Genomic DNA, 54767 nt, shown 5'->3' with positions numbered 1-54767 from the left:
ACGGACCGATGGACGCCGATGATCGTGACGGTGTTGGCCGACGGCCGACGCGCCCGGTTCACGGAGCTGCGGCGCACCATCCAGGGGGTCTCGCCCAAGGTGCTGACGGAGACGCTGCGCTCCATGGAGCGCGATGGGCTGGTGGCTCGCCAGGTCACGGCGAGCATTCCGCCGCGCGTGGACTACTGGCTCACCGAGCTGGGCGCCTCGACCGTGGCGCCGCTGGCCGAGCTGCGCCGCTGGGCGGAGGCGAACGTCGGTGTCATCGAGCAGAACCGACAGCGCTACGACGAGTCGCTCGACGGCGAGTGAAGCGCGGGTCTGCCTACGATCGGCCGGTTCGACGGGTTCTCGTAGCGCCCCTGGTCACGCCCCCGCAGGTCAGTACAGTGGGCGACGATCGGAGGGATGACATGCGCATCATCATCGGGGCGCCGGGCAACGGAGCGGCGCTGAAAGACGCGGTGAAGTCGCACCTGGAGGCTGATTCCCGGGTCAGCGAGGTCATCGACATCTCGACCCCGGAGGTCACCTACCCGCAGGTGTCGTTCGAGGCCGCCCAGACCATCGTCGAAGGCCGCGCGGACCGCGGAATCCTCATCTGCGGCACGGGGATCGGTACGGCCATCGCTGCGAGCAAGGTGCCCGGGGCACGCGCGGCGACGGCGCACGACCTGGTGACGGTGCGGGGCTCGGTGGAGAACTACGACGCCCAGCTCCTGTGCATGGGGCAGAACGTCATCGCACCCGCCGCGGCCAACGCCCTCGTCGACGTCTGGCTCGATCTTCGCCACGATCCGGCCAGCAGCTACGGTCCGAAGCTCGACGAGATCGCCGCGTACGAGGCGGGCTGACGGCCGGATCGGGCGGCTCGATCGGCGACCGATTGGATCGCCTCGCGACCGCCACCCCCGACTCCCGCGACCGCGTCGTCGACGTCGCCCGGGCGCTGTGCATCGTCGTCGTCGCCGTGTGGCACTGGGCTCTGTCGGTCACCTTCCGCACCGGTGACGGCGGCCTCGGCATGGCCAACCCGGTTCATGTCGTGCCGGCCGGATGGCTCCTGACCTGGGTGTTTCAGGTGATGCCCGCCTTTTTCCTCGCTGGCGGCTACGTCAACCTCGTCGGCTGGCAACGGCGCCGCACCGGCGGCGCCTGGCGGTTCGTGCGTCGGCGCTGGGGCCGGCTGCTGCGACCCACCCTCGTGTGGGCCCTCGTGTGGCTCGCCGCGGAGGCCGTCGCGTTCGCGCTGCCCGGGGAGCACCGCTGGATCTGGCAGTGGTTTCCCGGCTACCTGGCGCCGCTGTGGTTTCTCGCGGTGTACGCCGCGCTCATCGCGCTGGTGCCGCTGACCGCGCCCCTGCACGAGCGATGCGGAGCCAGCGCGCTCATCGCCCTCGCCGCGCTCATCGCAGCCGGCAGCGTCGCCGCGCGAACTGGCGGCTGGCCGGTCGCCACCTGGGTGACCGCGGCGCTCGTCTGGATCTTCGCCCACCAACTCGGATACGCCTGGCGCTCATGGCGCCTCGGCGACCGACCGGTCGTGCAGCGACTGGCCGTCGCCGTGGCGGGCCTGGGTGCCCTGACCGCGCTGACGACGCTCGGCGGATACTCTCGCGCGATGGTCTCCACCGTGGCGACGCCGGAGTCGAACATCTTCCCGACGAACGCGACGATCGCCGCCCTGGCCACCTTCCAGCTCGGGTTACTCGTCGTGGCGGCTCCCGCCCTGCAGCGCCTGCTGCGCCGCGGCTGGGCCTGGAAGCCCGTCGTGCTCGTCAACGCCTACGCGATGACGATCTTCGTGTGGCACATGACGGCGTTGCTCCTCGTGATCTGGGCCTACGAGGCACTCGGCGGCGTGTTACCCGATGCGCCGACGGCCGCCTGGTGGGCCCAGCGCCCGCTGTGGCTCCTCGCGCCCGCCGTGATTCTCGTTGGCCTCGTCGCGGTCTTCGGCCGGTTCGAGTCGCGGCCGCGCCGGTCGGGCTCCCCCTGAGGGCCAGCCGGCCGGCGCCCCCGGGTGCCCGGAGCCATGCTGACCGAGCCGCGACCGGGCGTGCCGAAGATAGTGGGAGATTCACCCGCGCAGACGCGGCAGATTTACCACGCCGTCTGGAGGTCGAGCCGGCGGCCACGCCTGACCAGCCCGGGGAGCGGCTCAGTCGCGCGCCGGCGTGCCACGATGCTGCGGTGATGCGCTGATGAGCCCCGAGTTTGTCTACCGGTCGCGCCCGGAGACACCGAACGACCGGCAACGCGTCCGCGAGGTGACGATCGCGGCATTCGGCCGCAGTGGCGAAGCCGACCTCGTCGACGCCCTGCGCCACGACCCGGCGTGGATCGACGGACTCTCGCTCGTCGCGACCACCGGCGACGACACGGTCGTGGCCCACGCGCTGCTCACCCGCTGCCACATCGATGCGGTCGAGGCGCTGTGCCTGGCCCCCTGCTCGGTGTTGCCCGACTATCAACGCACCGGAGCCGGCACGGCCGCCATCTCGGCCGCCTTGGCTGCCGCCGCCGACGCCGACGAGTCGTTCGTCGTCGTTCTCGGACACCCGCGCTACTACCCGCGGTTCGGCTTCCACCGCGCCGCCGACCACGGCATCCACCTCGGCATCGATGTGCCGCCCGAGGCGCTGATGGTGCGCAGCCTGCGCCCGGGGGCGCTGCCGCCGGCCGGGCTCGTGCGTTACGCGGCGCCCTTCGGTATCTAACGAGCCGGGGCCCGGCCCCCTCGACAGCCCGCCCCCCTCAGGAACCTCTCAGAAGACCGCCTGCCGGGCCGAAGTCATTGGCATTGCCTCGCCGGTTGAATTGAGGAACCCATGGGGACAGCGCCGCTCGCAGTCGTGCTCGCCGTGGTCGCGGGAGTCGGTGTCGCCCCGGCGACCGGACCGACTCCTTCGCCCGAGCCACCACCCGCGCCGCCGAACGTCGTCGAGACACCCCGCGACCTGGACGCGACCCCCGTCCCGCGCGACCGCCTCACGGCCTCCGCGGCGGCATGCGCAGGGCTGCCGGTCGTGCCGGTCCGCGACGGCAAGCCCGTGATCGTGCAGCTGAAACCGGCCAAGGCGTTCGACGTCGCGAAACTCAACGCCACGTCGTGGAGCCGGCCGCCGGTCTCCGACCCGACCTGGCAGTTGATGTACTACTCGCTGCGTTGGATGGGCCCCCTGGTGCGCTCCGCGGTGGCGAACAAGCAGCCCGCCACGCTGAACATGCTCATCACCCAGGTGGCCCGCTTCTACGCGCTCAACCCCGACCGCGGCCTCTCCCGGCTGGGCTGGGACGAGGGCTCGTCGCTGCGCCGCCTCGAGGCGCTGAACTGCCTGTACCGGATGACCAAGGACAAGCGGCTCATCCCCGGGATGACCACGGAGGTCAACCTGCAGTTCGGGCCGCGCTACTACGGGCCGCCCAAGTACATGGCGCACAACCACGGCCTCATGGCGAACGAGCGGATCATCGTCGCCGGTCAACTCCTGCGCAAGCCGGCCTGGATCGCCAAGGCCAGCGCCCGCATGCGTACCGAGTCCGCCATGGCCTTCACCCCGACCGGCACGAGCTATGAGCAGTCGGCGATGTACCACGACGTCGTGCTCCAGATGTGGTCGGCCGCGGCAGCCACCCTCGCCGGCATCAACCCGAAGGACCCGGCGGTGCCGCGCATCCGCGCCGTCCTGCGACGCGCGACCAACGTGAGCCGGTGGCTCACCGAGCCCGACGGCAGGTTCGTGCAGTACGGCGACACCAGCCTGGTGCGGGGCCGGCCCGCGCCCACCCGTGCGGGAGCCGGTGTGCTGCGCGACGACCGGGCCGGGATCCTCGTCGGCCGGTGGTCGTGGAAGGATCCGAAGACCACCTACTACTCCGTGCGGTACGGCCCCGCGCGGCTGGCCCACGGCCACCACGACAAGTCGGCGATCACGTGGACGACCGCAGGCTCGCGGGTGCTCGTCGGGTCGGGCTACTTCGGGTCCGACGGCGGGAGCCCGTACGTCGCCTATCACCGGCGGGCGGGAGCCGCCAACGTCGCGGTGCCCGTCGGAGCGACGGCAAGAGCCACCCCGGCCACGCTGACCCGCGCCATCGTTCGCGGTACCCGGCACCGCTGGTCGGTGGCCGACACCGTCTTCGGGCGCAACCACGGCCGCGCCATCGACGTCGACCACTCCTCGCGCACCCTGACCGTCTCCGACGCGTTCGCGGGCCGGGTCACCGCCGACCAGTTCTGGCACCTCGACCCCAGCTGGACGCTGATCTCCGCCCGGCCGACCGCGCGCTCGCGCACCCAGGTCATGCGGTTCCGCAACACTGTCACGGGGCGCACCCTGACCGTCCGCACGACCGGGGTCGTCGTGTCCGCTCTGCGCGGGTCGAACCGGCCGGTCGCCGGCTGGAACTTTCCGCACACCTACCAGAAGGTGGCCAACTGGGAGCTGCGCGTGCGCTGGACCGGGGGCACGGTGCGCACGACCTTCCGGGTCAGCTGAGGTCAGCTGAGGTCAGCTGAGGCCGGCCGAGTCCGTGGCGGCGGCGCCTGGGAGGATGGGCGCACCCCCGTTCCTCGCGAAAGGCGTCATGAGCCCGCTGACCCATCCCCGACGTCTCTACGGCACCCTGGCCACCGCCGAGATGGTGACGTGGACCCTCCTGCTGGCCGGCATGGCCGGAAAGTACCTGCTGCGGCTCGGGGGGCTCGGCGAACTCGGCGTGCGCGTGGGTGGCAGCGTGCACGGCTTCGTGTTCCTCGCGTATTGCCTGGTCACGGTGCTCGTCGCCGTCGACCAGCGCTGGCGCGCAGGGCATCTGCTCGTCGGGTTGGCCGCGGCGGTCGTACCGTACGCCACCGTGCCGTTCGAGCGCTGGGCCGACCGGCGCGGGCTGCTGGAGGAGAGTTGGCGGCTGCGACGCGAGCCGGCCGACGGGTTCGTTCAGAAGCTCGTGGCGGCGTCGCTGCGCCGGCCGTTGCCGGCGGCCGCGGCGGCACTCGTGCTCGTCGCTCTCGTCTTCGCGGGTCTGCTCGCCGCCGGACCGCCCACCCAGTGGTTCTCCTGAGCGGGCGGCCCCCGGCTCCGACGCTCAGCGCTGGACAGGGTCCGGCTCGCGGCCGGCGGTGAGGGCGAAGAAGGCTTCCATCGGCGGCGTCCAGTCGCGCTCGATGCGCGGCAGCGACGCGTGCACCTCGGCGGTGATGGCCGCGACCCGCTCGGCGTCGGCCACCGCCGCCGGCAGTGGGTGGTCGACCACCCACGTGTCGAACACGTCGGCCGTCACCTCGGGGTGACACTGCAGGCCCCAGGCTCGCGGGCCGAAGCGCACGAGCTGCGGATGCCCGGCGCTGTCCCGGCTCAGGGTGACCGCCCCGGCCGGCAGCTCGCTGACGATGTCGCGGTTCCACTCCACGCTGACGGCATCGGCGGGCAGGAGGGAGAACAGCGGGTCGTCCGCCAGCGCGGCGGTCGGGTTGACGGGGGCGACCCCGCTGCCGGGCCCCTGCGGCCGCAGCGAGACGGTGCCGCCGAGGGCGATCGCCGCGAGCTGGTGACCCAGGCAGAAGCCGAGAAACGGCACCTCCCGGACCACGGTCTCCGCGATGAGCCGGCGGGTGGCCGGCAGCCAGGGAAAGTGGGCGTCGTCGTAGGCGGCCATACCGCCTCCGAGCACGACGAGACCGGCGAAACCGGCGATCGAGTCGGGAAGTGGATCGCCCGCGTACGGGCGGCGGATATCGAGGTCGACGGCGTGCGCCTGGGCCCAGGTGGGGACACGGGCAGGCGGGCAGTCGTCCTCATGTTGAATGGTGAGGACCGGGAGGGACACGCGCCAGAAGTTAATGCACTCTCCGCACACCCACGCCCGGAAAATACCGTTATGTCCGAAGTGTGGCGCCGCCAGTCGTTAACTTGATTCGGACAGCACGTGAATGTACTGGTGCGCACCCCCGGGGTTCCCCGGGAATCCGCTGGTCAGGGCCGTCGTCTGCGGAGGGTTCGAGGGTCAGGCCCGGCGGCGTGACAAGAACCTCTCGATGCGCCCGATCGCGTCTTCGATGACCTCCACGTACGGCAGGGTGACGATCCGGAAGTGGTCGGTCGTTGGCCAGTTCAACCCGGTGCCCTGCACGACGAGCACCTTCTCCTCGCGCAGCAGGTCGAGGGCGAACTGCTCGTCGTCGTCGATCGGGTAGACCTTCGGGTCGATGCGCGGGAAGACGTAGAGCGCACCCTTGGGGGTGGTCGTCGAGACGCCGGGGATCTGGTTGAGCAACTCGACGGCCGCGTCACGCTGGGCCAGCAGTCGGCCTCCGGGCAGGATGAGTTCGCGGATCGACTGCCGGCCGCCGAGTGCGGTCGCGATGACGTGTTGTGCCGGATGGTTGGCACAAAGGCGCATGTTCGCCAGCATGGCGATCCCGTCGAGGTACGACCGGGCGTGCTCCTTCGGCCCGGAGACCACCAGCCACCCAGCCCGGAATCCCGCGATCCGATATGCCTTGGACAGCCCGTTGTACGTCAGGCACAGCAGGTCGGGCGCGACCGCGGCCAGATGCACGTGCACGGCGTCGTCATAGAGGATCTTGTCGTAGATCTCGTCGGCCAGCAGCAGCAGGTCGTGCTCGCGCGCGATCTGGGCGACGCCCTCGAGCACCTCCCGCGAGTAGACGGCGCCGGTCGGGTTGTTCGGGTTGATGACGACGATCGCGCGGGTCCGGTCGGTCACCTTGGCGCGGATGTCGTCCAGATCCGGCTCCCAGTCGGCCTGTTCGTCGCACATGTAGTGCACCGGCCGGCCGCCGGCCAGGGAGACGGAGGCGGTCCACAGCGGGTAGTCGGGCGCCGGGATGAGTACCTCGTCGCCGTTGTCGAGCAGCGCCTGCATGGAGATCGTGATGAGTTCACTCACGCCGTTGCCGAGCCAGATGTCCTCGACGTCCAGACCTTGCAGCCCCCGCTGCTCGTAGTGCTGCACGACCGCGCGTCGCGCCGAGGTGATGCCCTTGGAGTCGGAATAGCCCTGCGCCGAGGCCAGCTGCGCCTTGAAGTCGACGAGGATCTCGTCGGGCGCCTCGAACCCGAACGGGGCGGGGTTGCCGATGTTGAGCTTGAGGATCCGGTGGCCCTCGTCCTCCATCGTCTTGGCCTGCGCCGGTACCGGTCCGCGGATCGCATAGTGGACTTCGGCGAGCTTGTTGGACTGGGTGATCTGGCGCATGGAGACCATCGTCCCACCCCAATGCACACGATTTTTCGCGGCTCGCGTCCGCGTCCTGCACGCAGGCTGAGAAATCTTCTTGTGTTGTCCGGGCCAGCGTCGATAGGGAGACGCGGCGGGCGGCGGAGGAGGGGCCGCCGCCCGCCGCTTCCACCTGGGAGCCTCCCCGGAGCCTCCTGGAGGCCCCCGGTGCCCCGTGTGGCCCTCCTATGACCTGCCTCGTGACCTCCCCGAGGCGATGTGAGGATGTCACCCCGATCGGTGACGCCAGGCACGAATCGGAGCCCGTGACGCGGGCGATTCTGGATTCATGAGTCAATCCCTCGACACAACCGCGGCGCCATCACCTCGACCCGGTCGACGGCGCCCCATCGAACCCGACGGGTCCACGACGGCCGCCGAGGCCCTGGTGTCGTGCGACGGCCTGCGACGGCGTTACGGACGCGGCGCCCGCTCCTTCGAGGCCGTTCGCGGCGTCGATCTGCGCGCGGGCGAGGGTGAACTGTTCGCCCTTCTGGGGACCAACGGTGCCGGCAAGACCTCGACCCTGGAAGTGCTGGAGGGCCTCGCGCCGCCGTCGGCCGGGCGGGTGCGCGTGCTCGGGAAAGACCCGTTCGCGCAGCGCCGCCTGGTTCGGCCGTCGATCGGCATCATGCTGCAGGAGGCCGGCTTCGCCTCCGGCACGACCGTGCGCGACGCCGCTGCCCTGTGGGCCGGCACGATGGCCGCCCCGCGCCCGATCGGGGAGGCGTTGGCGCTCGTCGATCTCGGCCACCGCGAACGCGTCGAGGTTCAGAACCTCTCCGGCGGTGAGCGCCGCCGCCTCGACCTGGCGCTGGCCATCCTCGGCCGGCCCCGGGTGCTCTTCCTCGACGAACCGACCACCGGCCTCGACCCCGAAAGCCGGTCCGCGGCCTGGCGGCTGCTGCGCACCCTGCTCGACGACGGCACCTGCATCGTGCTGACCACCCACTACCTCGAGGAGGCGGAGCGGCTCGCCGACCGGTTGGCGATCATGCACGCCGGCCTCATCGCCCGCGCCGGCACGCTGCCCCAGATTGTCGCCGGTGAGCCCGCGACCATCGAGTTCGCGCTGCCGGCCGACAGCCCCGCCAACCGGCTCGGGCCGCTGCCGCCGCTCGGCACGGCCCACCTCGCGCGCGCCGGCGACAGCGTGCGCATCGAGACGCACACCCTGCAGGAGACCCTGGGTCGGGTGCTCGCCTGGGCCGGCGGTGTCGAACTGCCCCGGCTGCAGGCCCGGGCCGCCGGACTCGAGCAGGTCTTCCTGCGCATCGCCGGCGCCCCGGCTCACAACCCGACACCCGAACCGACCAGCGCGAAGGACCTGTCATGACCGCCTCCACCCCTGTCGAACCCCGCGGCGTGACCGCGACGAGCGAGCCGCCCGCAGCGACACGAGCGACACCAGAGACGCGACCCGCGCCGCGCCGACGGCAGGTGCTCGCGCTCGCGCGGGCCGAGTGGGCTCAGTTGCTGGCCAACAAGGTGGCGCTGCTGAACTGCTTCGCGCTGCCGCTGCTCATGGTGTTCTTCTTCGCCGGGATCGGCGACTCGATCGGCATGTCGTTCGGTGCCCTCGTGCCGATGCTCGTGCTCGGCACCGCGCTGCTCTTCGTCGTGTACTACACGCTTGTCACAAGTTTCGTCGCGCGACGCGAGTCGCTGCTGCTCAAGCGGCTGCGTTCGGGGCAGTGCGACGACTGGGTCATCGTCTCCGGCCTCGCGGGGCCGTTCGTCGTGGTGACGCTGGTGCAGGTCGCGCTGGCGGTGCTCGCGTCGGTCACCGTGCTCGACGTGCCGATCCGCGCGCACCTGCTCCTCGTCGTGCCCGCGGCGGTCCTGTCGGTGCTGGCCTGGGTGGCGCTGGCAGTGGCGAGCACGGGGCTGACCAAGAACGTGGAGCACGCGCAGATCACGACGATGCCGGCGATCCTCGTGCCGCTGCTGCTGTCGGGCCTGTCGATCCCGCTGGCGATCATGCCGGAGCCCCTGCAGGTCGTCGCTCACCTGGCCCCCATGACGCCGGGTGTGGAGCTGATGCACCTGGCGCTCACCGGTCAGACGATGCTTGGCGACACACCCAGCGGAGCCGGCCTGCTCACCGAGGTCGCGCGGTGCACCGCGGTGCTGCTCGCCTGGACGGGGCTGGGGTGGTGGCTCGCCCGCCGCACGCTGCGCTGGGAACCGCGTTCGTGAGCGACGATGGAACAGACCAGGCTCGAACCGATGGAGCAAGGCGATGACACAAGATCCGTGGCGCGTGCGCGAGAGCGGGAGGTGTCGGCGGTGACGGCGAACCCTGGGAGCGCGGACCCCGAGCAGCGCGAGGAGGCGGCGATCCGAGCGGGCGACCGGCAGCGGCGTCGATTCGAGAACTACACGATCGGCTCCCTGTACGTGTTCGTCGTGTTCTTCGCGCTCATGGCCGGCTTCACCGCGGCGGTCGGTGAACGCGGTGCGAACGGTGTCGTCGTCTTCGTCACGCTCGGCGCGCTCGCGCACGCCGGAGTCACGTGCCGGCTGGCCTACCGGGTGCTCAACGGCCCCGAGCTGCCGCGGCCGCGCGTGGTGGCCGCGGGGTACACCGCACTGACCGCTGTGGTGCTCGCCGTCGCAGCCTGGTCCGTGCCGACGGATCCGCGCGCCACGGGCATGATGAGCGCCCCCGGCTTCGTCGCCTTCACCGGCGCGCTGACGCTGGGGTTGGTGGCCGCCGCACGCATCTGGGTGCCGGCATCGATCGGCGCCGGGGTGTTCGCTGCCGCGGTCGGCGTGGCCGTCGGTGTCGACCCGGTCGTCGCCGGGTTCATGGGGTTCGGCGTGTTCCTCATGGCCTGCGCCGGAGCCGGTTCGGGCGCGCTGACGCGCTGGACCATCGACGTGCTGCGCCAGCTGCAGGCCTCGCGGGTCGCCTCGGCGCGGCTCGCGGTGGCCGAAGAGCGGCTTCGTTTCGCCCGGGATCTGCACGACGTGTACGGCCGCACGCTCGCGACGATCGGCATGAAGAGCCAGCTCGCGGCTGAGCTCGCGCGTCGCGGCGACGACCGGGCCGTGCCCGAGATGGATGCGGTGCGCGCGCTCACCGAGGAGGCTCTCGACGACGTCCGCGGCATCGTGCGCGGCTATCGCGACCTCGATCCGCTGACCGAGCTCGCCGGCGCGCGCTCGCTGCTGGTCGCCGCCGGGATCGGCCTGCGCGACGAGGGCGTGTCCGCCGCGGCGGCGCAGCTCACCCCGACGGGCCGGACCGCGCTCGCCTGGCTCGTGCGCGAGGGCGTCACCAACGTGCTGCGGCACAGCGACGCCAGCACCGTCACGCTGCGGGCCACCTATGACACCGCCGATCGTGTCCGGATCACGCTGAGCAACGACGGGATTCGCCCGAGTGGGCGCGGAGTCGGCGACGACCCCGGGGCGGCCGCCCGAACCGGCTCCGGGCTGGCGGGGCTGGCCGAGCGCGTGCGGCAGGCCGGTGGGGTGTGTCAGGCGGGCCGGGAGCGCGACCGGCACCTGCTCGTCGCCGACCTGCCTCTGGCGGTGGGCGACCGCGTCGAGTCGCGAGCGGCGGGGGCGCGATGAGCGAGGGTTCGCACGCGCAGCCCCAAGCGCCGGTGCGGCTGCTCATCGCCGACGACGAGACGCTGTTCCGGCAGGCCCTGGCCACGTTGCTGGATCTGCGCGATGACCTCAGCGTCGTGGCCCAGGCCGCCTCGGGACCGGAGGCTGTGGCGATGGCCCGGGCGCACACGCCCGATGTCGCGCTGCTCGACCTGCAGATGCCGGGCATCGACGGCATCGAGACCGCCATCGCCCTGCGGGAGCACGCGGACATCGGCTGCGTCATCGTCACCAGCCATGGGCGCCCCGGTCACCTGCGGCGGGCCCTGGAGGCGGGCGTGCGCGGCTTTCTTCCCAAGACGTCGTCGGCGGAGCACCTCGCGGAGGCGGTGCACACGGTGCACCGCGGCGGCCGCTACGTCGATCCGCGCCTGGCGGCCGATGCGATCGCGGCCGGCTCGAGTCCGCTGTCCGCGCGGGAGGCCGACGTGCTGGAACTGTCGCTGGCCGGCGCGGGTGTCGACGAGATCGCCCGGCGGGTCAGCCTGTCGGTCGGCACGGTGCGCAACTACCTGTCGGCGGCCACGGCGAAGATCGGTGCCGCCGACAGGCACGAGGCGGGACGGATCGCCCGCGACAACGGGTGGATCTGAACCTCGCGCGGCGGGCGGCTACTTGTTGATGTAGTCGACGAGGTGGTCGCGCTCGGCCTGCAGCTGCTCGATGCGGAACTTCACGACGTCACCGATGGAGACGATCGAGAACAGGCTCTCGGAGCGCAGCACCGGCAGGTGACGCACGCGCTGCTGGGTCATGAGCACGGCGACCTGTTCGAGCGCGTCCTCGCCGGTGCATGTGTGCACCGCGGTGGTCATGATCTCGCTGACGGGGGACTGGAGCACCTCGGCGCCGCGCTCGTTGAGCTTGCGGACGATGTCGCGTTCGCTGACGATGCCATCGACGCTCGCGCCGTCGGCGCTGACGACGACCGCACCGATGCCGTGTTCGGCCAGCACGCTCAGCAATTCGGTGACGGTTTGGGTGGGCTGCACGGTGACAACGTCGGTGGTGCCCCGGCTGCGCATGACGTCGACGATCTTCATGTCAGAACGGTAGTCAATTCGCGCCCCGGATGGCAGGGTTCGGCGGCTCGGTCTTGACCGATGTGCCGGTGGGTCCGGTGCGGGAGCACACTGGTCCGGTGCCCACTCCCCGTCGACAGCTTCCCGATCCGCCGCTGCCCGCGCCGGAGTCGCCGGGTGACGAGGTTGTCGATGTCGCCGATGTCGCCGATGTGGTTGATGTCGTGGGCGTCGCGATCGTCGACGACCTCGCCGCGCCGACCGTGCTGCTGGGTGCGCGTCGCACCGAGCCCGCCGCTCTGGCCGGGCAGTGGGAGCTGCCCGGCGGCAAGGTGGAGCCGGGGGAGAGCTGGGAAGAGGCCGTGCACCGGGAGATCGCCGAGGAGCTCGGCGTGCGGATCCGGCTCGGCGCGGTCGTGCCCGGGCCGTTGCCCGACGGCCGGTGGCGTCTGTCGTCACGGCACGTCATCGCGGTCTGGGTGGCGCAGGTCGCCGGCGGGGAGCCGGCGCCGCTCGATGGACACGACGCGGTGCGCTGGCTCGCGCCAAACGAACTCGACGTCGTGCCGTGGCTCCCGGCCGACCGGGTGATCGTCGGCGCCATCGTCGCGGACTGGTGAGGTGACGAAGCAGTCGCCGGAGGGTGAGAAGATCGTCATCATGCCCGAGCAGACCCCCTCCCGCGCCGCCCTCGCCACCCGCGACGACGTGCGTAACGTCGCGATCGTCGCCCACGTCGACCACGGCAAGACCACCCTCGTCGACAAGATGCTGTGGCAGGGGGGCGCTTTCGGCGCACACGACCACGTCGCCGAGCGCGCGATGGACTCCGGTGACCTGGAGCGCGAAAAGGGCATCACGATCCTCGCGAAGAACACCGCGATCCACTACAACGGGCCGTCGGCCAAGGCCGCGGGCCTGGATTCGGTGACGATCAACATCATCGACACCCCCGGTCACGCCGACTTCGGCGGCGAGGTCGAGCGGGGCCTGAGCATGGTCGACGGCGTCGTGCTGCTCGTCGACGCCTCCGAGGGGCCGCTGCCGCAGACGCGTTTCGTGCTGCGCAAGGCGCTCGCGGCGCGGCTGCCGGTGGTGCTGTGCATCAACAAGGTCGACCGGCCCGACTCCCGGATCGCGGAGGTGGTCGACGAGGTCTACGAGCTGTTCATGGACCTGCTCGAAGACGTCGACCAGAACCAGGACCAGCTGGAGTTTCCGATCGTCTACGCCAGCGCTAAGGCGGGCGTGGCGTCGTTGGAGGCCCCGGCCGACGGGGGTCTGCCCGACAGCCCCGACCTGGAGCCGCTGTTCAAGACGATCATGGAGACGGTGCCGGCGCCGCGCTACGAGGCGGACGCGCCGCTGCAGGCGCACGTGACCAACCTCGACTCCAGCAACTTTCTCGGGCGGCTCGCGCTGCTGCGCGTGTTCAACGGCACGATCCGCAAGGGGCAGCAGGTGGCGTGGTGCCGCGCCGACGGCTCGGTGCAGAAGGTGAAGATCACCGAGCTGCTCATGACGTTCGGCCTGGAACGCCAGCCGCTGGAGGCGGATTCGCACGCGGCGCCGGGCGACATCATCGCGATCGCCGGCATCCCCGACATCATGATCGGCGACACGCTCGCCGACCCCGACGACGTGCGGCCGCTGCCGCGGATCCGGGTCGACGAGCCAGCGATCTCGATGACGATCGGCACGAACACCTCGCCGATGGCCGGGCGGGTGCGCGGCGCGAAGGTGACGGCCCGGCTCGTCAAGGACCGGCTCGACCGCGAGCTCGTCGGCAACGTCTCGCTGCGGGTGCTGCCCACCGACCGACCCGACTCCTGGGAGGTGCAGGGCCGCGGCGAACTCGCCCTGGCGATCCTCGTCGAGCAGATGCGCCGGGAGGGCTACGAACTCACGGTCGGCAAGCCGCAGGTCGTCACCCGTGAGGTCGACGGCAAGGTGCACGAGCCGGTGGAGCGGCTCACCATCGACACCCCCGAGGAGTTCCTCGGCTCGATCACCCAGCTGCTGGCCGCGCGCAAGGGCCGCATGGAGCAGATGACGAACCACGGCACCGGGTGGGTGCGCATGGAGTTCGTCGTCCCGTCCCGCGGGCTCATCGGGTTCCGCACCGAGTTCCTCACCGAGACAAGGGGAACCGGCATCGCGCACCACGTTTTCGACGGATACGAGCCGTGGTTCGGCACGATCACCACGCGCGTGACCGGCTCCCTGGTGGCCGACCGGTCTGGGGCGGCGACGACGTACGCGATGTTCAACCTGCAGGAGCGCGGCACGATGTTCGTCGAGCCGACGACCGAGGTGTACGAGGGCATGATCGTCGGGGAGAACTCCCGCGCCGACGACATGGACGTCAACATCACCAAGGAGAAGAAGCTCACCAATGTGCGCTCCTCCACGGCCGACGTGCTGGAGCGGCTCATCCCGCCGAAGCGGCTGAGCCTGGAGCAGTCGCTGGAGTTCTGCCGCGAGGACGAGTGCGTCGAGGTCACCCCGGAGGCCGTGCGCATCCGCAAGGTCGAACTCGACCAGGTCGCCCGCGCCCGCACCGCCGCCCGCGCCCGCTCCGAGGCGCGTCGGGAATCCTGAGGGGCGGCCTACGTTTCGGGTTGCCACGCGGCAGCGACGTCGGTTTTCCCGAAGTCGTCGCCCGTGAAGAGCAAGGACGCGCCTGATGTCGTGGCCAGCGCGCAGCTGAAGCAATCACCGAGATTGAGGCCCGCCGGGTGGCGACCCTTGCCGAAGCGGCGCCACGCCGCCACGGCAGCTGCGGCCTGACGTTCGTCAACGGGCACGGTTGTCACCCTGAGCCTTGTCAGGAGGACGTGGAGGTCGCGCGTCGCGTCGGGTCCCTGACGGGCCTCGATGACGATGTCTGCCTCCACCGCGGTGGCGGCGCTCAGGGTGAGATCACCGGCGGCGCGGACCATCACGGCGAGGAACTGTTCTGCCTCCGGCTCCCCGAAGACGACTGCGGCCAGAGCGGACGTGTCCAGCGCAACGGTCACGTCGGCAGGCCGCGTGCGTCGTAGCCGAGGATCTCCTCGGCGCTGCGGTTGTCGAGGATGGTGCGGGAGCGGCCGCGAGCGATGATCCCGAGGAGTTCTGAATCGTCGGACGCCGCGGCTTCGCGTGCTCGTACGCGCAGGAGGCGCTCCTCGATAGCGCGCTTCGCCGCGACTGTGATGCTCTCGCCGGTCGCGGCGGCCAGCTCGCGAGCCAGTCGATCGGTCTCCGGATCCTTGATGTTCAGCGCCACATCTTGACCCTATGAGGAAGAACCATGCCTGTCTAGGAAGAAAAGGGCGTTCGAGTGCGGGATGCCTCACAGGTCAGGTCGAGGACGAAGCGCAATGGCTGGTCTACGGCAGCGAGATCCTGCGGACTGAGCATGCCGATGCGGGTCGACAACCGTTGGGTAGATACGACGCGCACGTGATCGCAGCGGGCGAACGAGGTGTGGTCCAGGCCGCTGCTGCCCGGCCCCAACTCGACGTGGCTGCGCAGGCCGTAGGAGGTAGGGGTGATCGGGACGACCATGACCCGGTGAATGTAGACGAATTGTAGACATGGGACGGCGCGCACCAGGTGCCCTCGAGCGAAGCGGCCTGTCGCCGGTGGCGACGGATGGTCCTCGTAAGCTGCGCCCACATGGAGGAAAAGCGCTCCGCCGGACGGCGATTCTCGGACGTATCGCTGAGCTGCCTCGTGTGGCTGGGGTTGTGGGGGCTCACTCCTGGACTGCTGCGCAACGGCGTCGGCAGCTTCGTCAGCGAGGATCCGTCGACCCGGGTGCTGCTGGAGAGTGCGCTGGCCCTGCTCGTTCTGGCGGTTCTCGCCGCGCTGCATCGGCACGTCATCCGCCGGGTTTTCGCCCGCTCCCGCCTGGTCCGGCTGTACGCCCTGCCCGTCGCGTCGGCCGCCGTGATGCCGCTGCACTGCGGGATGCCGTTGCCGGTCGCGGTGTACGCGGTGTGGATGACCGCGTCCGTCGTGTGGCAGAACACCCTCACGTTCGGCCTGCTGCAGAGCCGGCTCGGCGAGCACCTTCCGGCCAAGGGGAGCATCGCCCTGACCGCGGGGATGTTCTGGCTGGGCCACGCGGTGTACCTGCCCATGGCTGCGTGCCGGTCGATCCAGCGCAGTCCTGTCTGGGGCTCCTGCGACAGCTTCCAGTTAAAGCCAAATTGTAGTTACGTAGTACCCTTGGGGTCGGAGGTGTGCACATGGCAGTCGTCAGCGCCCGAACGTTCAATCAATCGCCATCCAGTGTCAAGGCCATGGCTAAGGACGGACCGGTCTTCGTGACCGACCGTGGCACGCCCACGCTCGTCGTGCTGGCCATCGACGAATACGAGCGCCTCACCGGCGGCGGCTCGGTACGGGATTCCCTGGTCATGCCGGTAGACGTCGACTTCGAGCCCGTCATCTCTCGCGACGTCGGCAAGGTCCCACTCTTGTGAGCTATCTGTTTGACACAAATGTCGTGAGCGAGCTGCGCAAGACGAAGGCCGATCTACGCGTGAGCCGATGGGCATCCGAATTGCGCCGACACGACGTCTTTCTCAGCGTGGTGACCATCCGCGAGATCGAGGCGGGGGTGCTACTGGTGGAACGACGAGACCACCGTCAGGGCGCAGTGCTGCGCACGTGGCTCGAGGAGCAAGTGCTGGCCGGGTATTCCGATCGGATTCTGTCGATCGACATCGCGGTCGCGCGACGTGCCGCGCACCTTCACGTGCCGGATCCGCGACCCGAACGGGACGCCCTCATCGCGGCGACGGCGACCCTGCACGGCCTGACGGTAGCCACCCGCAACGTGGCTGACTTCGAGGCTTTGGGCTGCGACATTCTCAACCCCTGGAGCCTGTCCGCGACCTAGCGCGCCGACGAGAGGGCGCGCCATGTCTCGCCGGCCGACGGACCGAAGGCGGGGGCCGCCGAGCCGTTGCTGCCGACGAACACGAATCCCGTCGTGTCTCGGCGCACCCGCTGCACGAGCCGGGGCCAGCGGCCGGGGTGGGAGGGGGAGTGGGGGCGCCTCAGAGGTCGTCGGGATGGGAGAGGCCCCCGAGGGTACGCAGGTCAACGGGGTACATGTGCTGCTGCTCGGGCTCCGGCACGGGGGGAGCCGGCTCACCGTCTCCGAAGAGGTCGGCGAGCACGGCGGCGATGCCCTCGTCGTCGTTGGTCGCGGTGACGCGGTCGGCGGCCGCGCGCACCCCGGCGGTGGCGTTGCCCATGGCCACCCCCAGGCCGGCGGCGCGCACCATCGGCAGGTCGTTGTAGTTGTCGCCGAAGGCCACGCTGTCGGCCAGGGACAGCCCGCGCGACCGGGCGATCTCCGTGAGCGCCGAGCCCTTGTCGACGCCCGCCGGGGTGGCCTCGAAGTAGAACTGCGCCGAGAACGAGTGCTCGACCTGCCCGTCGAACTCCGCCGCGAACCGCTCGCCGAACGGCCGCAGCACAGTGGGGTCGGCGGTCATCAGCACCTTGTTGACGACCAGGTCGGAGTCGGGCAGGTCCCGCAGCGAGGGCACCGCACACAACCGTGCGGCGTTTCCTTCCGCCTCGAACTGCACCTGCTGACTCTGCGGCTCGTCGACGATGAGGTCGTCGCCCGCGCACAGCATGAGCACCACGCCATGCTCGGCGCCGAGTTCCGCGATGCGCCGCACGAGCTGAGGGTCGAGGTGGTGTTCGGCCATCGTCTGCCCGGTGTCGGCGTCGACGATCATCGCGCCGTTGACCCCGACGAACGCCATGCCGCGCGAGTCCAGCGCCACCCGGTCCACCAACCGCCGCAGCCCGGAGACGGGCCGCCCCGAGGCCAGCGCGATCGTCGCCCCCGCCTGCCGGGCCCGGGCGAACTCGGCGCGCGTGCCCGGGAGCACGGTTCCCGCCGAGGACAGCAGCGTCCCGTCGATGTCGACGGCGATCAGCGTGGGTCGAGTCGTCACGAATCCCAGTGTTTCAGTCACGCGAGACCGCCCGGGAAACGCCCCGGGCGGTCTCAGTCGGTCTCCGGCGATCTGGGCGCCGCCGCGATGGTCAGTCGTCGACGGCGGTCAGGCCGCGCCGCACGATGGCCGGGTCGGCGGGGTAGACGACCTCGGGGTCCTTACCGTCGTAGTCGAACTGGTTGAGGAAGAAGCGCATCGCGTTGACGCGGGCGCGCTTCTTGTCGTTGCTCTTGATCGTCGTCCACGGCGCGATGTCGGTATCGGTGCGCCGGAACATCTCTTCCTTCGCCGCGGTGTAATCCTCCCAGCGGTCGAGGGATTCGAGGTCCATCGGGGAGAGCTTCCACTGCCGCACCGGGTCGATCTGGCGGATCGCGAAGCGGGTGCGCTGCTCGTGCCGGGTCACCGAGAACCACAGCTTGGTCAGCGAGATCCCCGCGTCGATGAGCGCGTTCTCGATGAGCGGCGCCTGGTGCATGAACTGGCTGTACTGCTCCGGCGTGCAGAAACCCATGACCCGCTCGACGCCGGCCCGGTTGTACCAGGAGCGGTCGAACATCACCATCTCGCCGGCCGTCGGCAGGTGCTCGATGTAGCGCTGGAAGTACCACTGCCCGAGTTCCTTCTCGGTGGGCTTGGTCAGCGCCACGACGCGCGCGGCCCGCGGGTTGAGGTGCTCGGTGAAGCGCTTGATCGTGCCGCCCTTGCCGGCCGCGTCGCGGCCCTCGAACAGCAGCAGGTGCTTGGCGCCCGTGTCCTGGCTCCAGTACTGGAACTTCAACAACTCCACTTGCAGCTGGTACTTCTCGACCTCGTACTGCTCGCGGCCCATCCGCTCGTCGTACGGGTAGCTCTCCCGCCACGTGTCGACCGCTGCGCCGCCCGGGTCGATGAGGTCGGGGTCCGACCCGTGGTCGTCGTGACTGACCGTGTACCCCTCGGAGCGCAGCTTGTCGATGTACTCGCGCATGTTCTCGAGGATTGCTCCCCCGCTGAGGTCCGTCGTCATCGTCACTCCGTTTCGTGCTCGGCGCGCAGCCGGTGTGATCTGTCCGACTCCAGGATGTCACCTGCTCGCCGCCGTGTTCGCGGCCACCGGTCGACCCGTCGGTGAACGGTCGCGGCCCGGAGCGCCGTGAAGAGCCGACACTCCGACTCCCCGGTACGTTGGGTGTCGATGAACGAGGACCCGCCGCGCGCGCTGCGCTACCTGTTCGCGCACGCCCACCCCGACGACGAGACGCTGGCCACCGGAATCGCCCTGGCCGTCCTGTCGCGCGCGGGGCACGAGGTGCACGTGCTGACCTGCACGCTCGGGGAGGAGGGCGAGGTCATCCCGCCCCGGCTGCGGCACCTGGCCGCCGACGCCGACGACGCGCTCGGCCCGTACCGGCGCGGCGAGCTGCGGGCGGCGATGTCGCGGCTCGGGGTGCACGAGCACGTGCTCGGAGAGGATCCGCAGACGCGGCGCGGCAGTGCATACCGCGACTCCGGTATGGCGGAAACCCCGGCGAACGCCGACCCCCGCTCCTGGCTCGCCGCGGACGAGGGGGCCGGGGTCGCCGCGATCCGCGAGCACATCCGGCTGCTGCGGCCCGACGTCGTCGTCACCTACGACGAGCACGGCGGTTACCTGCACCCCGATCACGTGACGACCCACCGCCGGACGTGCGCCGCGGTCGCCGCGCTCGACCCAGCGCCCGCGCTGTACGTCGTGCTCGTGCCCGCCGACGAGGCCGCCGCCAACCGCGTCTGGCTGCGCGAGCACGTGCCGCCGGAGAGCGGCCTGACGCTGCTGACCGACGACGACCCGTACCCGCCGTCGGTCGTCGACCCCGACGTCATCACCCACCGGCTCGCCGGCGACCTCGAATGCCAGGCGCTGCGGGACGCCGCGCTGCGCCAGCACGAGACGCAGGTCAGCGTGTACGACGGTCACTACGCCCTGTCCAACGAGATCGCCGCGAGGCTCGCGCGCGCCGACCACTTCGCGCGCCTCGATCCGCAGACCGGCGCGCTGCTGCCGAGGCAGGAGCCGCACGTCGTCGAGGGACTGCCGGCGAGCCCGCAGCAGCGGACGGAGACCCCGTGACCGAGCCGCCTCCCACCGCCGACATGTTTCGGCAGGCGATGGGCCGATTCGCCACGGGCGTCGTCGTGCTCACGACCGTTGTCGGGCGCCACGACCAGGCGATGACCGCGAATTCGCTGACGTCGGTGTCGCTCGACCCGCCGCTCGTGCTCGCCTGCGTGGAGAACGACTCCCGGTTCGCCGACGCCGTGCTCGAATCCGGCGTCTGGGGAGTCAGTGTGCTTGCGCGCCAAGCCCGCCCGGCGGCGGCCTGGCTCGCCACGCGAGGGCGCCCGCTGCACGGCCAGCTCGATCGGGTGGCCTTTCACCGCGGCCCCGTGACGGGGGTCGCGCTCCTGGACGATGCGCTCGCCACCCTGGAGTGCCGCACCCGACAGGTCGTGCCCGCCGGCGACCACCAGGTCGTCATCGCCGACGTGCTCGACGCCGGCCTGCGCGATCACACCGAGCCCGCGCTGCTCTATTACCGCGGGACCTACCGCAGCGTGGAGTGAGCCGTGCGCCCCGGTGAGTTTCGCGGTGCCGTGGCCTTCTTCGCGCCGCTGGTGCTGTTCGCCCTGCTCTACACCGGCGTCGCCTGGCTCGTCGGCCGGCAGGTGCCCGCGCAGACCAGCGTCGCCGGAGTGCACATCGGCGGCATGACCCCCTCCGACGCCCGGGCCCGCCTCCGGGCCAAACTCGGTGACCTGCAACGGGAGCCGGTCACGCTCGACCTCGCGGGCACGGCCGTCGAGGCGACCCCCGCCCAGCTCGGCCTGTCGCTCGATCTCGACGGCACGCTCGACGGCGTCACCGGGTTCTCGCTCGACCCGCGGCACGTGTGGTTCGGTCTGACCGGAGGCGGCCCGGTGCCCCCGCGCGGCACGATCGACGAGTCCGTCGCCGCCCCACGGCTCGCCGACTACGCCGCCCGCGTCGACCGCCCCGTCACGCAGGCGCGGATCGAGCTGGGCTCCGGTGCCGTGCAGGCGGTGCCGCCGCAGGAGGGGCTGCAGCTCGACGTGCCCGGCACCGTCTCCGCACTGCAGGAGACCTGGCCGGGCAGCAGCCGGGTCGAGGCGGTCATCACGCGGACGGCCCCGGAGGTCTCGACGCCGGCCTACGAAGAAGGTCTCGACATCGCCCGATCCGCCCTCGCCGCACCGCTGGTCGTCGTCCATTCCGGAGCGGAGACGACCCTGCCGGTCGCCGACGTCGCGCCGGCGCTGCGGATGGATCCGGACTCCGGCCGGCTCGTGTTGCGCGCCGACGGCGGGGTGCTCGGCCGGCTGCTGCGCGCGCGGATCGGCGGCCTGGAGAGCGGCGCCGTCGACGCCACCGTCCGGTTGACCTCCGGCCGCCCGACGGTCGTGCCCGCCGTGCCCGCCCGGGCGCTCGACGAGGCCGTGACCGCCGAACGCGTGGCCGCCGCGTTGACCCCGAGCGGCGGGTCGCCCGCGACACGCCGAGCCGGCGTCGTCACCCGGCTCGTGCCCGCGAGTGTCGACACCGAGCAGGCCCGCGCGTGGGGCGTCACCCACCGTCTCGCCCAGGTCGCCGTGCCCGACGTCGTCGCCGGCCTGGGGGAGGAGCCGGCCCAGCGCGCCAACGTCGCCGCCGGCGCGGCCGCCCTCTCCGGCGACGGCGGGCGCGTGCTGCGGGCGCGGGAATCGGTCTCCCTCTCGCGGGTCATCGGCGACCACGCCGGGCTGCCGGTCGCCCCGGAACCGCCCGCCGACCCCGGCGCCGCGCAACCGGCCCCCGGCGTCGAACGCGTGCCCGGCGGTGGGCTCTCGCAACTCGCCACCGCCCTGTACGCCGCCGGCTGGCACGCCGGCCTGGACCTCGGGGCGCGCCGCGCGCACGCCGTGCACCTGCCCGCCTACCCGCGCGGCCTCGACGCCGTCTACCGCTGGCCCGGCGCCGACGTCACCCTGACCAACCCCGGGCCGGGCGCCGTGCTCGTGCACGCCCAGGTCGACTCCGGGCGCCTCGTCGTCAGCGTGTGGGGACGCCGCGACACCGCCGTCCGCAGCACGATCACCCCGCCGGCCGACGCGCGCCCCGCCCCGAGCACGCCGCCCGCAGGCGACGCCGGATGCACCGAGAAACCCATGTCCGCCAACGGATTCACCGTCGAAGCCCGCCGGGAGGCGGTTCGCGGTCGCACGGTCATGCCGTCCCTGCGCGAGTCGGTCACCTACCGCCCCTGGCGCCCGCCGGTCTGCGCCCCCGCCGCGACTGGCCCGGCTCCCACCCCCACCCCGCCGACCAGCCCGGCACCCACCCCGGCCCCCACCCCCACCTCGCCGACGGCTGCCCTGTCGGCCGAAGGCTAGGGCTGTAGCCGGAGCCTCCGACCGAGAGGGCAGCCGTCGGCCGAAGAGACGGACGCTGAAGGGACCGGGCCGAGGGGAGGGGCCGAGGGTTGGGCATGGCGAGCACCCCCGTGGTGTCGGCGGGCTCGGCGAAGAGGCATACTGGGGACCTCCCACCTGCTCGTCCTTGGAGGAGGACCTCCCACATGACCTACGTCATCGCACAGCCCTGCGTCGATCTCAAGGACAAGGCGTGTATCGAGGAGTGTCCGGTCGACTGCATCTACGAGGGTGAGCGGTCGCTGTACATCCACCCCGACGAGTGCGTCGACTGTGGCGCCTGCGAGCCGGTCTGCCCGGTCGAGGCGATCTACTACGAGGACGACGTGCCGGAGGAGTGGGCCGACTACTACAAGGCCAACGTCGAGTTCTTCGACGACCTCGGAAGCCCCGGCGGCGCCGCCAAGCTCGGTCTCATCAACAAGGACCACCCGCTGATCGCCGCCCTGCCCCCGCAGGAACACGACGAGTGAACACCGGCACCGCCGGTAGCGGCGCGGCGCGTCTCGCGCTGCCCGACTTTCCCTGGGACCTGCTGGCCCCGCACAAGGCCACTGCGGCCGCGCACCACGACGGCATCGTCGACCTGTCGGTCGGAACCCCAGTCGACCCGACTCCCGACGTGGTGCGCGACGCGCTGGCCGCCGCCTCCGACTCACCCGGCTACCCGCAGACCTGGGGCACCCCCCAGCTGCGGGAGGCGGTCTCCCGCTGGTTCGCCCGGCGCCGCGCGGTGCCGGGGCTCGATCCCGATGCCGTGCTGCCGACGATCGGCAGCAAGGAACTCGTCGCCTGGCTGCCGACGCTGCTCGGCCTCGGTCCGGGCGACATCGTCGGCCTGCCCGCCGTCGCCTACCCGACCTATGTCGTCGGCGCCCGGCTCGCCGGCGCCACACCGCAGGAGGTCGAGGGCCTGGCCCAGTTCGGTCCGCCGACCCCGGCGACGACGCCGAAACTCCTGTGGATCAACAGCCCCTGCAACCCGACCGGGCGCGTGCTCGGGGTCGACCACCTGCGCAAGGTCGTCGCCTGGGCGCGCAGCAACGGCATGATCGTCGCCTCCGACGAGTGCTACGCCCAACTCGACTGGCGCCCGGAGGCCGACCGCGGCGCGGGCGAATCCGGCACCCCGAGCGTGCTCGACCCGCGCGTCTGCGACGGCGACCACAGCGGCCTGCTGTGCGTCTACTCGCTGTCGAAGCAGAGCAACCTCGCCGGCTACCGGGCCGCCTTCGTCGCCGGCGACGCCTCGCTGATCGCCGGGCTCCTGGAGGTGCGTAAGCACGCCGGGATGATCATGCCCCGCCCCGTGCAGCAGGCGATGATCGCCGCCCTCGACGACGACGCCTCCGTCGACGCCCAGAAGGAGCGCTACCGGCGCCGCCGCGACGTGCTCGTGCCCGCCGTGCGGGCCGCGGGATGGACCGTCGACCACTCCGACGCCGGGCTGTACCTGTGGGCCACCCGCGGAACCGACGCCTGGTCCGACGTGGAGGAGCTGTCCCGCGCCGGTATCCTCGTGGCGCCTGGAACCTTCTACGGACCGGGTGGTCGCAACCACGTGCGCATCGCACTGACCGCCCCCGACGACCGCATCGACGCGGCCGCTCAGCGACTCACCTCGATCTGAGCGTCTGCTTCGCCGTCTTTGCCCTATTTTCCGCGTGTTGAGTCACGCTCCGGTTGGGATACCGTGCAGGGGACCTGCGGCCCGAAACCGGCGCACCGCCACTCTGCCCGCAGTCCCATACCTCCACGAAAGGAGTCGACCTCGATGGCGACCGAAGCACAGCTGGCCATTGGCGACCAGCAGTACACCCTGCCCATCGTCGAATCGACCGAAGGCAACGACGGCGTCGACGTCTCCTCGCTCCTGAAGGACACCGGCGCGACCACGTTCGACATCGGCTTTGCGAACACCGCCCCGTGCAAGTCCGCGATCACCTACATCGACGGCGATGCGGGTGTGCTGCGCTACCGCGGCTACCCCATCGAGCAGCTCGCGGAGAAGTCGACCTACATGGAGGTCGCCTACCTCGTGCTCTACGGCGAGCTGCCGACCCGCGAGCAGCTGGAGAACTTCGAGGAGCGCATCAAGCGAGCCTCCCTGCTCGACGAGCGCATGCGCGACCTGTTCCGCTGCTTCCCGCGCCGCTCCCACCCGATGCCCGTGCTCGCCGCGGGCATCATGGCGGTCTCGACGTTCAACTCCGACTCCACCTCCGTGAGCGACGAGAAGCAGATCGAGACGGCGACGATCAACCTGCTCGGCAAGTGCCCGACGTTCGCGGCCTACGGCTACAAGAACTCCATGGGCCAGCCGCTGCTGTACCCGAAGAACGAGCTGAGCTACATCGAGAACTTCATGCGGCTCTCGTTCGGCCTGCCCACCGAGATGTACGAGCCCGACCCCAAGGTCGTGCGCGCCCTCGACACGCTGTTCATCCTGCACGCCGACCACGAGCAGAACTGCTCGACCTCCACGGTGCGCCTCGTCGGCTCCAGCCAGGCCGACATCTACGCGTCGGTGGCCTCCGGCGTCAACGCGCTCTCCGGCCCGCGCCACGGCGGCGCCAACCAGCAGGTGCTCGAGATGCTGCACCGCATCCAGGACGAGGGTGGCGACGTCGACAAGTACGTCGAGCGGGTGAAGAACCGGGAGGCCGGTGCCCGGCTCATGGGCTTCGGCCACCGGGTCTACAAGAACTACGACCCCCGCGCGGCGATCGTCAAGAAGCACGCCGACGAGATCCTGTCCGAGAGCGAGCACCACGACCAACTGCTCGACATCGCGCTGCGCCTGGAGGAGATCGCGCTCTCCGACGACTACTTCAAGGAGCGCCGCCTCTACCCGAACGTCGACTTCTACACCGGCCTGCTCTACCAGGCGATCGGCTTCCCGACGAACATGTTCACCGTGCTGTTCGCCCTCGGCCGCCTGCCCGGCTGGATCGCCCACTGGCGTGAGCAGAACGCCGACCCGAACGCCAAGATCGGCCGTCCGCGCCAGATCTACATCGGCGAGACCGAGCGCGCCTTCGTCGACATCGACCAGCGCTGACGCGCGGCGGGCGAGATCGACGGCGCCGGTCGGGGGAGTGCCCCCGGCCGGCGCCGTCGGCGCACCCGCCTCAGGGCTGCACGCCGAGCACGACGGTGCGGGCGCCGGAGCCGGAGGCGCCGTCGGCGCGCCAGCTGCTCGCCTCGTCGCCGCGGCCACGGGTCCACGACCGCCCCCCGACGGAGACCGTGGCCGTCGGGTGCGCGTGCGCGTGCCCGACCGCCCAGGCGGCGACCGAGCGCGCGCCCCGCTCACTTCGCGTGCGCACGACGATCCGACCCTGCGAGACGGTGGGCGCCACCCCGAACTCGGCGCGCAGCGAGTCGGCGACGTCCTGGGCGGCGGCGTCCCGCGCGGCCGTCGACCCCGGGGCCTCCGGCGGGTCGTAGCTGCAGGTCACGGCGCCGGCACGGTCTCCGGCGAAGGCCTGCGCGAGCAGCGTGGCGTCGGGCTCGTGCTTGGCGTAGGCGCGCGGGAAGCCGCTGCGCTGCACGTCCTGCGCCACGTCCGTCAGCGGCCGCTGCCGCCAGTCGCTCACCTTGACGAGGTGGTCGTAGAACCGCTCGGAGGCGTAGTGCGGGTCCTGCACCTGCGCCTGCGTGCCCCAGCCCTGCGACGGCCGCTGCTGGAACAGCCCGAGCGAGTCGCGGTCGCCGTGGTCGAGGTTGCGCAGCTTCGACTCCTGCATCGCCGTGGCGATCCCGATGACCGCCGCCCGCGTCGGCAGCCCGCGCTCGACGGAGACGGCGGCGATCGTCGCAGCGTTCGCCGCCTGCTCGGGGGTGAGGCGCACGGAGGCGGCCCCGTCTCCGGTGATCGCGCAGCGCTCGGGGAGCACCACGGGGGCGAGCCGGGCGAGCAGGGCGCCGCCGACGACGAGCGCCAGCGCCACGAGGACCGCGGACAGGCAGCCGAGCCACGGGTTGCGCCGCGTCCGGCGCCGGCTCGATGTCGGTCGGGTTCGTCGGCGCCCGCTGGGACGCCGACGGTGTGGATCAGTTGTGGGCATGCAGCTCCGAGTTCAGGGTGATCCCCTGACCGGTGCGCGACCGGGCCTGCACCTGCCCGGAGACCGAGTCGCGCAGGAACAGCAGCCCGTCGCTGCCGGACAGCTCGCGGGCCTTGACGACCCGGCCGTCCTGCAGCGTGACCTTTGTGCCGGCCGTCAGGTACAAGCCGGCTTCGACGACGCAGTCGTCACCGAGGGCGATGCCCAGGCCCGACTCCGCGCCGAGCAGGCAGCGCTTGCCGATGCGCACCCGCTGGGTTCCGCCACCGGAGAGGGTGCCCATCGTCGAGGCCCCGCCGCCGACGTCGGAGCCGTCGTCGACGACGACCCCCTGGGAGATGCGGCCCTCGACCATCGACGTGCCGAGCGTGCCGGCGTTGAAGTTGACGAACCCCTCGTGCATGACGGTCGTGCCCGAGGCGAGGTGCGCGCCGAGGCGCACCCGGTCGGCGTCGCCGATGCGCACGCCGGAGGGCACGACGTAGTCGGTCATGCGGGGAAACTTGTCGACGCCGAAGACCTGCACGGCCCCCGATGCGCGCAGCCGCGCCCGCGTCGTCTCGAAATCCTGAGGCGAACAGGGCCCTTCGCTGGTCCACACGACGTTGGGCAGGGCCGCGAACACGCCGTCGAGGTTGATCTCGTTGGGCTGCACGAGACGGTGGCTCAGCAGGTGCAGCCGCAGGTAGGCGTCGCGGGTGTCGGCGGGGGCGGCGTCGAGGTCGATCGAGGTCAGCTCCAGCACGGTGCGCACGCCCCGGCGCGGGTCGGTGCCCTCGAGGCTGGCGAGCTCGACGGGCTGGGAGTACGGGTCCTCGGCGGGCGCCTCGCCGAGCTCGGGCCGCGGGTACCAGGTGTCGAGCACCTGCCCGTCCTCGGTCACGGTGGCCAGTCCCCATCCCCAGGCGGATCGCGTCGTCGGCGTCGTCATAGGGGCCACCCTATGCGGCGCACTACGGTTGGGCTGTGCCCGACTCGAACCGCGAAATCGATCTGTCCCGTGATGTCGTCGAGCTGACCGCCGCCGTCTGCGACATCCCCTCCGTCAGCGGCGACGAGGCCCAGTTGGCCGACGCGGTCGAGCGGGCGCTGCGGGGGTGCGCGCACCTGAGCGTCGAGCGCGTCGGCAACGTCGTCGTCGCCCGCACCGACCTCGGCCGGCCCGAGCGGGTCATCCTCGCCGGCCACCTCGACACCGTGCCGCTGACACAGCCGCCGAACCTGCCGACCCGGTTCGAGGGAGCCGGTGCCGACCGGCAGCTGTGGGGCCGCGGCACCGTCGACATGAAGGGCGGGGTGGCCGTGCAGCTGCGCCTGGCGGGGGAGCTGACGACGCCGCGCCGCGACGTCACCTACGTCTTCTACGACAACGAGGAGGTCGAGGCCACCCGCAACGGGTTGCGGCACCTGGCGGCCAGCCACGCCGAGCTGCTGCGGGCGGACTTCGCGGTGCTCCTCGAACCGACCAACGCCCAGGTCGAGGGCGGCTGCAAGGGCACCCTCCGCGTCGAGGTCGTCGTGCCCGGCAAGGCCGCGCACTCCGGGCGACCCTGGGTCGGGGACAACGCCGTGCACAAGGCCGCCGACCTGCTCACCCGCCTGCGCGACTACGAGGCGCGGGTCGTCGACGTCGACGGCCTCACCTACCACGAGGGGCTGTCGGCCGTCGGGATCCGCGGTGGCACCGCCGGCAACGTCATCCCCGACCGGTGCGTCGTGACGATCAACTACCGGTTCGCCCCGGATCTCGCCGGGGAGGAGGCCGTCGAGCACGTGCGCCAGGTGTGCCACGGCTACGAGGTCACGGTCACCGACCTCGCCGGCGGCGCCCGCCCCGGCCTGCACCTGCCGGCGGCCCGGTCGTTCGTCGCCGACCTCGGGGTGCCCGTGACCGCCAAGGAGGGCTGGACCGACGTCGCCCGCTTCGCCGACCTCGGCGTGCCGGCCGTGAACTTCGGTCCCGGCGACCCGTTGCTGGCGCACAAGGACGACGAGCACGTGCCGGTCGCCCAGCTGCGCGACGCGGAGGCCGCGCTGTTGCGCTGGCTGGCCTGACCGGCTCCGGGGCGGGCGCAGTTGTGCCGTCGGGCCGTTCGACACGGCGAGGCGCGTGTTCGCGCGCTGCTCGCCCGGGCGACGACCGGCGTTCGCCCGGCGCCGCCCGGGGCGTGTCGGCCCTGCGGGTTACGGTGACCAGATGAGGAACTCTGGCTATCAGCGCGGGCCCGGTCACCCTCCGCGGCCGCCACGTGCCCGCGACCACCACCGATCAGCGGCTGCTCGACAGCCCCGGGCGGGCCGACTGGTTGCACACCGACCCCTGGCGGGTCATGCGCATCCAGGCCGAGTTCGTCGAGGGCTTCGGCACGCTCGCCGAACTCGGGCCCGCGGTCTCGGTGTTCGGGTCGGCGCGCAGCCGGCCCGACGACCCCGACTACGAGCTCGGGGTGCAGGTCGGTCACGCGCTCGTCGACGCCGGCTACGCGGTCATCACCGGCGGCGGCCCGGGGTCGATGGAGGCCGCGAACAAGGGCGCCAACGAGGCCGGCGGCACCTCGGTCGGTCTCGGCATCGAGCTGCCGTTCGAGCAGGGCCTCAACGAGTACGTGCACATCGGCATCAACTTCCGCTACTTCTTCATCCGCAAGACGATGTTCGTCAAGTACGCCGAAGGCTTCGTCGTGCTGCCCGGCGGATTCGGCACCCTCGACGAGCTGTTCGAGGCGATGACGCTCGTGCAGACCCGCAAGGTCACCCGCTTCCCGATCGTGCTCATGGGCAAGGACTACTGGGAGGGGCTGCTCGCCTGGCTGCGCGGACCGGTGCAAGCGCGCGGCACGATCTCCGAACACGACGTCGACCTGCTGCACCTCACCGACGACGTGACCGAGGCCGTGGCGATCATCCAGGAGTCCGCCAAGGCCCGCGCCGAGCACGCCGAGAAGGAGGCCGCCGCTGCCGGCCGCCCTGAGTAGCCCGAGTAGCTCGAGTAGCCGGAGCGCGCCGGCTCGGTCTCGACACGGCGGTGACGGCGGGCGCGCGGCCGGGCCGCAGCTGGGCATGGCACCATACGGCACGTGATCGTGCTGCTCTTGGTGACCTTGGCGCTCATCGTCGGTCTCGTGGCCGCGCTGCTCCTCGCCCGCGGGCGGGTCAGCCTGCACGCCGCCCCGGCGACGACGAGCATGGGAGGCGGTCTGCCCACCGGCCCCGTGACCCCCGCCGACATCGAGGGGGTGCGCTTCGACACCGTGGTCCGCGGCTACCGGATGGACCAGGTCGACGACGTGCTCGAGCGCCTGGAGGCCGAACTGATCGCCGCCCACGACGAGATCCGGATGCTGCGCGCCGACGGCGCGACCGGGCTGCGCGCCCTGTCCCGACCTTCCGGGCCGCCCAGAACACTCGGACCCAACGGCCCGTCCGGAACTCTCGACCCGTCGGGACACCACGGACCTCACGACGAGCGGCTCCGGCGCGAGCAGGCCCCGGACGACGATCAGTAGGCTGGACGGAGCGATGATGGGGAGTGAGGCAGCGCGGCAACGACCAGCTCGGGACGCACAGGGAACCCGGGGTCCGACAGAGCAGAAGGAGCCGAGCGTGGGGCAGCAGGCCGACCGGACCGACCGGAGCGAGCGGGGCGACCGACTCGACCGAGGCAGGGCGCGACGCCCGTGAACGACCGCATCGACTCCAGCGACTCGACCCCCGCCGGCGACGGCCCCCGCGGCGCCACCGCCGCCCACCCGGGCGATCCCATCGACCCAGTGGCCACCGAGGCCAGCGCCTCCGGCGAGCCCACCGGCTCCGGCGACGGCCACGGGAGGCGCTGGTACCAGCGGCCGGTGACGTTCTTCGCGGCCGTGCTCGGCGTCTACTTCGCCGCGCGACTGTTCTCCGGGATCGTCCTCTACCTCGTCGGCCTGCACCAGGTCGACGTCGTGTGGTTCGAGAACGAGCACGGCTACCTGCGGATGACCGTGCTGTGGGACGCCTTCTGGTACCGCCAGATCGTCGAGGACGGGTATCCGGCGATCCTGCCCCGCGACCCGGACAGCGGAAAGCTGTGGCAGAACCCGTGGGCGTTCTACCCGATGTTCCCGATGATGACCAGGACCGTCATGGCCATCACCGGCGGCGGCTTCGCGCTCGTCGGGTCGACGATCTCGCTGCTGTTCGGCGCGCTCGCGGCCGTGCTCATCTCGATCCTGCTGCGCGACAAGGTCGGCCCGCGCGTCGCCCTCGCCGGCGTCGCCGTCTGGTCGAGCATGATCACCGCCTCCATGCTGCAGGTGGCCTACACCGAGTCGATCGCCATGGTGCTGCTGTGCGGCGTGCTGCTGGCGCTGACGAAACGACGATGGTGGATCGCCGCAGGCATCGCGGTGCTCACCGGCCTGAGCCGGCCGATCGCGATGCCGCTGGGGATCGTCGCGCTCGTGTCGGTGTTCCTGCGTTGGCGCCGGCGGCACGAGGAGCCGGTGCCCACCCGGGAGTACGTCGCGATGGGCGCGGCGCTCTTCGCGTGCGGACTGTCGGCGGGCATCTGGCCACTCATCGTGTGGATCGGCACCGGCAACCCGCAGGGCTACACCGAGTCGATGACGGCGTGGCGCGCCTACGACGAGATCCAGCCGTTCCTGCCGTGGTGGTACAGCGCGCGGATGGTCACCGGCTCGGCCGCCGGGGCCGCCGTGGCGCTGCTCGTGCTGGCCCTCGCGGCGTTCTCGATCGCCGCGGGGCCGTGGGCGCGTGCCCTCGGCGCGCAGATGCGGGCCTGGTGCCTGGCCTACCCCGCCTACCTGTTCGCCTTCATGGACCCGACCTCGAGCATCTACCGCTACCTCATCCCGCTGTTCCCGTGGACGCTCGTGCTCATCGGAGCCGGGTGGGGCCGCCCCGGGCAGGATCCGCTGGCCGACCAGGAGGGGCGGGCCGACGACGGCGACGAGCCCGCGGGACGGCACACGACGCTGCGTCGGGTGCGGCGCCTGACGACGAGCAAGCTCGTGCGGTGGACGATCATCTGGGTCGTCATCGGCATGCTCGCCCAGGTGTGGTGGATCTGGGAGATCTGGCAGTTCACCCCGCCCGCCGACGACCCGCCGTGATCGGCCGACGACCGCTGACACCGAATTTCACAGCCTGGACACGGTGGGCCAATTTCGTCCTGGCGCGGGCACGCGCGATAATGGAAACGCATGTGCGTTCGCGGCGGGGCCTCTCCCGCTCGGGGTCTTCCCGGTTTCCGCGGGCGGCGCACGGCCCAGAGGGATGAGACCCCAGCTCGATGGAAGGGAAACGAATGGCCGCAATGAAGCCTCGCACCGGTGACGGACCGCTCGAGGTCACCAAGGAGGGCCGCGGCATCGTGCTGCGCATGCCGATCGAGGGCGGCGGCCGCCTGGTCGTCGAGATGACCCCCGAAGAGGCCGCGAACCTCGGCAAGGCGATCCAGGGCTGCGAGGCCGTGCCCAGCTGACGCCCGGCGCGCCACCGCCTCGTCCCACCGACGGCCAGTGACCACCGCTGACGACTGCTGAGGACGCGGCACGACCGACACCAGCAAGGCCCCCGCACCGCAGCCGGAGCGGGGGCTTTCGCCGTCTGCACCCGCGGCTGCGGGCCGGCTCAGCGTTTGACGGCCGCGAACAACCCGTCTCCGACCGGCAGCAGCGTGGGCTGCACACGGTCGTCGGAGCGCAGCGCCTTGCCGAGGTCGCGCAGGGCCGTCGTCGTCTCGTCCCGCGCGGTCGGGTCGGCGACCCGGTCGTGCCAGAGCATGTTGTCGAGGGCGAGCACGCCGCCGCTGCGCAGCAGCCGCAGCCCCTGCTCGACGTACTGCGGGTACTCCAGCTTGCGGGCGTCGACGAACACGAGGTCGTACGCGCCGTCGGCGAGACGCGGCAGCACGGCCAGCGCGTTGCCCATGATCACCCGCGTGCGTTGCGGGGCGATGCCGGCGGCGCGGAAGGCCGTGCGGGCCGCCCGCTGGTTGGCCGGCTCGACGTCGATGGTCGTCAACACGCCCTCGGGGGCCATGCCGCCGAGCAGCCACAGCCCTGAGACGCCCGCGCCGGTGCCGATCTCGCAGACCGTGCGGGCCCGCAACGCCCCCGCGAGCAGCCGCAGCGCGGCTCCCGCGGCGACGCTGACCGGCGTGCAGCCCAGCTCCTCACCGCGGCGGCGCGCGGCCTCGAGTTCGTCGGGCTCCGTGAGGAAGTCTTCGGCGTAGCTCCAGCTCGCCGGCTTCTGCACGCTCATGCGGCGGTCCTCTCTGCTCGTCGCGGCGTCGGCGCCGGAGTCGGTCTGCGTCAGACGCCCGACGCGCCGCCCAGCCTAGACCGCCGCGCACCCGCCCTCCGACCTGCGCTGCGTGTCGTCCGGGCGGCGCGTCGGCCGGCTCGTCGGCGGTCGCGGCGCCGCATCGTCCACAGGGGGGATTGCCGACTCAAGACTTACGTGTTTGTCCACAAACGCACAGCGGGTTTCCAGCCTCGCCCGGCATGATGACCCCTACGTCCCGGTAACAACCGGGCGGTCTCGACCGAGAAGGATTGACGTGACCACCACCGAGCCGATCCTCGCCGGTCCTCGCGAGACCGACGAGGCCCCGCTCGCACGTTCCGCGAGCGCCGCCGATGTGAGCGCCGCCGGTGCCGTCGCGCCCGACGCGGAGCCGGACTGGGTGCCGCCCACCTGGGAAGAGATCGTGCAGGAGCACTCCGCCCGGGTCTACCGGCTCGCGTACCGCCTCACCGGCAACGTGCACGACGCCGAAGACCTCACGCACGACGTGTTCATCCGCGTCTTCCGCTCGCTCGACAGCTACCGCCCCGGCACCTTCGAGGGCTGGCTGCACCGGATCACGACCAACCTGTTTCTCGACCGCATGCGCCGCAAGCAGCGGATCCGGTTCGACGCGCTGTCCGAGGAGGCCGCGGCGCGGCTGCCCTCCCGCTCCGCCGGCCCCGCTCAGACCTACGACGACACGCACTTCGACGACGACGTGCAGCGGGCCCTCGACGCCCTCGCCCCCGACTTCCGGGCCGCCGTCGTGCTGTGCGACATCGAGGGCCTGACGTACGAGGAGATCGCCGAGGTGCTCGACATCAAACTCGGCACCGTGCGCTCCCGCATCCACCGCGGCCGCGCCCAGCTGCGCGAGGCCCTCGCGCACCGCGCCCCGACGTCGGCGCGCTCCCGCGCCACCCGGCCTCCGGTGCGCATCCCGGCCCCGAGCTTCGGTCTGGGGCGCGTCGTTCCCTCGATGTAGCGTCGACTGCGGGCGCCTTTCGGGAGCGTCGGTGGGCCGGCGCTCCGGTCGTTCCGTCCACCTGTCAGGATGACCGGGGGCTGCGAGAGGCTTGAGGGGCCGTTTGCGGCCACGTGACGTCCGGTGCGCGGGAGGAGGCGGCGTGTTCGACATCAACGGCTGGGAACTCGTCATCATCGTCGTCGTGGCGTTGCTCGTCATCGGTCCCGAGCGGCTCCCCGAGTACGTCGCCCGGCTGCGCCAGGGCATTCGCGACCTCAAGAAGCTCGCCGACGGCGCGAAGACCCAGCTGCGCGACCAGATGGGCCCGGAGTTCGACGACGTCGACTGGTCCGCCTACGACCCCCGCCAGTACGACCCGCGCCGGATCGTGCGCGACGCCCTCGCCGAGACGTGGGAGAACGCCTCGCCTCAGGACACGACGTCAGCCGACACCAAGGCCGAGCCCGCCGATTCCGTCGGCACCGGCTCCGGGGGCTCGGGCAGTTCGGGGTCCGCTGGGAGAGAAGGTAGTTCGCCTGCCCGGAGCGGCTCCGTGCGCGCGCCGGGCTATGCGCAACTGCACGACCCGGCGCAGCCGGTCCCCTTCGACGACGACGCGACCTGAGGCGGCGCGCCCGTCGTCGGCGACCTCGGCCTCGCCGGAACTCAGCGAGAGGTCGGGGTGAGCCCGAGCTTGCGGCCGGACAGCCCGCGGGAGCGCGAACCGAGGCTGCGGGCGATGCCGCGCAGAGCGACGCCGGACGGGCTGTCGGCGGCGGAGGAGACCACCGGCGCGCCCTTGTCGGCGCCCTCGCGCAGCTTCATGTCGAGCGGGATCTGACCGAGTAGCGGCACGTCGTGCCCGACGATGCGGGTCAGCGACTCGGCCACCCGGTGACCGCCACCGGAGCCGAAAAGCTCCTGCCGGGAGCCGTCAGGCAGTTCGAGCCACGACATGTTCTCAATGACCCCGACGACCCGCTGGTGGGTCTGCACCGCGATCGCGCCGGCCCGCTCGGCCACCTCGGCCGCGGCCTGCTGGGGGGTGGTGACGACGATGATCTCGGTGCCGGGGATGAGCTGCGCCACGGAGATCGCGACGTCGCCGGTGCCGGGCGGCAGGTCGAGCAGGAGCACGTCGAGGTCGCCCCAGTAGACGTCGGAGAGGAACTGCTGCAGGGCCCGGTGCAGCATCGGGCCGCGCCAGACGACCGGCTGGTTGCCGGGCACGAACATGCCGACCGAGATGACCCGCACGCCCTGCGCCTCCGGCGGCATGATCATGTCGTCGACCTGCGTCGGGGCCCGGTCGACGCCGAGCATGCGTGGGATCGAGAAGCCGTAGATGTCGGCGTCGACGACGCCCACCGTCAGGCCCTGCTCGGCGAGGGCGACGGCGAGGTTGCTCGTCACCGACGACTTGCCGACGCCGCCCTTGCCGGAGGCGACCGCGTACACCCGGGTCAGGGAGTCGGGCCGCGCGAACGGCACCTCGCGCTCGGCCTGTCCGCCGCGCAGCTGCTGGCGCAACGCCGCGCGCTGCTCGTCGCTCATGACGCCGAGCTTGACGTCCACCGAGGTCACGCCCTCGACACCGGCCAAGGCCTGCCGGGTGTCGCGCTCCAGCGTCGACTTCAACGGGCATCCGGAGACGGTGAGCAACACGGTCACCGACACGGCACCGGAGTCGTCGCACGACAGATCCCCGACCATGCCGATGTCGGTGATCGGGCGGTGGATCTCCGGGTCTTCCACCGTCGAGAGGGCCTCGAACAGGGCGTCACGTGTGGGGGCAGCCATGGGCCCAACTGTAACGAGACGTTCACTTCGCCCGCCTCGGGTGGTCCCGATCGCGGGCGACCGGGCTACTGCGGGTCGGTCGGATCGGTGCCCGGCGCACCGCCGGGTCGCTCCGGCGCGGGGGAGCGCTTCTTCGCCGGCCGCGTGGATTTGCCCTTCGACTTGGCCTTGGCGGCGGCCTGCTGGGTGCGCCCGTGGGACGGCTCGGTCTCCTCACGCAGTTCGTCGCGCAATTCGTCGAGCAGTTCGCGCAACTCGGAACGCACGTAGTCGCGGGTGGCGACCTCGCGCAGCGCGATCCGCAGGGCCGCGACCTCGCGGGTGAGGTACTCGGTGTCGGCGAGGTTGCGCTCGTCCCGGGCCCGGTCCTGCTCCAGGGCCACCCGGTCGCGGTCGTCCTGGCGGTTCTGCGCGAGCAGGATCAGGGGCGCGGCGTACGAGGCCTGCAGGCTGAGGATCAGGGTGAGCAGGGTGTAGTTCAGCGAGCGCGGGTCGAACTGCACCGCCTCCGGCATGAGGGTGTTCCAGGCGAGCCACGCCGCGACGAACACCGACATGTAGATGAGGAACTGCGCGGTGCCCATCCACCGCGCGAACCCCTCGGCGATGACGCCGAAGCGCTCGGAGTTGATGGTGCGCGGGCGCCACATGCGGCGGCCCGTCTCGCGGGGCTGGTCGAGGCGCCCGAACCGGGCTTCATCAGTCATTGCTCACCTCGTGCCGCTCCCCACGCCAGTCCTCGGGCAGCAGTTGGTCGAGCACGTCGTCGACGGTCACGGCGCCGAGCAGGTGGTTGTCTTCGTCGACGATCGGCACCGACACGAGGTTGTACGTCGCCAACGTGCGGGTGATCTTGCCGATCGAGGCGTCGGGCGTCAGCGTCTCGATGTCCTTGTCGATGATCGCGCCGACCGCGCCGTGCGGGGGTTCGCGCAGCATCCGCTGGATGTGCACCGTGCCCAGGTAGCGGCCGGTCGGGGTCTCCAGCGGCGCCCGGCAGACGAAGACCGTCGCGGCGATCGCGGGGGAGATCTCGGTGCGGCGCACGAGTGCGAGCGCCTCGGCGATCGTCGCCTCCGGAGGCAGCACGACCGGGTCGGTGGTCATCAGACCACCGGCGGTGTCGTCCTCGTACGTCAGCAGCCGACGCAGGTCGGCCGCGTCGTCGGGCTCCATGAGGCGCAGGTAGCGCTCCTGGGCCTCGGGAGACAGCTCGGAGAGCAGGTCGGCGGCGTCGTCGGGTTGCATGGCTTCGAGCACGTCGGCCGCGCGGTCCGACTCCAGGGTCGCCAGGATCTCGACCTGGTCGTCCTCGGGCAGCTCCTCAAGCACGTCGGCGAGCTTCTCGTCGTCGAGCGCGGCGGCCACCTGTACGCGCCGGCTCGGTTTGAGGTCGTGGATGAGTTCGGCGAGGTCGGCGGCCTTGAGGTCGTCGTAGTTGGCGAGCAGCCCGGCGGCGCCCTGGTCGACGTCGGCGGTGAGCAGGCCGGCGACCTCCTCGATGGGCACGACGAGCGTCTCGCCGCGACGCCGGCCCAGGCCCCCGAAGCTGCGGCTACCGTCTCCCTTGCGCACGAAGGCCTTGACGACGGACCAGTCGCGCACCCGCTCCTTCTCGATGGCGATGTCTTCGACGATCGCGGGGTAGGTGCCGTCGTCGTCGTGCACGGTGACCTGGCGGTCGAAGACCTCGGCGATGACGAGGGTCTCGTTGGGCCGCTGCTCGAAGCGGCGCATGTTGACCAGCCCGGTGGTGATGACCTGGCCGCCGTCGATGCTCGTGACGCGGGTCATCGGCACGAAAACGCGGCGCCGGCCGGCGACCTCGACGGTCAGGCCGATGACGCGGGGTCGCTGACGCCGCGGGCTGACCGTGACGATGACGTCGCGTACCCGACCCACCTGGTCGCCCAGCGGGTCGAAGACGGACAGGCTCGCCAGCCGGGAGACGAAGACGCGCGAGGACACGGGGCTTAGGCTACCTGGGCGTTTGCGGTGCCGACGCCGACGTCGCCCCCGGCGCGGGCGGGTCGCCGGTAGGGGTCGTGCGGCGACGGCGCAGGCGCCGCACGACGAAGCGCACCGCGAGCAGCACGAGCAGCCCGACGACGACGTACTGCAGCCACGACACGTACTGCTCGACGAGCTGCCACCGCCGCCCGAGCTCGTAGCCGGCGAGGATGAGCAGCGAGTTCCACACGGCGCTGCCGAGGGTGGTGAACGCGACGAACGGCAGCAGCTTCATGCCGGTCGTGCCCGCGGGCACCGACACGAGGCTGCGGATGACGGGCAGCAGCCGGCCGAACAACACCGCCGGGTAGCCGTGCCGGGCGAACCACCGCTCGGTGCGGTCCATGTCGGAGGGGTCGGTCAGCGGGAGCCGGTCGAACAACGCGCGGATCCGCCGCCGCCCGAGAGCGTGCCCGAGCCAGTACAGCGCCAGCGCGCCGACAAGAGAACCTGCGGTGGTCCACAGGATCGCCGCCGTCAGCGACAGCGTGCCGCGGTAGGCGGCGAATCCGGCCAGCGGCAGGATGATTTCGCTGGGGATGGGCGGAAAGAGGTTCTCGGCGGCCACGAGCAGGCCGGCGCCCGGCTCCCGGAGCACCTCCATCACCTGGACGACGAATCCCGCCAAGCCCGAGGTGGGTTCGGTGGCGAACGGGTGCATGCAGGCTCCTGGTGCGGGAGTCGGGTCGGTCTCGGCACTCGATTGTCGACCGCCCGGTCGATCACCGCGCGTTCGGGCTCCGATCTGGAGGTGGAGACGGTCCCGCGGCCCGCCCGCCTGCCCGGATCGCCCGCCCGGCGGCGGACCCGCGGACTAGAGTCGGGCCTGGGTCCCGAACCGGACCGCGCCGCTCTTCGCCGTTCCCGCTGGGCCGGTGGTGGCGCCGCCGGTACGGGACATCGGCTCGACCGCCCGGGCGCGTCGGTCGGCGCCGATCGAACGCGTCCGCCGTCCCGCGCCCCATGACCCCAGGAGGCTCGCGCCGATGCGTAGCGCCAAGGACTTCTTCACCCCGCTGGCCGTGGGGGCACCCCAACCCGTGCGGGAGATCCCGGCGCGGCCGACCCGCATGATCCACTTCTTCGACCCGAGCAACCCGAAGATGGCGGCCAAGGTGCCCGACATGGTCGGCACGGTCGACGTGCTCCTCGGCAACCTCGAAGACGCGGTCAAGGCCGACAACAAGGTCGCCGCCCGCGAGGGGCTCGTGCAGATCGGCCAGGCCACCGACTTCGGGCCGACCCAGCTGTGGAGCCGCCTCAACGCCCTCGACAGCCCGTGGTTCCTCGACGACGCGACAACCCTTGTGCCGGCCATCGGCGACAAGCTCGACGTCGTCATGATCCCCAAGGTGCAGGGCGCCGAAGACATCCACTACGTCGACCGGCTGCTGGCGCAGCTGGAGGCCAAGGCCGGCATCGAGCGCCCGATCCTCATCCACGCGATCCTCGAGACGGCCCGCGGCATGGTCAACGTCGAGGAGATCTGCGGCGCGAGCCCGCGCATGCAGGGCATCTCGCTCGGCCCGGCCGACCTGGCCGCCGACCGCAAGATGAAGACGACCCGCGTCGGCGGCGGGCACCCCGGCTACCTCGTGCGTCAGGACCCGACCGACGGCGACATCAACGGGGCTCGGGCCACCTACCAGCAGGATCTGTGGCACTACACGGTCGCGCGCATGGTCGACGCGTGCGCGATGCACGGCATCTACGCGTACTACGGGCCGTTCGGCGACATCAAGGACGTCGTCGCGTGCGAAGACCAGTTCCGCAACGCGTTCCTGCTCGGCTGCGTCGGCACGTGGACGCTGCACCCGGCGCAGATCGAGATCGCCCGCAAGGTGTTCAGCCCCGACCCCGACGACGTCGCGCACGCCTACCGGGTCAAGGCCGCGATGGGAGACGGCACGGGCGCGGTGATGCTCGACGGCAAGATGGAGGACGACGCCTCCCTCAAGCAGTGCCTGGTCATGGTGACGCTGGCCGAGCAGCTGGGGCAGATCGACCCCGAGCTGGGGGAGAAGTACGCCGCCGCGAAGTCCGCCGCCGAGTCGGCCTGAGTCCGCCCGCGATTGCTTGAGGAGCTAGTCATGAGTCACGAGGAGACCTTCCGGCCGCGCCGCTCGGTGCTGTACATGCCGGCCTCCAACGAGCGGGCGCTGGCCAAGGCCGCGACGCTGCCCTGCGACGGGTTGATCCTCGACCTCGAGGACGCCGTCGCGCCCGACGCCAAGGAGGTCGCCCGGGAGCAGGCCTGCGCGGCGGTCGGCAACTTCGGGCGCCGGGAGGTGACGATCCGCGTCAACGGCATCGGAACCCCCTGGCACGACGACGACTTCGCCGCGGTGTGCGCCGCCGGGCCGGACGCCCTGGCGGTGCCCAAGGTCGACAGCGCGCAGACCGTGCGCGAGCTGGTCGCGGCGATGGAGCGGCACGGGGCGCCGGAGAAGACGGCGCTGTGGGCGATGGTCGAGACCCCGAAGGCGATGCTGCGGTGCGAGGAGATCGCCTCGGCCTCCGACCGGTTGACGGTGCTCGTCATGGGCACGAACGACCTGGTCAAGGAGCTGTTCGCCGAGCACGTGCCGGGCCGCGAGCCGCTGCTGGCCGGGTTGGGTATGGCGCTGCTCGGGGCGCGCGCGGCGGGCGTGGCGATCCTCGACGGCGTGTACAACGACGTGAAGAACACCGAGGGCTTTCTCGCCGAGTGCGAGCAGGGTCGCCGGATGGGCTTCGACGGCAAGACCCTCATCCACCCCGGCCAGGTCGAGGGCGCCAACCAGGCGTTCGCCCCGAGCGAGAAGGCCATCGAGGACGCTCGCGGCGTGCTCGACGCGTGGGAGGCCGGCGGAGGCGGTGGTGTCGTCACCTACAACGGCCGCCTCATCGAGCAGCTACACGTCGACTCCGCCCAGCGGATCCTGACGATGCACGAGGCCATCCTCGCCCTCGAAGCTGACGCCTGACCCGACGGGCGCCCCCCTGTCTCTTGGCCGAAGGCTGCCCTTTCGGTCGGCGGCTCCTGCTGCAGCACGAGCCCTCGACCGAAAGGGCAGCCTTCGATCGTGTGGGAGGTGTGGGGAAGGCGGGACCTTGGGCCTGGTGACGGCCGGCCGATCGACTCGGTGGAATGGTGCAGGCGGGTTGTCGCGAGAGGCGGTTGGCATGCAGCAGGCACGCGGGGCCCGGTGGGCCACGGTCGACGGCAACGATGCGGCGGCCCGCGTGGCTCACGCCCTCAGCGAGGTCATCGCGCTGTATCCGATCACGCCGAGCTCGGCGATGGGGGAGGCGGCCGACGCGTGGAGCGCCGCCGGTCGCGTCAACCTGTGGGGCGCCGTGCCCGAGGTCGTCGAGATGCAGTCGGAGGCGGGTGCCGCCGGCGCGCTGCACGGGGTGGTGACCAAGGGCGCGCTCGGGTGCACGTTCACCGCCTCCCAGGGGTTGCTGCTCATGCTGCCGAACATGTACAAGATCGCCGGGGAGCTGACCCCAGCGGTCATTCACGTGGCGGCGCGGGCGGTCGCCACGCACGCGCTGAGCATCTTCGGTGACCACTCCGACGTCATGAGCGCCCGCATGACCGGCTGGATGATGCTCTCCTCCAGCTCCGTGCAGGAGGCCCAGGACTTCGCCCTCGTCGCGCACGCGGCCACACTGCGCTCGCGGGTGCCCGTGCTGCACTTCTTCGACGGGTTCCGAACCAGCCACGAGGTCAACAAGATCCAGCTGCTGGAGCCGGACGACATGCGGGCCCTCGTGCCCGAGCAGGACGTGCTCGCCCACCGTGCGCGAGGCCTGACCCCCGACGCGCCCGTGCTGCGCGGCACCGCCCAGAACCCCGACGTCTTCTTCCAGGCCCGCGAGGCCGCCAACCCCTTCTACGCCGCCGTGCCCCGCGTCGTCGCCGAATGCTTCGCCGAACTGGCCACGAGCACCGGGCGCGAGTACCACCTCGTCGACTACCACGGCGCCCCGGACGCCGAGCGGGTCGTCGTCATCATGGGCTCCGGCTTCGGCACCACGTGTGAGGTCGTCGACGAACTCGCTTCGGCCGGTGAGAAGGTCGGCGTCGCGGTGGTGCGGTTGTACCGGCCCTTCCCGACCGGCGAACTGCTCGACGCCCTGCCGACCACCGTGCGCCGCATCGCCGTGCTCGACCGCACCAAGGAGCCGGGCGCGCCCGCCGAACCGCTGCATCAGGACGTCGTGCTCGCCCTGACGGCCGACCCCGGGCGCTTCGAGCACGGTCAGCCGCTGGTCATCGGCGGGCGCTACGGGCTCTCGAGCAAGGAGTACACCCCCGCGATGGCCGGCGCCGTGTTCGCCGAACTCGCCGCCGACCGGCCCAAGCCGCGGTTCACCGTCGGCATCACCGACGACGTCACGCACCTGTCGCTGGCCGTGCACGACGAACACCGCATCGCTCCGCGCTCGCTGGGCGCCGTGTTCTACGGCTACGGCTCCGACGGCACCGTCGGCGCGAGCAAGAACTCCGTGAAGATCATCGGCGCCGACGAGGGCCGTTACGCCCAGGGCTATTTCGTCTACGACTCGCGCAAGTCGGGGGCCGTCACCGTCTCCCACCTGCGGTTCGGGGACGCCCCGATCAACTCGGCCTACCTCGTCGAGGAGGCCGATTTCGTCGCCGTCCACCAGTTCGACATCCTCGCCCAGATGCGCACGCTCGACGTCGCCAAGCCGGGTGCGACGGTGCTGCTCAATAGCCCCTACGGAGCCGGCACCTGGAACGAACTGCCCCGGGAGGTGCAGCAACTCATCATCGACCGGGGCCTGCGCGTGCACCTCGTCGACGCCGGGGCCGTGGCCCGCGCGGCCGGGCTGGGGCGGCGCATCAACACCGTCATGCAGCCCTGCTTCTTCTACCTCTCCGGCGTCGTACCCGAGACCGAGGCGGTGCCGCGGATGAAGGCCGCGATCGAGGCGACGTACGGGGCCAAGGGGCGCGTCATCGTCGAGCGCAACTTCGCCGCGATCGACTCGGCGATCGACGCGCTCGAACCGCTCGTCGTACCGGCCGAGGCCGACAGCGAGATCCACCGGATGCCACCGCTGCCCGACGACGCCCCCGACTTCGTGCAGCGGGTCACCGCGCTCATGCTGCGCGGCGAGGGCGACCGGCTGCCGGTCAGCGCCATGCCGGTCGACGGCACGTGGCCGACCGGTACCTCGCGCTACGAGAAGCGCGGCATCGCCCCGGAGATCCCCATCTGGGATCCGAGCCTGTGCATCGACTGCGGCAAGTGCGCGATCGTCTGCCCGCACACCGCCATCCGTATCAAGGTGATGCCACAAGAGGCCCTCGACGGGGCGCCGGACACGCTGCAGCACAAGCGGTACGCCGACCGCCGGCTCAAGGACCACCGGCTCATCGTGCAGGTGGCCCCCGACGACTGCACCGGCTGCGGCGTGTGCGTCGACGTGTGCCCCGCGCGCTCGAAGACCGAGGTCAAGCACAAGTCGATCAACCTCGAACCGCGACGCGACCATGTGTCGACCGAACGCGACAACTACGACTTCTTCTTGTCGATCCCCGAGATCGAGCGCACCGCGGTGCGCCACGACCAGGTCAAGGGCGTGGCACAACTGGAGCCGCTGTTCGAGTTCTCGCTCGCCTGCTCCGGCTGCGGCGAAACCGGTTATATCAAGACGTTGACACAACTGTTCGGCGACCGGATGGTCGTCGCCAACGCCACCGGCTGCTCCTCGATCTACGGCGGCAACCTGCCGACCGCGCCCTACACGACGAACGCCGCCGGGCGCGGGCCCGCCTGGAGCAACAGCCTCTTCGAGGACAACGCCGAGTTCGGCCTCGGCATGCGGCTGGCGTGGGAGCAGCAGAACTCCGAGGCCCGCCGCTACCTGACCGCCGTGCGCGACGACCTCGGGCCCGACGGGCCGGCGCTCGTCGACGCGATCCTGGGCGCCGACCAGAGCGACGAGGGCGGCATCGCGGCCCAGCGCGAGCGGGTGGCCGAGCTCAAGGAGCTGCTCGCGAACGTGACCGGCGCCGAGGCGGATTCGCTGCGCAGCCTGGCCGACGAGCTGGTCGACAAGTCGATCTGGATCATCGGCGGAGACGGGTGGGCCTACGACATCGGCTACGGCGGCCTCGACCACGTGCTGGCCAGCGGCCGCAACGTCAACGTGCTCGTGCTCGACACGCAGGTGTACTCCAACACCGGCGGCCAGGCCTCGAAGGCGACCCCGCGGGCGGCCGCCGCCAAGTTCGCCGCGGCCGGCAAGTCGACGACGAGCAAGGACCTCGGGCTCATCGCCCAGGCCTACGGCGACGTCTACGTCGCGCAGATCGCGCTCGGCGCCAACCAGCAGCAGACCGTGCGGGCGCTGCTCGAGGCGCAGGCGTGGCCCGGCCCGAGCCTGATCATCGCCTACAGCACGTGCATCGCCCACGGCATCGACATGGAGACCTCGATGAGTCACCAGGGCGACGCCGTCGCCAGCGGGTACTGGCCGCTCTATCGCTACCGGCCCACGGCCGACGGCGCCGCGCACCCCTTCCACCTCGACTCCAAGGCCCCGAGTACGCCGGTGTCGACGTTCATGGACGGCGAGGCCCGGTTCGCGATGCTGCGCCGCAGCCACCCCGAGCGCGCCGCCGCCCTGCTCGACCTGGCCCAGGCCGACGTCGACGAACGGTGGCGGTATTACAGCCAACTCGCCGGGTTGGAGCGGGGTTTGCCCGCCGAGTCGAGCGATCCGCAGGAGTCGTGATGGGCACCCCCACACAGCCGGACCTGGGCGTCGACTACCTCGGGCTGCGCCTGTCCGGGCCCGTTGTCGCCTCCGCCTCCCCGCTGACCCGCGCCGTCGAGACGATGCTCGCCCTGCAGGAGGCGGGCGCCTCGGCCGTCGTGCTGCCCAGCCTCTTCCAGGAGGAGGTGGAGGCCGAGGAGCTCGCCGCGCTCGACCTCATGGACGTCGGGGACGGCTTCGCCGAGTTCGACTCCGCGCCGCTGAGCGAGGTCGACACCTCGGGGTACGGGCCCGACTCCCACGTGCGGCTCGTCGAGGAGGCCAAGGACGCGCTCAGCGTGCCGGTCATCGCCAGCGTCAACGCCGAACGCCCCGGCGGGTGGGCCCGGTACGCGACCCTCATGGCCGACGCCGGCGCGGACGCCATCGAGCTCAATCCCTATGCGGTCAATGCCGATCCGCAGCAGAGTTCCGCCGACGTCGAGGACCGGTACCTGCGGATCATCGAGGAGGTCAAGGCGGCGGTCGGGGTGCCGCTGGCGGTCAAGCTCAGCAACAACTACCTGTCGCTGTCGCACTTCGCCGGGCGCGCCCGCGACGCCGGCGCCGACGGGCTCGTGCTCTTCAACCGCTTTCTCGGCCCCGACATCGACCTCGACGAGCTGCAGGTCGTGCCGAAGGTCGCGCTCTCGACGCCGGACGAGCTGCGGTTGCGGCTGAGGTGGATCGCGATCCTGCGCAGCCAGCTGCCCGAGCTGTCGCTGGCCGCGACCGGCGGGGTGCATTCGGCCTCCGATGTCATCAAGGCGCTGCTCGTCGGCGCGAACGTCGCGATGACCACCTCCGCGGTGCTCACCCACGGACCGGGGCTGATCGCCACGCTGCTGCGCGACGTGCACGCCTGGCTCGTCGAGCACGAATACGAGTCGGTGCGCCAGCTCACCGGCAGCATGCGGGCCGACTCCGTGGAGAACCCGGGCGAGTACGAGCGCGCCCAGTACGTGCAGGCCATCACCACCTGGCCCACCCACCGACCCTGAGCCCAGACCAACGACCCTGAGCCCAGACCAACGACCTTGAGAACTGCGTGTCGTGATCAAGACTGCTGTTCGTGCCGCAGTTCTCACCACGACACGCAGTTTCGAGGGACGTCGGGCGACGTGGGTAGACGTCGGGCGACGTCGGGCGACGTCGGGCGAGCGGGTGGAGCCGCCGGTCAGCCGCGGGCGTCGACCCGGGCCGCGCGCCGCGACTGCACGAGGAGCCCCACGGCGTGGAGGGTGAACCCCAGCAATGCCAGCAACACCAGCGCGACGAGCAGGCTCGGCAGCGGGCCGAGATCGGTCGCACCCGGCACCTGTCGCACCGCCAGGAGGCCGACGACGCCGAGCACCACGCGCAGCAGGGCGAGCCGGGCAGACGGGAGAGCGCGGGCCGGGCGTACCGTCTCCGGGGGCATCGGGGCGGGGATGTCCTCGGCGCGGCACGGGACGATCCGCAGGTACTCGCCGGCACCGAACATGCCCGCGGCGACGTGGTGGGGGCGGATGAGCAGGTGCTGCTCGGCCTCCACCTCACCGGTCCATACCGCCGGCCGCACCCAGTCGATCTCGGCCCTACATCGACCCGCCCCTGCGCCGGGTCGAACCGGACCGAGCGGTTCGCGGGAAGCCGGTAGCTCACGCCGTTGCAGGCGACCCGGTACACCCGGAGCCGGTCCACCCAGCCGCCCGTGCGGCCGACCACGATGACGGGCACCGCTCACCTCCACTCCTCGCTTCGTCTCCTATCGGGCGGTGCCGAGGCGAGTCAACGAGATGCGCGGTTTGGCGCGGTCAGCGGCCGGACGACTCGAGTCGGCCGGCGGCGAAGCGGGCGCGGTCGCGGGCCAGGCTGGTGCGCGCCCGGACGTCCCGATCGGGCCGGGCGCGCAGGGCCGCGGCGGAACCTCGGACCGCCGGGGCCTTGTCGGGCACGGGCGCCGTGGCCGGGGCGCAGGCCTGGAAGTGCAGAGTGGCGTGTGATGGCGACATCGACTGTCCTTCCTGTGAATTCGACCGAACCGCGCCCGGCGGGAGCGGCGCCGGTCGATGGTGGTGGCGGGGAAAGCCCTCGTTTGACCAAGAAGTGTGACGCACGCGGCGCGCGAGCACCCGTGACGATTGACACGGCATTCGCTCAGCGGCGCCTGCTGTGCCGTTGGCCTGTGGCGGCGCCGCCCGTTCGGCATACTGAGCACAGACCGCATCGACCACGCATCGAAGGGTGGCTGGCATGTCCCGCTTGCAGCAGACGGACGGACTGACCGAGGAACAGGGCGAGCTCCTCAAGCTCGTCCGCGAGTTCGTCGAGGAGCAGATCATCCCCGTCGCCACCGACCTGGAACACAAGGACGAGTACCCGACCGAGATCGTCGAGGGCATGAAGGAGATGGGGATCTTCGGCCTGATGATCCCCGAGGAGTACGGCGGCCTGGGGGAGTCGCTGCTCACCTACGCGCTGACCGTCGAGGAGATCGCCCGCGGCTGGATGAGCGTCTCGGGCATCATCAACACCCACTTCATCGTCGCGTACATGCTGCTGCAGCACGGCACCGAGGAGCAGAAGCAGAGGTACCTGCCCAAGATGGCGCACGGCGAGATCCGCGGCGCGTTCTCGATGAGTGAGCCCGGGTGCGGCTCCGATGTCTCCGGCATCAAGACCAAGGCCGTTGCCGGCGAGGGCGATTCGTGGACGATCAACGGCCAGAAGATGTGGCTGACCAACGGCGGCAGCGCCAACCTCGTCGCCGTGCTCGTCAAGACCGACACCGGCGCCGACTCCGTCTACAAGAACATGACGACCTTCCTCATCGAGAAGGAGCCGGGCTTCGGCCAGACCGCGCAGGGCGTCACCGTGCCGGGCAAGATCGAGAAGATGGGTTACAAGGGCGTCGACACGACCGAGCTCGTCTTCGAGGGGCACCAGACGACGACGGCCCAGATCCTCGGTGGGGAGCCGGGCAAGGGCTTCTACCAGATGATGGACGGCGTCGAGGTGGGCCGCGTCAACGTCGCCGCCCGCGCCTGCGGATTGTCGCGCCGGGCGTTCGAACTCGGCGTCGCTTACGCCCAGCAGCGGGAGACGTTCGGCAAGAAGATCGCCGACCACCAGGCCGTGTTGTTCCGCCTCGCCGACATGGCGACCAAGGTCGAGGCCGCCCACCAGATGATGGTCAAGGCCGCCCGCATGAAGGACAAGGGGCAGCGCAACGACCTCGAGGCCGGCATGGCCAAGTACCTCGCCTCCGAGTACTGCGCGCAGGTCGTCGAGGACTCGTTCCGCATCCACGGCGGCTACGGCTACTCCAAGGAGTACGAGATCGAGCGGCTCTACCGCGAGGCGCCGATGCTGCTCATCGGCGAAGGCACCGCAGACATCCAGCGGATGATCATCGGCCGCCGCCTGCTGGAGGACTACAAGCTGCGCTGACAGTGCTGACAGTGCTGACAGCGCTGACAGCGCTCATCCGACGCACGAGCAGAGCCCGCCCCGGGCCGGGGCGGGCTCTGTCGGCTTTGCGGGTCAGTCGCGCGGGTTCGGCGGCGCGGACGGGCCACCCTCTCCGTAGCGGGGGCCCTGCGGGGGCGGCGCGTCGTCGGGCAGTCGCTCGCCGTACCGCGGCCGGTCGTCACCCGCGGGCGGCGGTGCGACCGAGGAGCCGGAGCCGGAGTCGTTCGCGCCACCCGAACGCGCCGGGGTGTCGTCGCGCATGGCGCCGTAGCGGCCCTCGTACGGGTTCGGGCGGGCCGGACCGGCTCCCGACGATCCGGGCGCTCCGGCCGCTCCGGTCGTGGACAGGCCGGCGCTCATGCCGCCCTGCGCGAGCAGGTCGCGGGCCTGGTCGAACACCCGGTGCTCGACGAGGATCTCGTACTTGGTGGCGACGACCGAGGTGACCGACGTGAAATCGCGGCGCCCGCGGGTGAACACGTAACCCATCGCGGCCCAGATCGCGCCGAACACGGCGCCGGTCAGCACGGCGGGCAGCACCGCGGCGATCCACTCGGTGCCCGAGCCGGTGGGCGTGAACAGCGAGAAGATGAGGCCGACGAACAGGCCGAGCCACATGCCGGTCAGCAGGCCGCCGGTGAGCACCTTCGTCCACGTGAGGCGACCGATGACGCGCTCCACCTGCTTGAGGTCGGTGCCGACGATGAGCACGTTCTCGACGGCGAACTCCTTGTCGGAGAGGTAGTCCACGGCGCGTTGGGCGTCGGTGTAGGAGTCGTAGACGGCCAGGCTCCGCGGAAACTCGAGGCTGAGACGCTCCATCGGCACGCGACCGCCGGGGGTGGCAGGTGTTGTCATGAGTCGATTGTCTCCGACGCCGCTGAGGCCGTGCAGGGTGGAAGCTGGACGAGGACCGCACCGGTCGCCTGCTGCGCCGATGCCGGGTCGCCCGAACTCGTGTCGTGGATTGCGTAGCGACATAAGCTCGGACAGGGTTAGCAGCATCAGAACCGTCCGCCGTGTGCGCCCAGCGACGGCGTCACCATCGATCCCGGAGTTGACCATGCGCCAGCCTCGCCGCCACGTCCTGACCGCGCTCGGCATCGTGGGGGTGTTCGCCCTCGCAGCCTGTGGTGATGCGGGCTACCCCGCGACCTATGTCGAGAACCGCCCGACGGCCGGGGCGTACGGACAGCACGGCGCCGAGGCGGGCGGGTCGACCGGTGAGTCGGGTGCGACGATCGCGACCGGAAAGCTCGTCAACGCCCAAGGCGGCGACGTCGGCACGGTCACCCTCTCCGAGGGTGACGCGGGCATCAACGTCGTCGTCAACGCCCACGGGCTGGAGCCGGGCTTCAAGGGCCTGCACGTGCACTCGGTCGGCAAATGCGAGGGTCAGTCCGCGGCGCCGGACAACCCCTCGCAGACGGGTGCGTTCCTCTCGGCCGGTGGGCACCTCGCCGGGCAGGGGGCCCAGCACGGGCAGCACGCCGGTGACCTGCCGTCGCTGCTCGTCGGCGACAACGGCAACGCCTCGCTGACCACCAATTCGAACCTGACCAGCGACCTGCTGTTCGACAGAGACGGGTCGGCGCTTGTCGTGCACAGCGGCCCGGACAACTTCGCGAACGTCCCGCAGCGCTACGCGGCCAACGGCCCCGACCAGGAGACGAAGAACACCGGCGACTCCGGCACCCGGGTGGCTTGCGCGGTGCTCGAGCAGACCCAGGGCGCCGGCTCCGGGGAGGCCACCGCGGGCGCCGGGCACTGACCCCACCCCGGAGGGGACCCCGCACGACGCGAAGACCGCGTGTCGTGGTGAGGACTGCAGTCCTCACCACGGCACGCGGTTTGCTGCGTCGTTCGGTGGCGTTCAGCGGCGCCAGATGTCGGCCATCCAGGCCTCGACGTCGGCGGAGGCGCGGGGGAGTGCGGCCGAGAGGTTCTCGCAGCCGTCGGCGGTGATGAGGATGTCGTCCTCGATGCGCACGCCGATGCCGCGCAGCTCGGGCGGCACCAGCTCGTCGTCGGCCTTGAAGTACAGGCCCGGCTCGACGGTGAGCACCATGCCGGGAGCCAGGGTGCCCTCCATGTAGTCCTCGCGCAGGGCGAGCTGGCAGTCGTGCACGTCGATGCCGAGGTGGTGGCTCGTGCCGTGCACCATCCAGCGGCGGTGCCACTGCCCCTCCTCGGCGAGCGTCTCCTCGACGCTCACGCCGTCGGGCAGCAGGCCCCAGTCGAAGAGGTGCTGCGCGATCACTCGGATCGCCGCGGCGTGCACGTCCTTGAACGTGTTCCCGGGGCGGCACGCCTCGATCCCCGCGCACTGGGCCGCGTAGACCGCGTCGTAGACCCGCCGCTGCACGTCGGTGAACGTGCCGTCGACCGGCAGGGTGCGGGTGACGTCGGCGGTGAACAGCGAGTCGATCTCGACGCCGGCGTCGATGAGGATGAGGTCGCCGGGGCGCAGGTCGCCGGTGTTCTTGATCCAGTGCAGCGTGTTCGCGTGGTCGCCCGCGGCGCAGATCGAGTCGTAGCCGACCCCGTTGCCCGAGTGCCGCGCGTGCAGACCGAAGACCCCCTCGACCCAGCGTTCGCCGCGGCCGCGCCGCACCGCCTCCGGGAGGTCGGCGACGACGGCTCCGAAGGCGTCCGCGGTCGCCGCGCACGCCTCGCGCATTTGCTGCGCCTCCCAGTCGTCCTTGACCATGCGCATCGTCGACAGCCGCCGCGCCAACTCGGCGTCGGCCTCGAGCGCAGCCTCCTGTTCCTGGGCCGACTGCACGAGGCCGCTCTGCGACCGCACCTCCTCGACCATCGCGCTGACCTGCGTGTCGGCGTCGCGGACGACGCGCAGGGAGACGAGTCCGGCGTCCTTGGCGAGGGCGTCGCGCAGGTTCTCCACCGGCTCCGTGCGCATGCCGAGCTCGGCGGCCATGCTCTCCAGCGTCGGGCGGGCGCCGACCCAGAACTCCCCGACGCGGGAGTCGGCGAAGAACTCCTCGCTGTCGCGCGGCGCCAGGGGCAGGAAGTACAACACCGGCTCGTGACCGCCCTCGGGTAGCGGTTCGAGCACGAGCACCGCGTCGGGCTCGCGGTCGCTGCCCAGGCCGGTGAGGTGGGCGAACGCCGAATGCGGCCGGAAGACGTAGTCGGTGTCGTTGCTGCGCACCTTGTAGCCGCCGGCGGGCAGCACGAGCCGCTCACCGGGGAACGCAGCCGACAGCGCCTCGCGACGCGGAGAGGCCCAGCGGGCCGGCTCGCTGAGGTCGGGCAACTGCGTGCTGCGCGGCGCCCACCCGGAGGCGATGAACGCCGTGAAGTTCTCGGACGTGGGGCGGGCGCGGTGCCCGGCCTTGGCCTGCTGCTCACTCATCACCCCATGCTGGCACGCCCGTCCCGACGCCGCCGACGCGCCCGTGAACAGGGTGATTGCCCCGCCCGGCCGCGGCGTCGCACAGTGGGAGACGTGTCCGCACCGCTGCCGCGTCGACCGCGAAAGAAACCGTCGAACAAGCCCGTCAACCCCACGACCCACACCCGCGCCCTGCCGACCGCGGCGGACACCGACACCGGCTTCCTCGTGGCCCACACCAGCAAGCTGCGCTGGCGCGACCGGGCCCACCGGGCCCTGACCGCCGAGGCCGCGCCCACGTGGAGCCTGGACCTGCGGGCCGTGACCGACGGCGTCGACGAGCAGCGGGCCCGCCGGGTGCTCGACCTCGCGATGCGCATCGCCGATTCGCTGCTGTCGACCGGCGCCTCCGCCGCCGAGGTCACCGCGGCGGTGCTGCGGATCCGGGCGGTGTACGGCCTGCGGTCGGTGCACGTCGACGTGACGTTCACCTCGATCAGCGTGTGCCACTACCGCGGCGCGGAGCCGCCGATCACGTTGATCCGCAACGTGAGCACCCGCACCCAGGACTATGAGCGGCTCGCGCGGCTGCAGCGGCTCGTCAACGACATCGAGGGAGACATCGTCAGCCTCGACGAGGCGCGGCAACGGTTCGAGTCGATCATGGCCATGCCGCGGCTGTACCGCCGGTCGCTGGTGACCGCGGCGTACGCGCTGCTCGGCGTCTCCGTGTGCCTGCTCCTCGGTGGCTCCACCCCCGAGGTCGTCTTGTCCCTGGTCAACGCCGTCATCGTCGACCGCAGCCAGCTGTGGCTCGCCCGCCGCAAGCTGCCGACGTTCTTCACACAGGTCGTCGGCGGCGCGATCCCGACGACGATGGCGGTCGCCCTCGTGTACGCCCGCCTGGACGAAGTGCCGGGCCTGGAACGGGTGTCGGCCTCCGCGGTCGTCGCCACCGGCATCGTCGTGCTGCTGGCCGGTCTCTCGGTGGTCGGAGCGGCCCAGGACGCGATCGACGGGTACTACATCACTGCCTCCGCGCGGGCCTTCGAGGTGGTCGTGCTGACGATGGGCATCATCGTCGGCGTGCTCATGGTGCTCACCGTGAGCACGACGCTGGGGGCCCCGATGTACCTGTCCGCGTACGAGGGGATGACCGGCGACGTGGGGTTGCAGGTCGTGTCGTCGGCCCTCATCGCCGTGGCGTTCGCGATCAGCTCCTACGCCGGCGGCCGCACCGTCGCGTTGTGCATGGTCACCGGAAGCGTCGGCTGGGGCGTGTACGCGCTGACGGTCGACGCCCTCGGCGCCGCCGCGGCCAGCGGGGTGGCGGCGCTCGTCGTCGGCACCTGCGCCCAGGTGTTCGGGCGGGCGTGGACCGTGCCGGGGCTCGCGCTGAGCACCGCCGGGATCGTGCCGCTGCTGCCCGGCCTCGCGGTGTACCGCGGGCTGTACCACCTCGCGACCAACGACGGGCGGGAGGGCTACGGGCCGGCGTTCGACTCCCTCGGCGGGGCGGTGGCCGTCGGCCTGGCGCTCGCGGCCGGAGTCAGCCTCGGTGCCTACCTCGGCCGGGCCACCCGACGCCGGTCCGGGGCCATCGTCGACAAGGCGACCGACCGCGCGCTGCGGCCCGCGCACGCCGACAGCAAGGAGTAGGGGCCTCTCGGGCGTCAGTCTCCCCACGCCGGGAGGGCGCGGTGCTGCAGCCACGGGTCGAACCAGTCGGGAGCCAGGCCCAGTTCGGCGGCCGCCTGCGCGACGAACCCCTCGGTGCTCACGGTGCCGAACCGGTGCCGCGCGCACCAGCCGCGCAGGAACTCGAAGAACGCACCGTCTCCGACGTATTCGCGCAGGGCCTGGACGAGCACGCCGCCGCGCTTGTAGACCCGGTCGTCGAACATGAGCTCCGGGGTCGGGTCGACGAGGTAGAGATCCTGCGGCTCCCGGGCGAGCCGGCGGTGGTGGTCGCGGGCGAGCTCGGCGGCGGTGTGGCCGCCGGAGCGCTCCGACCACAACCACTCGCTCCAGCAGGCGAATCCCTCGTGCAACCAGATGTCGCGCCACGCGCCGAGGGTCACGGCGTTGCCGAACCACTGATGGGCCAGCTCGTGGGCGACCAGCCGCTCCTGCTCCCAACCGGCGCGCACGAACGTGCGGCCGAAGATCGACATCGTCTGCGCCTCCAGCGGGATCTCGAGCACGTCGGGCGTGACGACGACGTCGTAGCGGGCGAACGGGTACGGGCCGAACGCGTCGGCGAACGCGGCCATCATGTCGCGGTGCCGGGCCATCGGACCCGATCGCACCTGCCGAAGCAGCGACGCGGGGTGGTGCACGGTGATCGGCACCGCTCCGCCGGGGCCGTCGGTGTGCTCGAGGTCGAATTGCTCGTAGCGGCCGATCTGCACGGTCGCCAGGTACGTGGCCATCGGCTCCGGCTGCTCGTAGACCCAGGTCGCGCGACTCGAGCGACGGACCGTCTCGACGAGGGTGCCGTTGGCCACCACCCGGTAGCCGGAGTCGGTGCTCACCGCGATGCGGTAGGCGGCCTTGTCGTCGGGGCGGTCGTTGCACGGGAACCACGACGGCGCCCCGTGCGGCTGCGAGGCGACGATGACCCCGTCGTCGAGTTCCTCCCAGCCCGCGAGCCCGTCGATCCCGCGCACCTGGGACGGGTTGCCCGAGTACCGCACGACGACCCGGGCGTGCCCCCCGGCCGGCACCGGTTGCTTGGGGGAGACGTGCACGTGGTCGCCGCGGCGCGTGTGTTTGGCGGGCTTGCCGTCGACGGTGACGCCGTCGACCTTCAGGCCGTGCAGGTCGAGGCGGAAGCGGTCCAGGTCGCCGGTCGGCTCGTCGGGCGATGCGGTCGGGGTGATGACGAGTTCGGCGCGTCCGCGCACGTGGTTGCCGGCGAGCTTGACGGTGAGGTCGAGGTCGTAGGAGTGCACCGCGTAGCGCCGGTCGCCGTGGCCGGGCACGTACGTCTCGTTGCCGCCTAGGGGCCCGAGATCACGGCGCGCCCGGTCGCCGGAGGCGGCAGGGGCGCCAGGGGCGGCAGGCACGTCGGTGTCGGTGTCATCGGGCGCGTGCGAGCGCGTGGGCCTCTTGGGCACCGGTTCACCCCCGGGGGTCGGACGCCGGGTCGCGGCGTCGGCGGATTCGTGGATCGGTCGGGTACCGGATTATCACTGTCGCGGCGCGTCCCGCCAGGGGCCGACGGGGTTGCCGACCCAGCGGGTGCGGTCGGGCACCGACTCCCCGCGCATGACGAGGGAGACGGGGCCGACGCAGGCGTGCCGGCCGATGTCGGCGGCGGGCAGGATGACCGAGTTGGGGCCGAGGGTGGCGCCCGCGTGCAGGGTGACGCGGTCCATCGACAGCACGCGGTCGTGGAACAGGTGGGTCTGCACCACGCAGCCGCGTCCCACCGTGGCGCCGTCGCCAAGGGTGACGAGATCGGCCTCCGGCAGCCAGTACGTCTCGCACCACACCCCGGAGCCGATCCGCGCGCCCATCGCGCGGAACCACGCGACGAGCACGGGGGTGCCGAGCGCGCCGCGCAGCAGCCAGGGCGCGGCGAGCTGCTCGACGAAGGTGTCCGCCAGCTCGTTGCGCCACACGAACGACGTCCACAACGCGTGGTCGGTGCGCCGGATGCGACCCACGAGAAGCCATTTCGCGGCGACGGCGAGGGCGCCGGCGGCCACGCCACCGGCGAGGAGC

The 54767-nt window shown here is 71.5% G+C and carries 55 protein-coding genes and 1 pseudogene (1 of these 56 running past the window's edge); 35 read left to right on the top strand and 21 right to left on the bottom strand.

Annotated features, from left to right (window positions below; translation table 11 throughout):
- From PINTE_RS05235 to PINTE_RS05210, 6 genes are all read left to right on the top strand, one after another.
- A protein-coding gene (locus PINTE_RS05235) for a winged helix-turn-helix transcriptional regulator (protein ID WP_084343261.1) crosses the window boundary here: on the top strand, positions 1 to 312 show its 3' portion. 96 nt of this gene lie to the left of the window's left edge; the window shows 312 of its 408 coding nt (coding positions 97-408); its start codon lies off the left edge, out of view; the stop codon is at positions 310 to 312.
- Positions 313 to 413: 101 nt separating this feature from the next.
- Positions 414 to 854, top strand: a complete 441-nt coding sequence (locus PINTE_RS05230) for an RpiB/LacA/LacB family sugar-phosphate isomerase (protein WP_068427165.1) — start codon at positions 414 to 416, stop codon at positions 852 to 854.
- A 32-nt stretch (positions 855 to 886) separates the two neighbouring features.
- Complete coding sequence (locus PINTE_RS05225; RefSeq protein WP_068427163.1) at positions 887 to 1999, top strand: acyltransferase family protein; 1113 nt, start codon at positions 887 to 889, stop codon at positions 1997 to 1999.
- Between the two features lie 205 nt (positions 2000 to 2204).
- Complete coding sequence (locus PINTE_RS05220; RefSeq protein ID WP_068427159.1) at positions 2205 to 2720, top strand: GNAT family N-acetyltransferase; 516 nt, start codon at positions 2205 to 2207, stop codon at positions 2718 to 2720.
- Between the two features lie 111 nt (positions 2721 to 2831).
- Positions 2832 to 4502 (top strand): heparinase II/III family protein, encoded by a 1671-nt coding sequence (locus tag PINTE_RS05215; RefSeq protein WP_068427158.1) that lies wholly within the window; start codon positions 2832 to 2834, stop codon positions 4500 to 4502.
- Between the two features lie 55 nt (positions 4503 to 4557).
- Complete coding sequence (locus tag PINTE_RS05210) at positions 4558 to 5067, top strand: DUF3817 domain-containing protein (RefSeq protein WP_245642816.1); 510 nt, start codon at positions 4558 to 4560, stop codon at positions 5065 to 5067.
- A gap of 24 nt (positions 5068 to 5091) precedes the next feature.
- Here the strand turns inward: PINTE_RS05210 and PINTE_RS05205 are convergent, their stop codons facing one another.
- Both PINTE_RS05205 and PINTE_RS05200 read right to left on the bottom strand, forming a co-directional pair.
- Positions 5092 to 5832 (bottom strand): type 1 glutamine amidotransferase, encoded by a 741-nt coding sequence (locus tag PINTE_RS05205; RefSeq protein WP_068427155.1) that lies wholly within the window; start codon positions 5830 to 5832, stop codon positions 5092 to 5094.
- A 177-nt stretch (positions 5833 to 6009) separates the two neighbouring features.
- The gene (locus tag PINTE_RS05200) at positions 6010 to 7224 is read right to left on the bottom strand and encodes a pyridoxal phosphate-dependent aminotransferase (protein ID WP_068427153.1); all 1215 of its coding nucleotides are present in this window, start codon (positions 7222 to 7224) and stop codon (positions 6010 to 6012) included.
- A 310-nt stretch (positions 7225 to 7534) separates the two neighbouring features.
- Here PINTE_RS05200 and PINTE_RS05195 point away from each other — a divergent pair, with 310 nt between their 5' ends.
- The 4 genes from PINTE_RS05195 to PINTE_RS05180 all read left to right on the top strand — a co-directional run bounded on the left by PINTE_RS05195 (position 7535) and on the right by PINTE_RS05180 (position 11459).
- Positions 7535 to 8581 carry an ABC transporter ATP-binding protein gene (locus tag PINTE_RS05195; protein WP_084343260.1) on the top strand — a complete coding sequence of 349 codons (1047 nt, stop codon included), beginning with the start codon at positions 7535 to 7537 and terminating at the stop codon, positions 8579 to 8581.
- Positions 8578 to 9444 (top strand): ABC transporter permease, encoded by an 867-nt coding sequence (locus PINTE_RS05190; protein WP_084343259.1) that lies wholly within the window; start codon positions 8578 to 8580, stop codon positions 9442 to 9444. Before PINTE_RS05195 ends, PINTE_RS05190 begins: the two co-directional genes overlap by 4 nt.
- Positions 9445 to 9534: 90 nt before the next feature.
- Entirely contained in the window at positions 9535 to 10827 is a 1293-nt protein-coding gene (locus PINTE_RS05185) for a sensor histidine kinase (protein ID WP_169798460.1), read from the top strand.
- Positions 10824 to 11459 (top strand): response regulator transcription factor, encoded by a 636-nt coding sequence (locus tag PINTE_RS05180; RefSeq protein WP_068427144.1) that lies wholly within the window; start codon positions 10824 to 10826, stop codon positions 11457 to 11459. Before PINTE_RS05185 ends, PINTE_RS05180 begins: the two co-directional genes overlap by 4 nt.
- Positions 11460 to 11477: 18 nt before the next feature.
- Here the strand turns inward: PINTE_RS05180 and PINTE_RS05175 are convergent, their stop codons facing one another.
- Positions 11478 to 11909: a CBS domain-containing protein gene (locus PINTE_RS05175; RefSeq protein WP_068427143.1), complete on the bottom strand. Its 432-nt coding sequence runs from the start codon at positions 11907 to 11909 to the stop codon at positions 11478 to 11480.
- A 98-nt stretch (positions 11910 to 12007) separates the two neighbouring features.
- On the opposite strand from PINTE_RS05175, the gene PINTE_RS05170 reads away from it, so the two are divergent.
- Together PINTE_RS05170 and typA are read left to right on the top strand one after the other, a co-directional pair.
- Positions 12008 to 12508 carry a (deoxy)nucleoside triphosphate pyrophosphohydrolase gene (locus PINTE_RS05170; RefSeq protein ID WP_373280141.1) on the top strand — a complete coding sequence of 167 codons (501 nt, stop codon included), beginning with the start codon at positions 12008 to 12010 and terminating at the stop codon, positions 12506 to 12508.
- A gap of 40 nt (positions 12509 to 12548) precedes the next feature.
- Positions 12549 to 14489 (top strand): translational GTPase TypA, encoded by a 1941-nt coding sequence (typA, locus tag PINTE_RS05165; protein WP_068427212.1) that lies wholly within the window; start codon positions 12549 to 12551, stop codon positions 14487 to 14489.
- An 8-nt stretch (positions 14490 to 14497) separates the two neighbouring features.
- Here typA and PINTE_RS05160 read toward each other — a convergent pair whose 3' ends face one another.
- Genes PINTE_RS05160 through PINTE_RS05150 form a run of 3 tightly spaced genes read right to left on the bottom strand, consistent with a single transcriptional unit; the run spans position 14498 to position 15440 of the window.
- Positions 14498 to 14908 (bottom strand): type II toxin-antitoxin system VapC family toxin, encoded by a 411-nt coding sequence (locus tag PINTE_RS05160; protein ID WP_068427139.1) that lies wholly within the window; start codon positions 14906 to 14908, stop codon positions 14498 to 14500.
- Positions 14905 to 15159: a type II toxin-antitoxin system VapB family antitoxin gene (locus tag PINTE_RS05155; protein ID WP_068427137.1), complete on the bottom strand. Its 255-nt coding sequence runs from the start codon at positions 15157 to 15159 to the stop codon at positions 14905 to 14907. The genes PINTE_RS05160 and PINTE_RS05155 overlap by 4 nt, the downstream gene beginning before the upstream one ends.
- A 32-nt stretch (positions 15160 to 15191) precedes the next feature.
- Entirely contained in the window at positions 15192 to 15440 is a 249-nt protein-coding gene (locus PINTE_RS05150) for a type II toxin-antitoxin system PemK/MazF family toxin (RefSeq protein ID WP_068427210.1), read from the bottom strand.
- 111 nt (positions 15441 to 15551) lie between these two features.
- On the opposite strand from PINTE_RS05150, the gene PINTE_RS22555 reads away from it, so the two are divergent.
- From PINTE_RS22555 to PINTE_RS05140, 3 genes are read left to right on the top strand one after another with little or no spacing between them, the layout of a single operon-like run.
- Positions 15552 to 16208 carry a hypothetical protein gene (locus PINTE_RS22555; protein ID WP_157087088.1) on the top strand — a complete coding sequence of 219 codons (657 nt, stop codon included), beginning with the start codon at positions 15552 to 15554 and terminating at the stop codon, positions 16206 to 16208.
- Complete coding sequence (locus tag PINTE_RS05145; protein ID WP_068427135.1) at positions 16127 to 16363, top strand: type II toxin-antitoxin system prevent-host-death family antitoxin; 237 nt, start codon at positions 16127 to 16129, stop codon at positions 16361 to 16363. The genes PINTE_RS22555 and PINTE_RS05145 overlap by 82 nt, the downstream gene beginning before the upstream one ends.
- The gene (locus PINTE_RS05140) at positions 16360 to 16782 is read left to right on the top strand and encodes a type II toxin-antitoxin system VapC family toxin (RefSeq protein WP_068427133.1); all 423 of its coding nucleotides are present in this window, start codon (positions 16360 to 16362) and stop codon (positions 16780 to 16782) included. Before PINTE_RS05145 ends, PINTE_RS05140 begins: the two co-directional genes overlap by 4 nt.
- 160 nt (positions 16783 to 16942) lie before the next feature.
- Here PINTE_RS05140 and PINTE_RS05135 read toward each other — a convergent pair whose 3' ends face one another.
- Positions 16943 to 17860, bottom strand: coding sequence for a Cof-type HAD-IIB family hydrolase (locus tag PINTE_RS05135; protein ID WP_068427131.1), 918 nt, complete (start codon positions 17858 to 17860; stop codon positions 16943 to 16945).
- A gap of 91 nt (positions 17861 to 17951) precedes the next feature.
- Positions 17952 to 18872 (bottom strand): polyphosphate kinase 2, encoded by a 921-nt coding sequence (gene ppk2, locus PINTE_RS05130; protein WP_068427207.1) that lies wholly within the window; start codon positions 18870 to 18872, stop codon positions 17952 to 17954.
- 168 nt (positions 18873 to 19040) lie between these two features.
- Here ppk2 and PINTE_RS05125 point away from each other — a divergent pair, with 168 nt between their 5' ends.
- The 6 genes from PINTE_RS05125 to PINTE_RS05100 all read left to right on the top strand — a co-directional run bounded on the left by PINTE_RS05125 (position 19041) and on the right by PINTE_RS05100 (position 25373).
- Positions 19041 to 19955 (top strand): PIG-L family deacetylase, encoded by a 915-nt coding sequence (locus PINTE_RS05125; protein ID WP_084343256.1) that lies wholly within the window; start codon positions 19041 to 19043, stop codon positions 19953 to 19955.
- Positions 19952 to 20449, top strand: a complete 498-nt coding sequence (locus tag PINTE_RS05120; protein ID WP_245642813.1) for a flavin reductase family protein — start codon at positions 19952 to 19954, stop codon at positions 20447 to 20449. The genes PINTE_RS05125 and PINTE_RS05120 overlap by 4 nt, the downstream gene beginning before the upstream one ends.
- A gap of 3 nt (positions 20450 to 20452) precedes the next feature.
- Positions 20453 to 22273: a VanW family protein gene (locus PINTE_RS05115; RefSeq protein ID WP_068427129.1), complete on the top strand. Its 1821-nt coding sequence runs from the start codon at positions 20453 to 20455 to the stop codon at positions 22271 to 22273.
- A 185-nt stretch (positions 22274 to 22458) separates the two neighbouring features.
- Positions 22459 to 22785, top strand: a complete 327-nt coding sequence (gene fdxA / locus PINTE_RS05110; RefSeq protein ID WP_068427124.1) for a ferredoxin — start codon at positions 22459 to 22461, stop codon at positions 22783 to 22785.
- Positions 22782 to 23942: a succinyldiaminopimelate transaminase gene (gene dapC, locus PINTE_RS05105; RefSeq protein ID WP_068427122.1), complete on the top strand. Its 1161-nt coding sequence runs from the start codon at positions 22782 to 22784 to the stop codon at positions 23940 to 23942. Before fdxA ends, dapC begins: the two co-directional genes overlap by 4 nt.
- A gap of 144 nt (positions 23943 to 24086) precedes the next feature.
- The gene (locus tag PINTE_RS05100; protein ID WP_068427120.1) at positions 24087 to 25373 is read left to right on the top strand and encodes a citrate synthase; all 1287 of its coding nucleotides are present in this window, start codon (positions 24087 to 24089) and stop codon (positions 25371 to 25373) included.
- Between the two features lie 70 nt (positions 25374 to 25443).
- On the opposite strand, the gene PINTE_RS05095 is transcribed toward PINTE_RS05100, so the two are convergent.
- Entirely contained in the window at positions 25444 to 26265 is an 822-nt protein-coding gene (locus PINTE_RS05095; protein WP_217996503.1) for a hypothetical protein, read from the bottom strand.
- A 103-nt stretch (positions 26266 to 26368) separates the two neighbouring features.
- Entirely contained in the window at positions 26369 to 27313 is a 945-nt protein-coding gene (dapD, locus tag PINTE_RS05090) for a 2,3,4,5-tetrahydropyridine-2,6-dicarboxylate N-succinyltransferase (protein ID WP_068427118.1), read from the bottom strand.
- 35 nt (positions 27314 to 27348) lie between these two features.
- Between dapD and dapE the strand changes: the two genes are divergently transcribed.
- The 5 genes from dapE (at position 27349) to PINTE_RS21710 (ending at position 31867) form a co-directional block, all read left to right on the top strand.
- Positions 27349 to 28437, top strand: a complete 1089-nt coding sequence (gene dapE / locus PINTE_RS05085) for a succinyl-diaminopimelate desuccinylase (RefSeq protein WP_068427116.1) — start codon at positions 27349 to 27351, stop codon at positions 28435 to 28437.
- A gap of 194 nt (positions 28438 to 28631) precedes the next feature.
- On the top strand, positions 28632 to 29357 hold the full coding sequence (locus PINTE_RS05080) for an LOG family protein (protein ID WP_245642812.1): 726 nt from the start codon (positions 28632 to 28634) through the stop codon (positions 29355 to 29357).
- A 102-nt stretch (positions 29358 to 29459) separates the two neighbouring features.
- On the top strand, positions 29460 to 29888 hold the full coding sequence (locus tag PINTE_RS05075; RefSeq protein ID WP_217996502.1) for a DivIVA domain-containing protein: 429 nt from the start codon (positions 29460 to 29462) through the stop codon (positions 29886 to 29888).
- Between the two features lie 171 nt (positions 29889 to 30059).
- Positions 30060 to 31496 (top strand): putative hexosyltransferase, encoded by a 1437-nt coding sequence (locus PINTE_RS05070; RefSeq protein ID WP_245642811.1) that lies wholly within the window; start codon positions 30060 to 30062, stop codon positions 31494 to 31496.
- A 194-nt stretch (positions 31497 to 31690) separates the two neighbouring features.
- On the top strand, positions 31691 to 31867 hold the full coding sequence (locus PINTE_RS21710; RefSeq protein WP_084343255.1) for a DUF3117 domain-containing protein: 177 nt from the start codon (positions 31691 to 31693) through the stop codon (positions 31865 to 31867).
- 149 nt (positions 31868 to 32016) lie between these two features.
- Here PINTE_RS21710 and PINTE_RS05065 read toward each other — a convergent pair whose 3' ends face one another.
- Positions 32017 to 32649: an O-methyltransferase gene (locus tag PINTE_RS05065; protein ID WP_068427110.1), complete on the bottom strand. Its 633-nt coding sequence runs from the start codon at positions 32647 to 32649 to the stop codon at positions 32017 to 32019.
- Positions 32650 to 32947: 298 nt separating this feature from the next.
- On the opposite strand from PINTE_RS05065, the gene sigE reads away from it, so the two are divergent.
- Positions 32948 to 33661 (top strand): RNA polymerase sigma factor SigE, encoded by a 714-nt coding sequence (gene sigE / locus PINTE_RS05060; protein ID WP_281178829.1) that lies wholly within the window; start codon positions 32948 to 32950, stop codon positions 33659 to 33661.
- 142 nt (positions 33662 to 33803) lie between these two features.
- The gene (locus PINTE_RS05055) at positions 33804 to 34268 is read left to right on the top strand and encodes a twin-arginine translocase TatA/TatE family subunit (protein ID WP_068427108.1); all 465 of its coding nucleotides are present in this window, start codon (positions 33804 to 33806) and stop codon (positions 34266 to 34268) included.
- A gap of 41 nt (positions 34269 to 34309) precedes the next feature.
- Here the strand turns inward: PINTE_RS05055 and PINTE_RS05050 are convergent, their stop codons facing one another.
- From PINTE_RS05050 to PINTE_RS05035, 4 genes are all read right to left on the bottom strand, one after another.
- Positions 34310 to 35443, bottom strand: a complete 1134-nt coding sequence (locus PINTE_RS05050; protein ID WP_068427106.1) for an Mrp/NBP35 family ATP-binding protein — start codon at positions 35441 to 35443, stop codon at positions 34310 to 34312.
- Positions 35444 to 35508: 65 nt separating this feature from the next.
- Positions 35509 to 36150 carry a DUF1003 domain-containing protein gene (locus tag PINTE_RS05045; RefSeq protein ID WP_084343254.1) on the bottom strand — a complete coding sequence of 214 codons (642 nt, stop codon included), beginning with the start codon at positions 36148 to 36150 and terminating at the stop codon, positions 35509 to 35511.
- Entirely contained in the window at positions 36143 to 37411 is a 1269-nt protein-coding gene (locus tag PINTE_RS05040; RefSeq protein WP_068427104.1) for a magnesium transporter MgtE N-terminal domain-containing protein, read from the bottom strand. Before PINTE_RS05040 ends, PINTE_RS05045 begins: the two co-directional genes overlap by 8 nt.
- A gap of 10 nt (positions 37412 to 37421) precedes the next feature.
- Entirely contained in the window at positions 37422 to 38114 is a 693-nt protein-coding gene (locus tag PINTE_RS05035; protein ID WP_084343253.1) for a DedA family protein, read from the bottom strand.
- 325 nt (positions 38115 to 38439) lie between these two features.
- Between PINTE_RS05035 and PINTE_RS05030 the strand changes: the two genes are divergently transcribed.
- From PINTE_RS05030 to PINTE_RS05015, 4 genes are all read left to right on the top strand, one after another.
- Positions 38440 to 39513 carry an HpcH/HpaI aldolase/citrate lyase family protein gene (locus tag PINTE_RS05030; RefSeq protein WP_068427102.1) on the top strand — a complete coding sequence of 358 codons (1074 nt, stop codon included), beginning with the start codon at positions 38440 to 38442 and terminating at the stop codon, positions 39511 to 39513.
- Positions 39514 to 39543: 30 nt separating this feature from the next.
- Positions 39544 to 40419 carry an HpcH/HpaI aldolase/citrate lyase family protein gene (locus PINTE_RS05025; RefSeq protein ID WP_068427100.1) on the top strand — a complete coding sequence of 292 codons (876 nt, stop codon included), beginning with the start codon at positions 39544 to 39546 and terminating at the stop codon, positions 40417 to 40419.
- A 199-nt stretch (positions 40420 to 40618) separates the two neighbouring features.
- Positions 40619 to 44209: a pyruvate:ferredoxin (flavodoxin) oxidoreductase gene (gene nifJ, locus PINTE_RS05020; protein ID WP_068427098.1), complete on the top strand. Its 3591-nt coding sequence runs from the start codon at positions 40619 to 40621 to the stop codon at positions 44207 to 44209.
- Positions 44209 to 45231, top strand: coding sequence for a dihydroorotate dehydrogenase-like protein (locus PINTE_RS05015; RefSeq protein WP_068427096.1), 1023 nt, complete (start codon positions 44209 to 44211; stop codon positions 45229 to 45231). Before nifJ ends, PINTE_RS05015 begins: the two co-directional genes overlap by 1 nt.
- 176 nt (positions 45232 to 45407) lie before the next feature.
- Here the strand turns inward: PINTE_RS05015 and PINTE_RS05010 are convergent, their stop codons facing one another.
- Together PINTE_RS05010 and PINTE_RS05005 are read right to left on the bottom strand one after the other, a co-directional pair.
- Entirely contained in the window at positions 45408 to 45764 is a 357-nt protein-coding gene (locus tag PINTE_RS05010; RefSeq protein WP_068427094.1) for a hypothetical protein, read from the bottom strand.
- Positions 45765 to 46026: 262 nt separating this feature from the next.
- Positions 46027 to 46224 carry a hypothetical protein gene (locus PINTE_RS05005; RefSeq protein WP_068427092.1) on the bottom strand — a complete coding sequence of 66 codons (198 nt, stop codon included), beginning with the start codon at positions 46222 to 46224 and terminating at the stop codon, positions 46027 to 46029.
- Positions 46225 to 46465: 241 nt separating this feature from the next.
- Here PINTE_RS05005 and PINTE_RS05000 point away from each other — a divergent pair, with 241 nt between their 5' ends.
- Positions 46466 to 47662 carry an acyl-CoA dehydrogenase family protein gene (locus PINTE_RS05000; RefSeq protein WP_068427089.1) on the top strand — a complete coding sequence of 399 codons (1197 nt, stop codon included), beginning with the start codon at positions 46466 to 46468 and terminating at the stop codon, positions 47660 to 47662.
- Positions 47663 to 47755: 93 nt separating this feature from the next.
- On the opposite strand, the gene PINTE_RS04995 is transcribed toward PINTE_RS05000, so the two are convergent.
- Complete coding sequence (locus PINTE_RS04995; RefSeq protein ID WP_068427087.1) at positions 47756 to 48541, bottom strand: YflT domain-containing protein; 786 nt, start codon at positions 48539 to 48541, stop codon at positions 47756 to 47758.
- Between the two features lie 205 nt (positions 48542 to 48746).
- Between PINTE_RS04995 and PINTE_RS04990 the strand changes: the two genes are divergently transcribed.
- The gene (locus PINTE_RS04990; protein WP_068427085.1) at positions 48747 to 49454 is read left to right on the top strand and encodes a superoxide dismutase family protein; all 708 of its coding nucleotides are present in this window, start codon (positions 48747 to 48749) and stop codon (positions 49452 to 49454) included.
- Positions 49455 to 49556: 102 nt separating this feature from the next.
- Here the strand turns inward: PINTE_RS04990 and PINTE_RS04985 are convergent, their stop codons facing one another.
- Positions 49557 to 51059, bottom strand: coding sequence for an aminopeptidase P family protein (locus tag PINTE_RS04985; protein ID WP_068427083.1), 1503 nt, complete (start codon positions 51057 to 51059; stop codon positions 49557 to 49559).
- Between the two features lie 93 nt (positions 51060 to 51152).
- Here PINTE_RS04985 and PINTE_RS04980 point away from each other — a divergent pair, with 93 nt between their 5' ends.
- Positions 51153 to 52697, top strand: a complete 1545-nt coding sequence (locus PINTE_RS04980) for a threonine/serine exporter family protein (RefSeq protein ID WP_169798459.1) — start codon at positions 51153 to 51155, stop codon at positions 52695 to 52697.
- Between the two features lie 14 nt (positions 52698 to 52711).
- Here PINTE_RS04980 and PINTE_RS04975 read toward each other — a convergent pair whose 3' ends face one another.
- Together PINTE_RS04975 and PINTE_RS04970 are read right to left on the bottom strand one after the other, a co-directional pair.
- On the bottom strand, positions 52712 to 54157 hold the full coding sequence (locus PINTE_RS04975) for a M1 family metallopeptidase (protein ID WP_245642810.1): 1446 nt from the start codon (positions 54155 to 54157) through the stop codon (positions 52712 to 52714).
- Between the two features lie 72 nt (positions 54158 to 54229).
- Positions 54230 to 54767, bottom strand: a pseudogene (locus tag PINTE_RS04970) (amino acid adenylation protein); the annotation flags it as partial.

This window comes from Piscicoccus intestinalis NBRC 104926 (assembly GCF_001515525.1).
GTDB lineage: Bacteria > Actinomycetota > Actinomycetes > Actinomycetales > Dermatophilaceae > Kineosphaera > Kineosphaera intestinalis.
The sequence above is the reverse complement of the archived record's forward strand: the minus strand, read 5'-3'. Positions and strand labels throughout refer to the sequence as shown.

What these genes read in the sequence shown, in the direction of transcription:
- PINTE_RS05230 (WP_068427165.1), top strand. Translation starts at nt 414, where the DNA reads ATGCGCATCATCATCGGGGCGCCGGGCAACGGAGCGGCGCTGAAAGAC.
- PINTE_RS05220 (WP_068427159.1), top strand. Translation starts at nt 2,205, where the DNA reads ATGAGCCCCGAGTTTGTCTACCGGTCGCGCCCGGAGACACCGAACGAC.
- PINTE_RS05215 (WP_068427158.1), top strand. Translation starts at nt 2,832, where the DNA reads ATGGGGACAGCGCCGCTCGCAGTCGTGCTCGCCGTGGTCGCGGGAGTC.
- PINTE_RS05210 (WP_245642816.1), top strand. Translation starts at nt 4,558, where the DNA reads ATGGGCGCACCCCCGTTCCTCGCGAAAGGCGTCATGAGCCCGCTGACC.
- PINTE_RS05200 (WP_068427153.1), bottom strand. Translation starts at nt 7,224, where the DNA reads ATGCGCCAGATCACCCAGTCCAACAAGCTCGCCGAAGTCCACTATGCG.
- PINTE_RS05195 (WP_084343260.1), top strand. Translation starts at nt 7,535, where the DNA reads ATGAGTCAATCCCTCGACACAACCGCGGCGCCATCACCTCGACCCGGT.
- PINTE_RS05190 (WP_084343259.1), top strand. Translation starts at nt 8,578, where the DNA reads ATGACCGCCTCCACCCCTGTCGAACCCCGCGGCGTGACCGCGACGAGC.
- PINTE_RS05180 (WP_068427144.1), top strand. Translation starts at nt 10,824, where the DNA reads ATGAGCGAGGGTTCGCACGCGCAGCCCCAAGCGCCGGTGCGGCTGCTC.
- PINTE_RS05175 (WP_068427143.1), bottom strand. Translation starts at nt 11,909, where the DNA reads ATGAAGATCGTCGACGTCATGCGCAGCCGGGGCACCACCGACGTTGTC.
- typA (WP_068427212.1), top strand. Translation starts at nt 12,549, where the DNA reads ATGCCCGAGCAGACCCCCTCCCGCGCCGCCCTCGCCACCCGCGACGAC.
- PINTE_RS05150 (WP_068427210.1), bottom strand. Translation starts at nt 15,440, where the DNA reads ATGGTCGTCCCGATCACCCCTACCTCCTACGGCCTGCGCAGCCACGTC.
- PINTE_RS22555 (WP_157087088.1), top strand. Translation starts at nt 15,552, where the DNA reads ATGGAGGAAAAGCGCTCCGCCGGACGGCGATTCTCGGACGTATCGCTG.
- PINTE_RS05145 (WP_068427135.1), top strand. Translation starts at nt 16,127, where the DNA reads ATGGCAGTCGTCAGCGCCCGAACGTTCAATCAATCGCCATCCAGTGTC.
- ppk2 (WP_068427207.1), bottom strand. Translation starts at nt 18,872, where the DNA reads ATGACGACGGACCTCAGCGGGGGAGCAATCCTCGAGAACATGCGCGAG.
- PINTE_RS05125 (WP_084343256.1), top strand. Translation starts at nt 19,041, where the DNA reads ATGAACGAGGACCCGCCGCGCGCGCTGCGCTACCTGTTCGCGCACGCC.
- fdxA (WP_068427124.1), top strand. Translation starts at nt 22,459, where the DNA reads ATGACCTACGTCATCGCACAGCCCTGCGTCGATCTCAAGGACAAGGCG.
- PINTE_RS05100 (WP_068427120.1), top strand. Translation starts at nt 24,087, where the DNA reads ATGGCGACCGAAGCACAGCTGGCCATTGGCGACCAGCAGTACACCCTG.
- dapD (WP_068427118.1), bottom strand. Translation starts at nt 27,313, where the DNA reads ATGACGACGCCGACGACGCGATCCGCCTGGGGATGGGGACTGGCCACC.
- PINTE_RS21710 (WP_084343255.1), top strand. Translation starts at nt 31,691, where the DNA reads ATGGCCGCAATGAAGCCTCGCACCGGTGACGGACCGCTCGAGGTCACC.
- PINTE_RS05065 (WP_068427110.1), bottom strand. Translation starts at nt 32,649, where the DNA reads ATGAGCGTGCAGAAGCCGGCGAGCTGGAGCTACGCCGAAGACTTCCTC.
- PINTE_RS05050 (WP_068427106.1), bottom strand. Translation starts at nt 35,443, where the DNA reads ATGGCTGCCCCCACACGTGACGCCCTGTTCGAGGCCCTCTCGACGGTG.
- PINTE_RS05045 (WP_084343254.1), bottom strand. Translation starts at nt 36,150, where the DNA reads ATGACTGATGAAGCCCGGTTCGGGCGCCTCGACCAGCCCCGCGAGACG.
- PINTE_RS05035 (WP_084343253.1), bottom strand. Translation starts at nt 38,114, where the DNA reads ATGCACCCGTTCGCCACCGAACCCACCTCGGGCTTGGCGGGATTCGTC.
- PINTE_RS05030 (WP_068427102.1), top strand. Translation starts at nt 38,440, where the DNA reads ATGCGTAGCGCCAAGGACTTCTTCACCCCGCTGGCCGTGGGGGCACCC.
- PINTE_RS05025 (WP_068427100.1), top strand. Translation starts at nt 39,544, where the DNA reads ATGAGTCACGAGGAGACCTTCCGGCCGCGCCGCTCGGTGCTGTACATG.
- nifJ (WP_068427098.1), top strand. Translation starts at nt 40,619, where the DNA reads ATGCAGCAGGCACGCGGGGCCCGGTGGGCCACGGTCGACGGCAACGAT.
- PINTE_RS05015 (WP_068427096.1), top strand. Translation starts at nt 44,209, where the DNA reads ATGGGCACCCCCACACAGCCGGACCTGGGCGTCGACTACCTCGGGCTG.
- PINTE_RS05005 (WP_068427092.1), bottom strand. Translation starts at nt 46,224, where the DNA reads ATGTCGCCATCACACGCCACTCTGCACTTCCAGGCCTGCGCCCCGGCC.
- PINTE_RS05000 (WP_068427089.1), top strand. Translation starts at nt 46,466, where the DNA reads ATGTCCCGCTTGCAGCAGACGGACGGACTGACCGAGGAACAGGGCGAG.
- PINTE_RS04995 (WP_068427087.1), bottom strand. Translation starts at nt 48,541, where the DNA reads ATGACAACACCTGCCACCCCCGGCGGTCGCGTGCCGATGGAGCGTCTC.
- PINTE_RS04990 (WP_068427085.1), top strand. Translation starts at nt 48,747, where the DNA reads ATGCGCCAGCCTCGCCGCCACGTCCTGACCGCGCTCGGCATCGTGGGG.
- PINTE_RS04985 (WP_068427083.1), bottom strand. Translation starts at nt 51,059, where the DNA reads ATGAGTGAGCAGCAGGCCAAGGCCGGGCACCGCGCCCGCCCCACGTCC.